Genomic DNA, 57,671 nt, shown 5'->3' with positions numbered 1-57,671 from the left:
CGACGACGTGAACCTGCCCGAATTCGCGCTCAACATGGTCTCCGACATGGCAATCCATGACAACAAGGACGGCACCGTCCTGCTCGTCGCCAACGCCATCAACTTCAACGGTACCAGCGAAAACGTTGACGGCGCCTACGAGGATGCCGTCGCGCGCCTGCACAGCATGCTCCGCCGCCTGCAGCGCGGCGCCGCCGCAACCACCTCCACTCTCTCCGGCGTGGCAGACGTTGACCGTAAGGTCCGCGAAGACGTCACCCTCACCTGGAGCGAACAGGGCTTCAAGGACGCCATCGACCGCTCCAAGAAGAACATCATCGACGGCGACGTCTTCCAGATCGTGCTCTCACGCCGATTCGAAGCCGAAACCAACGCCAAGCCCCTCGACGTGTACCGTGTACTGCGCCAGTCCAACCCCTCGCCGTACATGTACCTCTTCAACTTTGAAGACAGCAACGGCATCCCCTTCCACGTCGTTGGTTCCTCCCCGGAGGCGCTCGTCACCCTCAAGGACGGCATCGCCAGCACCCACCCCATTGCCGGTTCCCGACCGCGCGGTGCAACCCGCGAAGAAGACCTCGCACTCGCCGAGGAACTGCTCGCCGACGAAAAGGAACGCTCCGAACACCTCATGCTCGTCGACCTGGCACGCAACGACCTCTCACGCATCGCCAAGCCCGGCACCGTATCCGTCGACCAGTTCATGATCATTGAGCGTTTCAGCCACATCATGCACATTTCCTCCGCCGTCAGCGCCGAACTCGACCCGCAGTTCAGCGCCTACGACGTGCTGCGTGTCGCCTTCCCGGCGGGCACCCTCTCCGGCGCGCCCAAGCCGCGTGCCATGCAGCTCATCGACGAATACGAACCCACCCGCCGCGGCGTCTACGGAGGCGTATGCGGCTACTTCGACTTCGCCGGCAACATGGACATGGCAATCGCCATCCGCACCGCCGTCCTCAAGGAAGGCACCGCCTATGTACAGGCAGGTGCAGGACTCGTCATGGACTCCAACCCGGACTCCGAAACCCTCGAAACCGTCAACAAGTCCGCCGCCCCGCTGCGCGCCGTGCTGACCGCCTCCGGCCTGGCGCCCCTGGACGCAGACGCAGCCGTCAACGCCACCAAGTAACCCAAGGAGACACCATGAGCACCGTTCTCGACGAGATCATTGTCGGCGTCCGCGAAGACCTCGCCGCCCGCGTACAGCAGGTTTCCCTCGAAGAAATGAAGAAGCGCGCCCTCGCAGCTGCACCTGCCCGCGACGCACTCGCCTCCCTACGCGGTGAGGTACCCGGCGGCGGCAACGGCACGACCGCACGCATTATCTCTGAGGTGAAGCGCTCCTCACCGTCCAAGGGTGCGCTCGGCGAAATCCCCGACCCCGCCGCGCTCGCCGCACGCTACGAGGCAGGTGGCGCCGCAGCGATCTCGGTACTCACCGAACAGCGCCGCTTCAACGGCTCTCTCGCCGACCTGGACGCTGTGCGCGCCGCTGTGAACATCCCCGTCTTGCGCAAGGACTTCACCGTCGACGAGTACCAGATTTGGGAGGCACGCGCACACGGTGCTGACCTGGTGTTACTGATTGTGGCGGCCCTTGACGAGCAGACCCTGCGCGAGTTCCTGGAGCTCACCGAGTCGCTTGGCATGAACGCCCTCGTCGAGACCCACACTCCCGAAGAAATCGAGGTCGCCCAGCGCATCGGCGCCAAAATCGTCGGCATCAACGTGCGTAATCTCAAGACCCTCGAAGTCAACAACGAACACTACGCATCCCTCGCAGCGCACCTGCCCAAATCTGTCATCAAGGTTGCTGAGTCTGGTGTCGCCGGCATCGAAGACGTGCGGGCCTACGCCAGCGCCGGTGCCGATGCGATTCTCATCGGTGAAGCACTGGTTCGCTCCGGCGACCCCGAAGGTACCGTGCGTGAATTCTCCAAGGTGCCTGTGACCCGATAAAGGTTTTCTCTGGTTGTGAAGCCGGTGTCTGCTCCCTCGCAGGCACCGGCTTTTCTGCGGTCTTTTAACAAGCCACCAGGTGCCCTGTGATGTAAATCTATGGGTAGATTACATGTGGAGAGTTTGTTATACGTGCCTGGGGGAGTAGTGGCTGGTATTCTATGGGGGACATTTCACTAAAATGCACTGTATATCCGGCTGTATAGTGCATGCTGTCTGTCTTGATGGAGAGCTGAAATGATTGAGATGCCAATTATCACCCACACTGACACATTGAGAATACTATGAGCAAATATCTTGGACGAATTGCTCCGTCCGCTGTCTTTTCTAAGCTTTTTTCTGGTTTTCTGACTGGTCCTGTCCCTGTTCTTGAGGATCGGGGTTATAAATCTTCTGAAGCTGACGCTTCTTCTGAACAAAAGTTGTTACCTGCTCGCCGTACGTGGGCGGCGGCGTTGCTGATATGGGCTGTGGCTTGTATCTTCCACTTGGGATTTTTTGCATTAGCTTATGCCCAGCATAAGCGTCATCCTACGCCTGAAACACCCCTAGATATAGATTTCCCGGGTTATCTGAATGTTTGGGATGCCACCTTCTACGGTCGTATCTACGCCAACTGGTATCCGCATGAGCTACCTATTCGTACCAATGGTTCGGTCGATTTTAACAACTGGGCCTTTTACCCTCTGCAACCTCTTCTTGGCGGTGGAATATCAAACATATTCGGCATTAGGTTCCCTATCGCTTCCTTGGTTGTGAGCCTTTTTGCTGGGTTTGTGCTGGCTGTGGTGCTTTATCGTCTCTTCATTGGCTCGCTGAACTGGCATGCTCGCGGTGTTTTTGATACTCGTGCGTTGGTGGGGGATGAATCTCGCAGCCGGCTCGCATTGTGGGGTTTGGCTGTGTACGCGTTGAGCCCGGCTAGCCCAATCTTTGTAACCGGTTATGCGGAGGCTCTTTCGACTCTGCTACTTGCTTTGAGCGTATGGTGTGTACTCCGGGGTCGGTATGTATTGCTTCTGCCTGTGGCGCTTCTAGCGGCGCTGTCCCGCCCGGTTGGTGTACCGCTGGGTGCGTTCGTGGGTCTGTGGTGGCTGTGGTGTACGGTGAACGACTACCGTCGCCGTCGTATCGAGGATGCATCGCACTCTGCGCTATCCGATGCCTGGGCAGCATTCCGTGGGCGCTTCGGTCAGCTCCTTGGTGCCTTGCTGGTATGCTCTTTCGCATTTGCGCATCCTTTGTATGCAGCTCTTTATACGGGACGTCACGATGCGTATCTCGCAACGGAGCTGGGATGGAGTAACCGTAAGCCTAGTGATGGACACCAATACTTCATTCAATGGGTAAACCATATCTATCGAGATCTCTCGGGTGCGGTCCCTAAGGTTGTTCTTGCGCTACTCTTTGCCGCGTTGATAGTGGGTTTCTACTGGTGGATTTCCAATAAGTTGAGCCGAACTCTCATCCACCCGGCGATGTGGTTGTGGACGGCTAGCTACGCCGGGTACCTCTTCGTCTTCTGGCTCCCGATCTCATCCACCGTGCGTATTCTGCTGCCGCTGTTCCCGCTCTCTCTATTGGTTGCTTCCTATCTGCCGAAGAGCCGATGGTACCGCCCAGCCCTGGTGGTTTTGAGCATTCTTATGTCTGCAGGATGGGTGATTGTGCTGTGGGGTAATATGCTCATTACTAGGCATATTGTGCTCGTTCCCTAAATATCAAATGGTAAAAAGCCGGTGCCCGGTCCTGCCAATAGCAGGAACCGGGCACCGGCTTTCCACGTTAGAGGGAGCTTTAGCGGCCCGTATAGTCCGCGTCCGCAATATCCTTCGGCCAGCGCGCCTTACGGAACGGCGCCCACGTAAACGCTGCCGCCACCAACAACAAACCACTGACAATGAACGCCGGAACAAAACCCCACGTATCTGCAATCAAACCAGCCACCAGCGGACCCAAAATCATACCAAAATCACTACACATCTGATACACAGCCAACACCTGGCCACCACTACGGCGAGTACCAATCACATCAGACACCGCAGCCTGAATCGACGGACCCATAAACGCCGCACCAATACCCAGACACGCCGTCAACGATACAAACACCCACGCCACCGGCGCGAAACCCATAAACGTCACCGCAGAACCCGCCAACAGCAGACCCGAAAACGCCATCACACGGCGACCAAAACGATCCGAAAAACGACCCGAGAACGTCTGCGTCAACGCATTACCAAACGAGTTTGTCGCCATCGCCAAAGACGCTAACAGGGTAGCCGCCACCGAATTCGACATATCGCCACCAGTCGCCAAATACGCCGCCGCCAACGGAATAATCGACGACTGCACACCAAACACCGACCAGCCAATCGCCCAGTTCGAAACCAAAGCAGAACGGTAATTCGAGAACTTCAACGCGTCACGAACCGTCATCGCAGGCAGGTCACTCTTACCCGAAGAAGACTCAGGCTTAGCGCCCTTACCGGATGCACCAGCGGGGGAGGGCGCCGCTGACGGCAACACTCCGGTACCCTTACCCTCAGCCAGCAGCGCCGCCTCCATAATCGCGTCACGCTCCGCCTCCAGCGCCGCCTGCGACGGCATCAAAAACCACACAATCAGGCCCGCCGTCAGCAACGAAAAACCATACATAATGAACGTCGCACGCATACCAAACGGTGCCAGCGCGCTCGCAATCACCGGGCCCAGTAGATTACCCAACAGGAACGCCGTCGCATAGTAGCCTGAAATACGGCCACGCATATGCGCCGGGGACAAACGCACCAGCAGACCCATCGCAGAGACCGTGAACATGACCGAACCGATACCCGCAACCGCGCGCGAACCCAACAGCACCCAATAATCCCAAGCGAACGCAATCATAAACGACGTCGCCGACACGATCAGCATGCCAATCGTGTACACCGGACGCTCACCCCACCGGGTAATCAGCTGACCCGCCGACGGTGCAAAAATCAGGCGCGTAATCGCCAACGCAGAAACCACCATCGTCGCCATCGTGACCGTCGCATTAAAATTCTGCGCATAGTTCGGTAGCACCGGTGCCACCAAACCAAAACCCACCGCAATCATGAACGACGCAGCAATCAGCACCTTCAAACCGGTCGGCACACGGTTCGGATCAATCGTGTGCGGGTCAAAAACAGGCGGTGTTGTGGCAGGGTTCCTCATGCTCATCCTCGAAATCGTGCGGTGCCGTGCGGCAGTTACAGGCTCCACCCGTAACCACCAACCATGTGCTCGGCTAAAAAACTTAACAGTCTCCAGTCTACTCCGCCGACAGCCGGGCATGCGCGTAACCTTGACTAGCCAAACCGCCCAAACCGGTAAGCTAGTAGTGTGAATGAAACGATGATGATAATCTGCGCAATCGTGCTGGGTGTACTGGTTATCGCCGGTGTACTTTTCGCCGTTCTGCGCCGACCCAAGAAGACCGCGAACCTGCAGTCTTTGCGTCAGGAGGCGGCAGAAGCCTCCGGCGGATCGGCGGAAGAACCCGAAAGCTCGGCACCTCGCGCTATTGAACTTGATATGCCCGACCCGTCCGCGGGTCGCCTGGTGCGCCTGCGCGCCCGCCTGGCACGCTCCAACAATATGCTTGGCAAGGGCCTGCTGGCTCTGCTCTCCCGCGACCGCATCGACCAGGACGTATGGGACGAAGTTGAGGAAACCCTGCTGCTCGCCGACCTCGGCTCCGAGCCGACCACCCGCCTGGTGGAGGCGCTGCAGCAGCGCGTGCGCGTTGAGGGTACGAGCAACCCCGCCGCCGTGAAGAAGATGCTCCGCGAAGAGCTTGTGAAGATTGTTCGCCCCGATATGGACCGCGAACTGAAGACCGCTGGCAGCGACGGCAACCCCGGCGTGGTGCTGGTCGTTGGCGTGAACGGCGTCGGTAAGACCACCACGGTCGGCAAGATTGCCCGCGTGATGGTCGCTGACGGTCAGACCCTGCTCCTGGGTGCCGCGGATACGTTCCGTGCGGCCGCGTCTGAGCAGCTGACCACCTGGGGTGACCGCGTGGGTGTGAAGACCGTGCGTTCTGAGAAGGAAGGCGCCGACCCCGCATCCGTCGCGTTTGATGCCGTGAAGGCTGGCAAGGAGCAGGGCGTTGACACCGTGCTCGTGGACACCGCGGGCCGCCTGCAGAACAAGTCCGGTCTGATGGATCAGCTTGGCAAGATCAAGCGTGTTATCGAGAAGGAAGCGCCGGTCACCGAGGTTCTGCTCGTCATTGACGCGACCACCGGCCAGAACGGTATGGTTCAGGCGAAGGTCTTCGGCGATATCGTGGACGTCACCGGTATCGTGCTGACCAAGCTCGACGGCACCGCAAAGGGCGGCATCGTGGTCGCTATTCAGGAGGAGCTCGGCGTTCCCGTCAAGCTCATCGGCCTGGGTGAAGGCCCGGACGACCTGGCGCCGTTCGACCCGGAAGCATTCGTGGACGCGCTGCTGGACTAACATCCTCATACTCCGCCGAGAAGCCACATGTGTTTCGAGAAGCCACCAAAGACGTGGCTTTTCGAAACACATGTGGCTTTTCGCGGTTAAATTTGGGGTACCCCAGCAGTACGCAGCACCTGCAAGGCCCGCCTCGGACGGTAAATAGCATCCTTGGCAGAAACACGGACGACGGCATACCCGGCGTGGAGTAGCCGATCCTGTCGGGTTTTCTCCCGAACCAGGTCCTCTTTAGCGTTGTATTTGACGTTGCCGTCTACCTCCAGAATGACGGGCCTGCCGTGGAGGCTAGTGGCGTGTAGCAGAAAGTCCACTCGATAGGCATGACCTTCGCAGATGATGGTTTCTTGCTGCTTGTATCGGATTCCCTGGTCATCGAGAAGTAACCGCATGCAGGTTTCAGCAACGGATTCTGAGTGTGGGCTGAGCTCATGTCCGACGAGGCGGGCGGTTCGGCACCCGCGGCCAGATGCAGATGAGAGTTCTTTCTTGAGCTCTTCGTAAGTGAGCATATCCGGTTCCGGAGCGAAGCGCTGAAGGGCACTTTCGGCCAGTATGAGCCCGTCGCGAAAGGGTAGGGTTTTCACGCAGGTGGTGATAGCTGTTAGCGGTGTGACGGTGGGGATCCCCTCGGGCGTGTACACGATGGGGCTGTCCGCGGTGAGGGTGTCTTGGATGCGCTGGATGTTTTCTCGGCGGCCGCCTCCGGCTCCTCGTACTTGAACGTGACGTGGTGGGCTGAGGGAGGAGACACCCCAGGCGATGGCTGCGCTTTGTGCGGCGAGGATGTTGGCGGGGTATTCGTTGAGGTGAGCGAGGATGCACACGTAGTGCTGGTCGTTGGGGTGTAGGTTGTTCCAGGTTTGGGTGGGGAGAAGGTGCCCTTTTGAGACGCGGGTGAGTTCGCCGCGGTTGAGAGCGTGGCTTAGGGTGATTCGCGTGTGGGTAGCTGAGGTGATGAGTTCGGTGCGGGTGCGTATCATCGTTGATAGTTCTTCTCTAGTAATCATGCTTTAATTGCATCAAATGAGAGTATTTATGTTCAAGTGTTACGTTTAGCTATTACGCCGAAAAGCCACATGTGTTTCGAAAAGCCACGTTTTTGGTGGCTTTTCGAAACACATGTGGCTTCTCAGCGAGAGGGATGTGGATAAGTTGAGTGAATACGGCTCGGTACCTTACCTACCGGATGCTACTTGTTGAACTGTGAAACAATCAGCTCAGCAAGTGCAGGCTGGCATGCTACCAGGCTCACAACAGCAAGGAAGAAGCTCATGCTTGCCTCCTGAACAGAAGGGCGAATGAGAATGCCGCGGTAGAGTGCGTTCAGCGCCTTAACCGAGTACTTGAAACACTGGAACAAAGCCGCAGCCAGGAAGGCCACAGTAAGCAGATTGAGCATAATCAGGGTGAACCCTGCAGCGCCGTATGACGCAGTAACTGCCTCAATGAAACGCACAACCATGCCACCCTGAGGGTGAGACTCGTAGTGTCCGCTGATGGTGGTGTAGATGGTGGCAATGTTGTACTTACCCGCCCCGAGGAGAGTGAACCAAGCGCCACCAACAATCGCCAGCAGGGAAGCAGGGTAGAGCACATTCAGAATGGCGTGCGCGGAGGAGCTAACACTCTTGGTGCTAAGCAGCTTTACCTGCCAACAGACGAGGGCGAGACAAGTAGCCCAGCAGGCTGCGAGGGTCCAGCTGATAGTGGGCCAGCTGATGATGAATGCACCCGCGATAAGGAGGCCGCCACCAACAGCAAGTGCGATGTTGCCGAAGGCATCGTCATCACTTGCCTGCGCATCCTTGGAGGATGCATGGTTGTGCGTGTGCTGGCTGTTGTCGATGGTGGTGTGGTTGCCGTCGCCGCTAATGGCTGCGGAACCGTTGCCTACCTGCTGGTGGGTGTTGTGCACGCGGTTGCCATTGCCGTTGATGGTGCCGACGCTGAGCTTCTGCGTGGTACCCCCGGTGTTGGCGCTCGCCTCAGCCTTCTTGGCTTCGGCGCGGGCAGTCCGGGTCTTGAACCAGGCCGTCAAGAGCCCCGCGATTGCGGTGAACAGGGGGATGAGGATCGGTGCGTACTTGTTGATAAACTCCATGAGTTTTTCTCCTCATGAGAAGAATCTGCCCCATCCCGCGTGGGCCTGCACCGGGGCAGATGGGTTGGTGGTCGTGCAGTGACCCTGTGTCTCAAATGTATGTTGGAGATTTAGGGCAGCTGAGATTTTTTGATTTACCCCGGGGTAAGCGAAAAATTGTCGAACTAGGTGCGGGGGAGAGGGAATATATTCTTTGAATTCCTGCGGGCGGGCACTTCTTAGCAGTCTCCAGAAGCCACATGTGTTTCGAAAAGCCACCAAACATGTTGCTTTTCGAAACACATGTGGCTTTTCGCGGTTAGTGGGCGGGTAATGACGACGGGCAGCACACGATGCGGGGCTCTGGGATATTCTGAATTTAGAAGATGAGTAGAAAGGACGCACAGGACCCTCAAACAGGTCTGAGCATCGCACACCATACAACCCAGTTCACCCCGAACCTCAGCGAAGGAGCTACCATGGCAGCCACCAACCTCCCCGGAACTCTTCCCGCCCCCAACTACCGGCCCACCTATCGCTCCAACGGCGCGTGCGATGACCTCGGCAAGCTCGTTGCGCCGTACAGCCTTTCACGCGCCCAGCTGGCTGAGGCTACCGGCATCGCTGATGAGGCTATCGTGAATAGCTGGGTTGAGCAGTGCCGCCCCGACCTCGCTGCGGATGCTCCCGTGCCCCTCGAACCCGTGCTGCGATACCTGGACGAAACCTACCTGCCCGACCCCGCAAACTGGCCCGGCGACAACGCCTACGACGAGTTCGTCCTCGAGAACATTGCCGCACGCATACTGGCACGCGTTGTTGCCGAGTCCTTCGGCGCTGACCGTTCGGGTAACTACCGTGAACTTCTCGCACTCATTGCGACCCTCGTACTGATTGCCCGCTGCTGGGCGGGTACCGATGAGGCTTTCCTGACCCTGCTCAACACCGAGCCTACCGCGGAGGCGGAAGACTACCTGCAGGAGGCTATCTCGAACGCCCCCGAGTCCCTGCACCCCCTCCTGACTGAGCTTCTGCTGCCCACCCTGCGTGAGGCGCGCGGCACCTTCACCGCCCCTGAGGCGCAGCTACTCACCGGCTACGCGCTCGCCGCCGGATACTTCGCGGGTGAGCACCCCTACGAGACTCTGAACGGCATCCACGTTGCGTTTGCCGCAGATGACCGCACCCTGCCCGATGATGAGCTAATGAGCCGTGTTGAGGACGTCCTCAAGGCTAACTTTTCCGCTGCTCGTGCGGAAGCCGGCGCTGCTGTCGAGAACCCGGAGCCGCATCACGTCACCCTGCTTGGCGACCAGGATGGCTACGAAACCGCCGCGCACCTGATTGCCGCCCTGCCTCAGGCACACGACGCTATCGCTTTCAGCACCCAGCCCGGCGAAGGAGCCATCGCGCTCGCCGCTGACCGCAGCGCCGCCTTCACCCTGTACTTGTGCTATCTGCTTCTGGGTGATGACGATTCCTTGGAGCAGCGTGCCGCGGAGCTGTACCGCGCCAGCCGCGAGAACTAGCTAGCCGCTGAAAAGCCACATGTGTTTCGAGAAGCCACCAAAGACGTGGCTTTTCGAAACACATGTGGCTTTTCGCGGTTAATGGTGGTGGGATTATTCTCAACGGTGACTGTCCACGGTGAATTTACAGAGCTACGGGCTGTTCCGCGCGAATCGCATTATAGGTAGCGTCGCTGACGGTCACGCCGTACTGGTTGGAGGCGAGCCGCAGGATCTCCTCAACGGTGTAGATGCGGAACACGCCGCCTCCGGTTGCCTTAGCGTATTCACGCAGCAGCTGACGGTTCGCGAGTTGACGCACGGGTTCGCCGCCCGATGTGGCGCGTACCTGCTGACCGTTGCGCAGCCAGGTGTCGCGCACACCACCGGTGACGAAGATGCAGTCGGTGCCTTTCACGCGGGTGGTTGCTTCGGCAACGCATTGTTTCCAGAGCGCGAAGTCGGCGTCAAAGTTGGCGTTAGCGAGCAGTGGGTGGCCCTGTGCGAGGGCTTCGCGCCACTGCTGTTCGTGGCGTTCGGGGCTGGGCGCGGCACCCACGTGTCCGGTGAAGATGCGGTTCAGCAGCGGCAGGATTGTGTCATCTTCGCGGTGTGCCACGTTGATGGGTCCGGTGTCGGTAGTGGGTTCGAGGATCCTCATGATCTGCGCGATGGAGTGGTCCAGCTGGTGCGTGACTGAACGCAGTGCGCTCCAGGTGGAGTTGCGTTCTTCGGGCAGGGTTTCTTTGAAGGATGCTAGCGCTGAGCGGACGCGGTCTGCGGCGGCGGGTACGGGGGAGGCACCGTCGAGTGCTGCTCAGAATTCTTTGAGTGCCTGGTGGGGGAGGAATGCGTGTCCGCGCAGCTGCGAGTAGATGCGGAGAATTTCGTCGCTGACGTGGGTTGGGTAGTTGTAGAGGCTTGCAAGCGCGGTGGAGTCGAAAGCGACGAGAATTCCGGGGTGAATGGAAGTCAGCGGGGCGCAATCGAGTTCCTTGTACTCGACGAAGTCTGAGTACAGGGTACGTGCTTGACGGGTGATTGACATGAATCCTCTCCGGGTATCGAGTATGGGTGGTCAAGTGTGAGTGCCGGAGAAGTCGAGGAGAATATCTATTCAGTGTATCGACTTTCTGTGGCGCGTGATGGGGTTTCGATATAAATACTTTGTTTCTTACTGTTGTGTCTAACCCGAGGGGCGATGGTGTATGTCAGAGTCATTTTCGGGTCTGTGTTGTGGCTGTGAATTTCACCGTGTATGTATATGTTGTGAGGGTTTTTCTTTGTGGTTATGAGCAACATAGAACAAAAATATGCGTTAAGATGCAAAATCTGATGGAGGGCCACAAAATGGCGTCAGAAAACTCTTCCTACATGCACATAGGATGCATATAACACACCCAGGACAAGGCGAGAAAGTAGATGAACATTTATTCCCTCCTGTAGACTTTAAGTGATTCAAATTTGATAAAGGAGAAGAGTAATGTCAGAGCTGACCACTCAAAATCAGGCAGAGGAGCAGGCCCCGTCCCGCACTGTCGTCGTAGCAGAAGACGAAGCACTGATTCGCCTCGACATCGTTGAAATTCTGAAGGACCAGGGTTTCGATGTTGTTGCAGAAACCGATAACGGCAAGACCGCCGTCGAGCTAGCGCAGAAGCACCGCCCCGACCTCGTCCTCATGGATGTGAAGATGCCGATTATGGACGGCATCACCGCAGCTGAAGAAATCGCGAAGGAGCATATTGCTCCCGTCGTTCTGCTGACCGCCTTCAGCCAGAAGGAACTCGTTGACCGTGCCGTTGAGGCAGGCGCTATGGCGTATGTCGTCAAGCCTTTCTCCCCGAACGACCTGGTTCCCGCAATCGAGGTGGCAATCAGCCGCTACGAGCAGATTCGCGCCCTCGAGAAGGAAGTTGGTACCATCCGCGACCAGTTCGAGACCCGTAAGCTGGTTGACCGCGCAAAGTCGCTGCTCATCACCAAGATGAACCTGACCGAGCCGGAAGCCTTCCGTTGGATTCAGAAGACCTCCATGGACCGTCGCCTGTCCATGCGCGAAGTTTCCGACACCATCATCAAGCAGCTCTCCTAAATACGAGACGTACACAGTACATATCGGTATAGGTGCGAACGTACGCTACGGCGAAGACTAGGATTCGCCCGTATGCGCCTTCAACTGGTCAGAATCTGACCAGCACCTTTTCATGACACACTAACGCCCCATCCCTCACAATGAAGCTGAGGGACGGGGCGTTAACGTTTAACTTCTGAAGCTCGCACCCTGCCGGGGCAGTCGGAGCGTTTCTACGCCGGTACTGCAGGCAACCCAACGCTGCAAGAGGTGCAGCGTCAGACGGGCTTAGCGCAGGTAGCGGTTCAAATCGTCGTCGTTATTGTTCGGGCCGCTGATCGGGCGGTCCGTGGGGGAACCAGCCCAGAGCATTCCGCCGGTACCGAGCATCACGCCCAGCCACCAGAAGCTGCCGGGGTTGTTGATGGCGGTCACCAGGCACACCAGCATCACACCGATTGCGATGGGCAGGACAATGCGCTTGGCGCGCACAATCTTCGGGTAACGCTTGAAATAGGGGGTGCGCTCGCGGGTCATAGTGCTCCTTCTGGTCTTACCTTCTGGTGGGATGTTGGCAGGGTGCCGTGTACCCCGTGCTTCTACGATTTTAGGCTACTTGCTCAGGTTGTAGGACTTTATGCTGCGGTAGATTATGCAGTGGGGCGAGGGATTAGCATGTTGGTGATGCGTGCGGTGCAGGTGGTGCGGCCGCGCTCATCCACAATGTCGATGGAGTGGATGCACAGGGTGCGTCCGAGCTTGACGGCGGTGCAGGTTGCGGTAACCACGCCGGAGACTGCCGGGCGCACGTGGGTTGCGTTGATGTCCACGCCGACTGCTACGAGGTTTTCGCCGCCGTGTACACCCGCGGAGAGCGATCCGAGGGTCTCGGCAAGGACCACGTTAGCACCGCCGTGCAGCAGGCCGATGGGCTGGGTGTTACCGGCTACGGGCATGGTCGCGACGGTGCGTTCTGCGGTGAGTTCCTGGAACTTAATGCCCATGGCGGGGATGAGCTCGCCCAGACCGCGGGGGAAGTAGGGGTGCAGGTGCTCGGGGATGCCGCTTTCGGTCAGCTGCGCCTTGATTTCTTCTGCGGTGAGGGTGGTGGGTGCTGCCGCGCGGACGGGTGCGTGCTGTGTGTTGTTTTCAGTCATGACTTCCAGTGTACTCCTCGGTTTTTGCTGCTTTGGGCGGGATAGCTTTTTGCGAGTGCTTCCGGGTACGGGTCAGCCCCGCCTCCTGCAGGGGGAGGCGGGGCTGAAAAACGCTATGGAAGCGGAGAGGATTAGGCGGAAATAGCTTCTGCCTTTTCGATGTCCTCGTCGCGGATTTCCTTATCGGGGTTCACGCCGCTTGCCTTGGAGATACGCTCGGTCAGGGCTGCGATGGTCGCGTCACCGGTCACATTGGTTGCGGTGCCGAAGGAGTCCTGAGCCAGGTACAGGGCAATCATCAGGGCAATCATGGAGGCATCGAAACCAAGCATCGACTGCAGCAGACCAATTGCGGTCATCACGCCACCGCCGGGAACGCCGGGAGCGGCAACCATCATCACGCCGAGCACCAGAATCATGGGGATTAGGCTACCGAAGTCGGGGTGCTGACCGGTCATGAACAGCACCGCCACCGAGCAGGAGGTAATGGTGATCATGGATCCGGAGAGGTGAATGGTTGCGCACAGCGGAATCGCGAAGTCCACCACGCGGGGGGAGATGCCAGCATTCTTCGCCGAACGCACGGTCACCGGGATGGTCGCAGCCGAAGACTGGGTACCGATTGCGGTGAAGTATGCCGGGAGCATGGTCTTGATCATCTGGATGGGGTTGCGGCGAGAAATAGCGCCAGCCACCGAGTACTGCAGAGCCAGGGTGACCCAGTGCAGAATAATCACCATGACGAACACAAGACCGAAGACGGAGAGGATCTTCGCCACCTGACCGGCGAGGGTCATATTCGCGAATACGCCCACAATATGCACCGGCAACAGGGGGATAATCACGTAGCCGAGCATCTTCTCAACGATGACCTGGAAGTCCTCGAAGAGGTTCAGCATCGCACGGGTCTTCAGCGCGGTAATACCCAGGCCCAGGATGAAGGAGAGAATCAGTGCGCTCAGCACACCCATAATCGGGGTCAGCTCGAAGGAGACGTAACCCTTGGACAGTGCGTTCTCGGGGTTATCGAAGGAGGCGAGCTGCTGGCCCTGCAGAATGATGGGGTAGAGCAGCAGTGCGCAGGTCAGCGCCAGGAAGCCAGCAAGGATGCTGGAGATGTACGCCAGACCCACGGTGATGCCGAGCATCTTGCCCGCACCCTGCGCGAGGGAACCAATGCCGGGCACGATGAAGCCGATAATAATCAGCGGAATCGCGAAGCTCAGGAAGGCGCTGAACACGGTGGAGAAGGAGACGAAGATCTGCACAATGAGGTCGGTGGCGATGGATGCGCCGGTTGCGTCATTGATGCCGCTAATCATTCCGGGGGTCAGCAAGCCGATGAGTACACCCGATGTGATCGCGATGAGAATCCATACGAGAAGGGGTAATTTTTTGAGTGCCTTCATAGTTTCCTAAATGAGGGATCGTTGTGTGTTAAGTGTGTTAAGCGCGGGATGAGCCCTCACGGTCCGGTGAATCCTGCCGGTGAATTCTGGGTAGAGTTCTGCCTATGAATACACGGGGTGTGGGGGTTCCTACGCTGGAGGCGATAATAAGGTTATATATTATCTGGAAACCGTATTATTATCCACCTCATATAGTGACTTGGGACACAATTTTTGAGGGAAAACTCACCAAACGCACCCCACCGGCACCTAAATATGAGGTAAAACTCTTTCCAAACACCCCGTTATTCCGCTATATGGCACAGCACCGGCACCCAACACGGCGCCGATACCTAACACAGCGCGGGCGCCTCCCCACAGGGCTAACCTGCAGCCACCACAAAACCAGCAGCCACGAAGCCAACCACCAAGAAAACTCAGACTCGATACACTAGAGGAGTGACTACAGAGAACAAAACCATCCTGCTCATTGACGGACACTCCCTCGCCCTACGCTCCTTCTTCGGCATCTACACCATGGCCGAAAAGACCGGGCAGCACATCTTTGTGCGCAGCGACGGCCAGCACACCGAAGCCGTCCACGCCTTCCTTTCCACCCTGCTGAGCATCATCAAAGACAACCAGCCCAGCCACATTGCCGTAGCCTTCGACCTGCCCGGAGGCACCTTCCGCACCGCCGAATACGGCGAATATAAGGGCGGCCGCAACGCCATCCCCGAAGCCTTCAACGGCCAGATTGACCTCATCAAAAAGATGCTTGGCGCGCTCAACATCCCCGCGCTCACCTACGAAAACTACGAAGCCGATGACATCGTCGCAACCCTCACCCGCCGCGGCACCGAAGCAGGCTACAAGGTCCTCATCCTCTCTGGCGACCGCGACATCTTCCAACTCGTCACCGACGACGTTACCCTGCTCTACCCGGTCACCACCGGCCCCTCCAAGGGTATTCAGCGCATGGACCCCGCCGCCGTCGAAAAGAAAACCAAAGTACCCCCGCACATGTACCCCGACCTTGCTGCTCTCACTGGCGAACAGGCGGACAACCTGCCCGGCGTACCCGGCGTGGGCCCCGGCTTCGCCGCCAAATGGCTCGGTGAATACGGCTCCCTCGACGCCGTCATCGAAAACAGCGACAAGATCGGCGGCAAGAAGGGCGAAGCGCTACGCGAAAACATCGGCAACGTCGTGCGCAACCGCCGCCTCAACCAGCTCGTCAACGACCTCGACCTGAACGTCACTCTCGAAGACACCGCATTCACCCCCGACCTGGATGCACTCAACACCTTCTTCGACGAAGTAGAGTTCCGCACCATCCGAAAGCGTGCCGCCGACACCCTCGGCCCCATCGTACGTGCCGCCGGAACCGCAGGCTCTGCAAGCTCCACCGCTGAAGCAGGGGAGGAGGGGGCCACCAAGAAGGCACCCACCGGCCCCGTCTACGCACCCATCAATACCAGCGCACCCACCAAAAACGCAGACGCAGCAGCATTCCGCGCCTTCTGTGCCGCCGCAGCCGAAGAAAACTACGGCAACGACGAACAGGGTGCGCCCATCGCCGTACCCGAACGCCTCGAAGGTGCCGTGACCCTCTACCCGGTCACCAACCTGCCCGTAGCGCGCCCCGCCATCGGCAACGCACCCGCCGTCAAGGTCACCAAAACCAAAATCCGCGCCGCCGAAGAAAACCCCGAACTGCTCGGCGTGCTCCTCACCAGCAAAAGCACCAGCCTCTGGATCGATACCCGCACCATCGACCCGGAACTCGACGCCGCCCTCGCCGCCTGGCTCTCCGACGAAGTAGCCCGCAAAATCGTCATGGACCTCAAAGTGCAGCGCAAACTCCTGCGCGCCTACGGCTACGAACTCGCCGGCGCCGTCGAAGACCCCGCCCTGTCCTCCTACATGTGCGGCTTCATCCCCACCGCAACCCGCAAACTCTTCTCCGAACGCATGGAAGACCTCGCCGAACGCTACCTCTGGATCCCCAAGGACCCCTACGCGCAGCTCGTCTTCCAACCCGAAGAAGACGAGGCAGAACCCTCCCTCTTTAGTCTGCCCGGCGAAGCCGAACCCGTCGACAACCTGAGCTACTTCACGCAAATTAGCCGCATCATCCACGAACTCGCACGCCTGCTGCACTACGAAATGGAAGAGCACGGCCAGCTGAAGGTCTACGAAGAAATCGAACTGCCGCTACTCTACGTCCTCGCAGACATGGAACAGGCAGGCATCGCGGTCTCCGACGCTCTCCTGACCGAACTGCACGACACCTTCTCCGCACGCGCTAACCAGGCGCAGGACGCCGCACGCACCATCATCGGCGACACCGTCCAAACCGACGACGGTGAAGAACCCCTCAACCTCGCCTCCGTCAAACAGTTGCAGACCGTGCTTTTCGACAAGCTCGCCCTGCCACACACCCGCAAAATCAAGTCCGGCTACTCCACCGACGCCGAATCCGTCACCGAACTGCTCACCAAAATCTCCCCGGAGTCCGACGGTGCCGCATTCCTCGGTGCGCTCGCCGCCTACCGCGACAACATCAAACTCGTACAGACCGTCGAAGGCCTGCAGAAAGCAGCCGCCGACGACGGACGCGTGCACACCACCTTCCAGCAGGGAGCCGCCTCCACCGGCCGCCTCTCCTCGACTGCGCCGAACCTGCAGAACATCCCGATCCGCACCGAAGAAGGCCGCCGCATCCGTGGCGCATTCATCGTCGCGCCCGCACCCGTCGACGGTGTGGAGTACGAGGGTCTGCTCACCGCCGACTACTCGCAGATCGAAATGCGCATCATGGTGCACCTCGCCGCCGACGAGAAGCTCATCGCAGCCTACGAAGCGGGGGAGGATCTGCACCGTTACGTCGGCTCCGAAGTCTTCGGCGTCGCCCCCGAAGAAGTCACCCCCGAGCAGCGCTCCAAAGTCAAGGCAATGTCCTACGGCCTGGCATACGGCCTGTCCCGATTCGGCCTCGCCAAGCAGCTGAACATCAGCTCCGACGAAGCAGGCGAACTGCGCACCAACTACTTCAAACGCTTCGGACGCGTGGGACGATTCCTACGCGGCGTGCTCAAGCAGGCACACCAGGACGGCTACACCGAAACCATTTTCGGTCGCCGCCGCGTGCTGCCCGACCTGGACTCGCCCAACCGTTTACGCCGTGAAGCCGCCGAACGAGCCGCTCTCAACGCCCCGATTCAGGGCACTGCCGCGGACATCATCAAGATCGCCATGATCAACATTCACCGCCGCCTGCGCGAAGAGGGCCTGAAGACCCGAATGCTGCTGCAGGTACACGACGAAATCATCCTCGAAGTCGCCGCCGGTGAGCGTGAAGCCGCCGAACGCGTGCTCGTCGAGGAGATGAGCGGTGCCGCCTCCCTGCGTGTTCCTCTGGATGTGCAGGTCGGCTGGGGCAAGTCCTGGCAGGAGGCGGGCCACTAGGCGCGTTTCCTCAGTTTCTGCTTGGAAAGGTGGTTATCGTCCTCGTTCCTACAGGGGCTGGGTAGGTGGGTACGCTATACCCTTCCTCCGCTCCTGCAGGGGAACCCACCCTCTCGGGCGCTCCGCTCTCTCCTTGCTTTGCTGCGGAGAGCACCCGAGAGGGTACCCTGATGTCGCTTCCGGAGGGTATAGCTACCCTGCGCTCCAGCTTGGGGCCTTACGTGGAGGGGCGGTGTCGTCCGTAGTGACATCAGGGTGCCCGAAGCGAGGCGAGGGCGGGTGCCCCTGTAGGAACGAGGACGAACGCCGTCCCTCAACTTCACAAGCAAACAAAACCGCAAATAAGTACGGGAATCCCGGGCGCGTAACCATTGACGACACGCCCGGGATTCCCGTACACTATTAATCGCGTGTACCAACGTACGGGTTTTCTATGCTCTTTTTCTCCTTAAGAAAACGGGGAGAAAACGGGCGCAGACCGCTCGCACACCCTGCTTAGAGCATCTGCTTCCGGCGGGTGGTACACATTGTAAGTATCCGTCAGCTCGACGTTTCCTCACCTCATTCAAAGGCGTTAACGGCCCTATACCGTGCGCGCCGGGGTGAAAAAGTGAGCCGGTCGGCGCCTCCACCCGGAGGTGTTGAGCGGTGAACCGGCAGCGTCGACCTATTAGAAATCCAATTGGAGCCCTCACTACATGAGCACCAACATCCCTCAGGTCGCAATCAACGACATCGGCGACGAGCAGGCATTCCTCGAGGCAGTCGAGAAGACCATTAAGGTCTTCAACGACGGCGATCTCGTCTCCGGCCAGGTCGTTAAGATCGACCACGATGAGGTTCTGCTCGACATCGGTTACAAGACCGAAGGCGTCATCCCCTCCCGCGAGCTGTCCATCAAGCACGACATCGACCCCTCTGAGGTTGTCGAGCTCGGCTCCGAGGTTGAGGCACTCGTCCTCACCAAGGAGGACAAGGAAGGTCGCCTGATCCTCTCCAAGAAGCGCGCACAGTACGAGCGTGCATGGGGCGACATCGAGAAGGTCAAGGAAAACGACGGCGTCGTTACCGGTACCGTTATCGAGGTTGTCAAGGGTGGCCTTATCCTCGACATCGGTCTGCGTGGCTTCCTGCCCGCATCTCTCGTTGAGATGCGCCGCGTTCGCGACCTCGCACCTTACATCGGTCAGCAGATCGAAGCTAAGATCATCGAGCTGGACAAGAACCGCAACAACGTTGTTCTGTCCCGCCGTGCATACCTGGAAGAGACTCAGTCCGCTGTTCGCTCCTCCTTCCTCAACGAGCTGGAGAAGGGTCAGGTCCGCGAGGGCGTTGTCTCCTCCATCGTCAACTTCGGTGCATTCGTGGACCTGGGTGGCGTGGACGGTCTGGTTCACGTGTCCGAGCTGTCCTGGAAGCACATCGACCACCCGTCCGAGGTTGTCGAGGTTGGCCAGCCCGTTACCGTCGAGGTTCTCGAGGTGGACCTGGACCGCGAGCGCGTGTCCCTGTCCCTCAAGGCAACCCAGGAAGATCCGTGGCAGGCATTTGCTCGCACCCACGCTCTGGGTCAGATTGTTCCCGGCAAGGTCACCAAGCTCGTTCCCTTCGGTGCATTCGTGCGCGTTGAGGACGGCATCGAGGGCCTCGTCCACATCTCCGAGCTGGCAACCCGCCACGTTGACCTGGCTGAGCAGGTCGTCTCCGTTGGTGAAGAGGTCTTCGTTAAGATCATCGACATCGACATGGATCGCCGCCGCATCTCCCTGTCCCTCAAGCAGGCAAACGAGGGCGTTGACCCCAACGCTACCGAGTTTGACCCCGCTCTGTACGGTATGGCTGCAGAGTACGACGAGGCTGGCAACTACAAGTACCCCGAGGGCTTCGACCCCGAGGCTAACGAGTGGCTGGAAGGCTTCGACGCACAGCGCGAGGCTTGGGAAGCACAGTACGCAGAGGCACAGGCTCGCTTCGAGGCTCACAAGGTTCAGGTTGCTAAGGCTCTCGAAGCTGACGCAGAGGCTGCAGCAGCAGCTCCCGCAGCAGCTGAGCCCGCACCGACCTCTTACTCCTCCGAGGAGCCCGCTTCCGCAGGTACCCTCGCATCGGATGAGGCACTGGCTGAGCTCCGCAAGAAGCTGACCGGCAACTAATCTGCCGCTCAGATGAGCACTCATCAGGCGTAATAGCCGATAGGTAAGCCCCGCGTGGGGTGCCTAGAGCTGAGGAACCCCCTCATCTCCCGTTTGGGAGGTGAGGGGTTCTTTGCGTTATTTGGGCCGGGGTGAGTCAGACTGGAGTGAGCCTCAGACTGGAGTGAGCCGGGGTTGGGACGAGCTCGTTGGACTCCGGGGGCGTGTGCCCGGTGTTGCTGAGGAGGATTTTAGACGGTGGTCATCTGTTCCCAGACGGCGTACACCTGCTCGGCGGTTTCCTCCAGCGAGCCGCCATTATCAATAATCCAGGCTGCGACTGCCTCACGCTGCTCGTCGGTAGCCTGCGCGGCGATGCGGGCGCGCGCATCCTCCTCACTCATGCCGCGCGAAGATACGAGGCGTTGCAGGCGAGTCGCCAGGGGAGTGCGCACCACGACCACGCCTTCAAAGGCGGACGGGTCGCCGGTCTCCACGAGCAGAGGAATATCCTCCAACACCACGCCGCTGAAACCGGGTTGGGACTGCGCCTGCTCCACCAGCTGTGCGGCACGCTCACGAATAGCGGGATGCACAATCGCGTTTAGACGCAGGCGTGCCTGCTCATCATTGAACACGATACGCGCCAGGGCGGGGCGGTTAAGGCGGCCGTCCGCCTCGAGCAGATGCTCACCGAACTCCGCGACCGTGCGGGTGAGCACCGCCTCGCCGGGCTCCATGAGGGAGCGGGAGATAGCGTCCGCATCCACCAGGAACGCGCCATGCTCAACGAAGAGGGATGCGATGGTGCTCTTGCCGCTGCCGATGCCGCCGGTGAGGGCGTAACGGCGCAGGACAGTGGAGGCGGGGAAAGAAGGCTGGGACATGGACGGTGCTCCTGAGGGGCTGTGCCACAATAGATAGGTACTGATTAGAGGAGGACACATGCAGGAAGAAACTCGCGCCAACCGATACCTTGTACCGCGCGGCGATGAGCCCTATGAGAGTCTCCTCGAAATTAAGCGTAGCGAATTTATTGGTCACATCAAGCGCGTGAGCACCGTTGAGGAGGCGCGCGCCTACATTGACTCGGTGCGCAAGACCTACCACGATGCCCGCCACGTGTGTTCGGCGTTCATTATTGGTGCTGACCGCGATATTCAGCGTTCCTCCGATGATGGTGAGCCCGCCGGTACCGCCGGTGTGCCGATGATGCAGGCGCTGCTGGCGCGTCAGACCCGCGAGGACGGCACCACCGACCTGTCGGATGTGGTTGCGGTGGTCGTGCGTTACTTCGGTGGCATTAAGCTTGGCGCGGGCGGTCTGGTGCGTGCCTACACTGATTCGGTGGTGCAGACCCTGGATGGTGCGCTATTCGATTCGCGTGAGCGTTTGCGTGTGGGTCAGGTGCCCAGTTCGCATGCGGATGCTGGCCGCCTGGAGAACGAGATCCGTGCTGCCGGTCTGAACGTGCTGGGTACCGAGTACGGTGCGGAGGGTGCCACGATTTCCCTGGGCGTGTTTGACCGCCCGGAGGAACTGGCGCGTGCCGAGGAACTGGTGGTGAGCTTGAGTTCCGGTGTGGCGAGTGTGGCTTGGGGGGATACGCAGTGGGTGGATTTGCCGGTCTAGCTTCCCGGCCCCTAGATTCACGGTCCTAGATTTCCGGGCTAGAGCGCCTGTGTAAAGTCATCAAAACCCAAAAGATAGTTTAACCTTAGTTAATAGTTACTCTAGCCCTAGTAATTGCCCGCTAAAGCTGATAGCCTAAAAAACGTTGCGGAACGCACATGCCCCTCCACGGCACGGGCAAGGGGTTCGTCACCAGCGGTAACCCAGCCCGGCGCCTCCACGAGGGAACGCGTGCGCCCGCACCGACGGGCAGGGCTCAACGCTGACATCTCAGCGCGGAGAACTGGGTACTATCTCAGCGCTGAGGTCCTGATGCTGACGTCTTGATATAGCTTAGTTGCTCAAGGAATGAGGCACAGCTGTATGCCGGTACTATAAGATCCGGCAGACGGTCGAGTGTGTGCACGAACCATCTGCCGGTAGGCGCTGAGCCCCGCCCGTCACCTTACGAAGAATCAGCTAACGAACGCTCTGAAGAGCTCAAGGTCGTGAAAACGTGACGCAGTTGGGAACCTACTATCAACAAGTAGACGCACAAGCAGGCAAAAACTCATCAGAGCAGTCCGCGGGCAGCCGCGACGCCACCGCAACCCTCAACCGCCAGGGATCCCGCCTCCCCAAGAGGGGCGCTATCGAGCAGCTTGAACCCGCCACCGTCGCCCAGCTACTCAACGCCTACCGCCAGCAGAACCTTGGCACCCTGCTGGGCGTGCTCACGCAGCGTCCGGCAGAGTTTGCCCGTCAGCTCGGCAGGCTCTGCCGCGTCTTCCCCGAACACGTTCACGCTATCGCCAAGGCGTTCGGCGCCGTGGGCCGCGCCCTGCCCATTGACGAGCTGGTGCGGCTGCATAACCGCTACTCGAACGCCGCCCGCGGAGTTGGCGAACACCTCAGCCTGGACAACTCCGGCGTGGCGCACCTGGTTCAGAGCCCAGCTCTGAGCCGTGAAGGTGCGGGTCACCTGCTCATGGCGGTTGAGCTCTGCCTTGCTGGCAGGATGCGCGGGCTGACTATCGCCATGCCCTCCACTGAGGCGTTCACCCCGGCTGATCAAGCGCCGAGCCTCGGATCCTGCAACCCAGCCCTGGACGGTGCCCTCAACGCTTTTGAACCGGCTGGCTGGGAACCGTTCTCCCTGGGCGGCGGCGAAGTGCTGCTTGCGACCGGTGTGCGCGATGTGCCTGATGGCTACGATCTGTCCCTCTGGCTGCTCGACGACGACTACCAATGCCGCGCCCGCATTGAACGCGGCGCCTCGCAGGTGTGCGTGGCAAGCTTCTACGATGAAGAAGTCATCACCCGAACCGTGGAGGAAACCGGATCGGGTGAAGCCGGCCTGGTCGATAACTACCGCGTGGAGGAGTACGTGGAACTGGACTTCCTCAACGCTATGGACCGGCAGGTACGCTACGTGGCGGTCACCGCCGCGGTGGGGGAGCCGCTCCTGTCTGTGCTGAACGAGAAGAGTGCGGTGCCGAATAGTATTCCCGACCCTGCCGCTTTTGCGAACGGTGCGGGCGCCTCCCGGTTCGCGAGGAGTGCCCGCCCGGATATCCGCACCGCCGCCGTGGTCGGTAAGGGCCTGCGCACCATCAATCACCGAGGCATGCTGCCGGTGTTGGGCGTGCCGAACCGCACCGTGTGCGCGGTGATTGACCTGTATAAGCAGCGCATCTGCGTGCCGGGTGTGGGTATTCCGCGCGGGCTGAGCGTGGAGGATGAAGAGCGCATCATGCAGCTGATTTTGAGCGCCCTGAACGGGTACCTTCCGCTGACGAACCGGGCGCTGATGAGCCTCGCTGGAGCCACCGTGGAAGTGCGCTAACGCTGCCGTCAACTAACCCTGCAGTCAACTAGCACTGCGGCGCCCCACGGCTACAAACCAATAAAATACCGCCCGGAATTGTGCTGGGAGCACGGTTCCGGGCGGTACGTGTTTAACGAGCTAGCCGGTCGCCAGGTGAGCTGCCATCACGTTAGTTAGTTGCGGGGCCCTGACCATTGATGATGCGCTGCGCCTCATCCTCAGTCAGGTTGTAGCCGTAGAAGGTCGAGTAGAACTCGCGGGTCTCCTTCACCAGGTCAACGTCGGAGAACTTCTCGGGGTGGAACAGCTTCGCCGCCCACAGAATCTGCAGAGCCTCCTCAGCCGAGTAGCGGTCCCAGTTGAAGGTGCCGACCGGGTTCTTAATAATCTTGCTGTTCTTCACCGCCGGAACGTCAGCCCACGCGGCGTCGGCCTTAATCGCGTCAACGCCCTTCTGCGCATCCGCGCCGCCAATGATGATGTACTCCGGCTGCGAGGCAATAATCTGCTCCAGAGAAATGTTCTTCAAGTTCTCCACGCCGTCCAGAGAGTTCTTCGCACCCGAAAGCTTCATCCACTCGCCAATCAGGGAATTTGAGCCGTCCACCTTCGTCAGGTCAGAACCGCCCGCAACGTGCAGCACCTTCGGGGACTCGGTGACGCCCTGCAGACGCTCCTTGATGAGGTTCTCGTTCTTCTCCAGGTACGCCAGGTACTTCTCAGCACGCTCAATCGCCTCATCGGTGCCAATAACCTCGGCGGTCAGCTCAACGGTGCGCTTCAGGTCCGCGAAGTTCTGGAACTCAACGTGCACCGCCGGGATACCCGCCTCAGCTGCCTTCGCAATCTGCTCCTTCGAGGAGGCGAGCAGCACCTCCGGCTTGTCGGCGAGCAACTGCTCCATGTTCACGTCGGTGCCCTTCACCGGCGCGTCAACCTTCTCAATGCCGGGGTAGACCTGCTTGAACCATGCCAGAGACTTCACGTTAGTCGTGGTGGACACCAGCTTCTCAGCCCCGCCGAGCAACAGAACCACCTGGTTGTTTGCGTGCCACAGGTCAGCGATGTGCTCAGGGGTTGTGGGGACGGTGACCTCCTTGCCATCAATGTCCTTAATGACCTTAGTGCCGTTACCGTTGTCCTTCACGAAGAAGCTGGTGTGCTTCTTCGCAGAATTACTCGAAGCCGAGACTGAGGTCGAGCTCGAAGCCGAACCCGAGGAGGAGGCGGTGTTCGCGGCGCCGCAACCGGTCAGAGCAGCCAGCAGCAGGGAAGTGGTTAGAGCAACGCCGGTGTGGAACTTCGTGATTTTCATGGTGTGTCTTTCTGCGGTGTACAACGGATAGGTGAATAACCCGGCGGCGGCCTGGGTGGGGCAGGCGTGCTAGGGACACGCCCCTCACAAGACAAAGGGCACCTCTACCGCATCTCTTGTGTGCCGCCCAAACCACCGCCGGAAATCTAAAGCGAGCCCGGGGGATTAGGATGCCGGGTTCTGCCCAGCTAAGATGCGCTGCGCCTCATCCTCGGTCAGCTGGTAGCCGTAGAAGGTTGAGTAGAACTCGCGGGTTTCCTTGACCAAATCAACGTCGGTAAACAGTTCGGGATGCAGGGTCTTGCCTGCCCACAGTAGCTGCAGGGCCTCCTCCGTGGAGTAGCGGTCCCACTTGAAGGTGCCTACAGGGTTTCGGTACAGCTTGTCATTCTTGACGGCTGGAATATCCTTCCACGCAGCGTCAGCCTTGATGGAGTCAATGCCCTGCTGCGCGTCAGAATTGCCCACGATAATGGCATCCGGTGCAGAGGCGATAATCTGCTCCAGCGAGATGTTCTTGTAGTTGGCCACGCCGTCAATCGAGTTCTTCGCGCCGGTTGCTTTCATCCATTCACCAATAATCGAATCGGAACCGTCGACCTTCGTCACGTCGGAACCGCCGGCAATGTGCAACACCTTCGGGCGCTGGTCATCGCTCAAGGAAGCAGTGCGTTCGATCACGAACTTCAGGTTCTTCTCAAGGTAGGTAATGTACTTGATAGCCTGCGAACGAGCCTGATCGGTACCGAGTACCTCCGCGGTCATGACCACGTTCTTCTTCAGACCCGCGAAATCCTGGAAGCCCAGCTGTACAGTGGTCAGGCCCGCAGCTCGCGCCTTTTCAACCTGAGTCTTGTCAATGGACACCACGACGTCCGGCTTAGACTTCAGCAGCTCCTCAACGTTCAAATCGGTGCCGGAGACAGGAGTGGATGCTTGAGTAATCTTCGGCTGAACCTTCTTATACCAAGGCATCTTCGAAATCTGCTGAGTGGTCGCCACAATATGATTGGAAGAGCCGAGCAACAGCATCACCTGGTTGTTCGCATCCCACAGGTTTGCGATGCGATCGACGGTAGCGGGTAGCTCAACTTTCTGACCGCTGTTATCGGTCAGCACACGCGAACCGTCCGCACTGTAAGTAATCTCAACACCGGTGGCAGAAACCAAATCCTTCCACGCCTGAGAGGATGCGACAGACGAGGATGCCGCAGATACGCTCGAGGACGCAGAGGTACTCGGAGAGGAGGAAGCAGTATTCGATGCACCGCAACCTGTCAGCGCCGCCAGCATCAAAGCTGCCGTCAGTGCAATACCAGAACGAAAAGTAGTCATCGTATATCTTTCAAATATGTGTGAAACTCTGAGGAGGCTCTCCCCACCGGCAGGGTCCCTACCGGCAGAGGAGAGGCGCCCAGAACAAGGTCTAAGCGGTGTAGCCTTCAGGGGCCTCACCGGCGAGGATGCGCTGAGCATCATCAGTGCTCAAGGAATAGCCAAAGAAAGTGGAGTAGAACTCCTGGGTTTCCTTCACCATGTCAATATCGGTGAACTTCTGAGGATGCAGAGTCTTCGCAGCCCACAGCACCTGCAAAGCTTCCTCAGTGGAATAGCGATCCCAGTTGAACGTGCCGTACGGGTTACGAATCACCTTGTTGTTCTTCACCGCAGGAACGTCCTTCCACGCCGCATCAGATTGAATCGTCTGAACACCCTTCGCGGACGCGTCACCGCCAATAATGATCACTTCAGGAGCGTACGCTGTAATCTGCTCCATAGACACGTCCTTCATGCCCTTCTGATCAGCAGCAACATTCTGACCGCCAGCAATCTTAATCCACTCATCAATCACGATGCCGCTACCAGAGACATTCTGAACCTTCGTGCCGCTACCGATATGCATCACCTTCGGGTGCTCGCTATCGGGCAGGTCCTTCAGACGTTCCTCAATCAGCTTCAGGTTCTTCTGCATGTATGCGTTGTACTTCTGAGCACGCTCATAGGCGCCCTGAGTACCTAGAACTTCCGCCGTCAGATTCACCGTCTGCATCAGGCCGTTCATATCGCTAAAGCCCACACGTACGGCGGTCAGCCCCGCCTGACGCACAGCCTCAGCCTGCTTCTCACTCGACACCAACACCACATCGGGCTTAGTGGCCAGTAGAGCCTCCATATTGAGGTCGTTATTGGCGGCAATCGGGGCCGGAACCTTCGTAATGTCCGGGTATATCTGACGGAACCACGGAATCGTCGTCACATAGTGAGTAGTTGCACTAAGCTTCGGGGCTCCGCCGAGAGTGAGAATCACCTGATTATTCGCATGCCACAGGTTTGCTACACGCTCCGGAGTGACAGGAACCGTCACTTCCTGACCGTCAACATCCTTAATGACCTTAGTGCCGTCACCTTTATCCTTCACGAAGAAGCTGGTGTGGTCGGTGGCCGCAGCCCCGTTGTAGCCATTCTGAGCGCTCGCAGATGAAGAAGCCGACGCGCTAACTGACGAAGAAGCCGAAGCAGCAGACGAAGACGATGCGGTATTCGATGCGCCGCAACCAGAGAGCACCAGCATCAACGCAGCTGAGGAAAGGGCAAGAGCTGAGGTGAAGCGGGAAGAAGCCATGAGAACTCCTAAGAATGTGTGAGAGGGAACCTATGAGCCGAGAGTGGTAATGTGTACGCTGGAACGACCCAGCGCGGGGGAGTAAGTCACCGTCAGGCCGGTATTGAAGGTGCGTGAGAGAACCTCGCTCGTGAGCACCTTGGAGGCGCGGCCCGTCAAAAGTTGAGCTGGCACATCTGCAGGTACCTCCGGCGTTGCGTTTGGCACGGTATCGGGCATATCGTGTGCGCTAAGCAGGGCGACGGTCGCATCCAACATGAGGGCATGATCCGGGTTGTGGGTCGTGAAGATGACCCCGTACCCGGCATCGCGGAGCTGCCGAATCTTCCGCAGCACCTTCGCCTGATTCGCCACGTCCAGGGCGCTCGTCGGCTCGTCCAGAACGATGAGCGGGGCGTCTTGCACCAAGGTTCGGGCAATACCCACCTGCTGACGCTGACCGCCGGACAGCTCATCCAATGGGGAGTGTGCCAGGTCGAGCAGCCCCAGCTCCTCCATCACGGTATGAACCTGCTCACGGTCACGGCGCGAGGGTGAAGAGAACAACCCGATATAGGGTGCGCGACCCATCAGCAGGTACTCGGTCACGGTGTAGGAGATGCCGCGACCCTCCATCTGCGGAAGGTAGGCGATGCGGCGGGCACGCTCAGTCGCGGTCAAAGAATCCAGCGGCTCACCGCCCAGGTGAATGCTGCCCTCGGTGAGCGAATGCAAACCGATCAGGCAGTTCAACAGGGTGGACTTACCCACACCGTTGCGACCCAGAATGGCGAGGACCTCACCGCGTCGCACCTGCAGGTTCACATTGCGGAAAATCCAGCGGCTGGAGTGGTGCCCGGAACGGTGCAGACCAGCGCGGTGATCCGTGCGGCGGCGCTTGATGTGCCCGCCCCGGTGGCCGTAACGGAATCCGGCATCGTCAAGGTGTAGCAGAACCTCAGCGCTCGCGTCCGTGCGGTGCTGAGCATCGGGAATGGAAGGCGACATTACTTCACCCGAACCTTTCCAAGCAACAGCAACGCCACGTACAGGGGCGTGCCAATGAAGCCGGTCAGTACGCTCAGAGGCACCTCCGCGCTGGTGAGGCTACGCGCCAGGGTATCGACGAACATCATGAACGAAGCACCCATCAGAATGGACAGCGGCATGAGCTTGGTCGTGTCACTACCGACCAGCAGGCGGCACAGGTGCGGAATGACCAGGCCAACCCAAGAAATCGGGCCGCCAATACACACGCTGGTCGCGGTCACCAGGGTTGCCAGCAGAATGGTGATACCGCGGGTGCGGGTCAGGTTAATGCCGAGGGTGCGCGCTTCATCGTCACCGAGCGAGAGGATATTGATGCGCCAACGCATTGCCAGGAGCAGCAGGATGCAGGGCGCCGCCACCAGCGCAAACTGGGTGAGTGCTTCCGCGCGTACGTCCTGCAGGGAGCCCATCTGCCAGAACACGATCTGTGCCAGCTGAGTTTCAGGGTTCGCAATGAACTTCAACGCACCCAGCGCGGCGGTGCCAAAGCCACCCACAATCACGCCGGAGAGCACCAGCATGAGCGTGGACTGATTCTTGAGCAGGCGGGGAATGCTCACGGTCAGTAGCACGGCGGCTAGACCACCGGCCAGGGCAGAACCCTGAATGGCGAGGCTCGTGCCTACACCCAGCAGAATGGCGGAGGCTGCACCCACCGACGCACCCTGCGAAACACCCAGCAGGTACGGGGAGACTAACGGGTTACGGAAGACCGCCTGGAAGGTAGCACCCGCAATGGCGAGGGCAGCACCGATGAGCCCCGCGGCGAGCAGACGCGGAATACGTACGGTCAACAGCATGTTTTCGGCGGGCTTGTAGACTTTCAGGTCCATGCCGAACCAGTTTTTACCGAGAATGCGGAAGAGCTCATCCAATTCGAGCGGGTACCTGCCGGTGATGAGCGAGAGGTAGGTGACGCCCAGCAGAATGGCGAGGGCGATGAGCAGAATCAGCGGGTACGAGGACGCGAAGAGGCTGCGGCGATGCTCGGTTTTGGCAGCTAAGGTGGCAACCGGTGCGCCGGTGGGGTTCGCCTTCGGGTTTGCTTCTGTGGATTCGTTCGGGGTTGCCTGTGAAGCTGTCTCCGTGGTCGTGCTCATGGAGTCCTTCCGTGCGCTCTTGTGGTCCCGTTCTGTCTGCGTGTGTGTGCTCTAAACATATGTGAGCCACATCAAAGAGGCAAAGGGGGTGAGTGCGGAGCGCCCCTCATAAGTCTTTATGTGTTGACGCTTATCTTCTGCAGCGCGGTGCCCGTGAGCGATGGTGGCTATGGGGAGAGCGGCCACCCCTAAGAGCACTGTTCCTAAGAGCACCGTTATCGTGCGGGAGAATGCTCCCGCTCGCCTCCTGCCCGGTAGCGCAGATGAACCAGTCGAATACCCCTTATCTTTTGCGCCACCTCTTTTATGAACTTGGGCACTTTGACGGGTACTTTGACGAATCCCGGGTGTGCAACCCGTGTGGGCGGGTGGATTTTAGCCCTATACTGATTCGCCCGGCACTGACCATGCCGGCAGCTGCACGGGTCGCTATGCCGGTGGTTGTGATGGACCCGGTCGTGATGGACCCATGCGCGTGATTATATTGCGCCAGCAGAAAAGAGTGACCAATCCTGAGGCGCATTGGGCGGCTTTCCCCTAGGATGGATACATGAGTTACGCACCCGAAATTAACCGCGTTGTTGCCCCCTTTGAAGTGGTCAGCCCCTTCCAGCCTGCCGGTGATCAGCCGAAGGCTATCGCCGAGCTCACCGAGCGTGTGCAAAACGGTGAGAAGGACATTGTGCTGATGGGTGCTACCGGTACCGGTAAGTCCGCGACCGCAGCCTGGCTGATTGAGGCGGTGCAGCGTCCGACTCTGGTGCTCGTGCAGAATAAGACTCTGGCGGCGCAGCTGGCGAATGAGCTGCGCGAGCTGCTGCCGAATAATGCGGTGGAGTATTTCGTCTCATACTACGACTACTACCAGCCTGAGGCGTACGTGCCGCAGACCGATACGTTCATTGAGAAGGACTCCTCCATCAATGAGGAGGTGGAGCGTCTGCGTCACTCGGCGACGAACTCCCTGCTGACTCGCCGCGACGTGGTGGTGGTTGCGACCGTGTCCTGCATTTATGGTCTGGGCACGCCCGAGGAGTACATTGAGCAGATGGTGACTCTGCGTCGCGGTGAGGAGATTGACCGCGACGAGCTGCTGCGCCAGTTCGTGGCGATGCAGTACGCGCGTAACGACATGGACTTTCACCGCGGCACGTTCCGTGTGCGCGGCGATACCGTCGAAATCATCCCCATGTACGAGGAGAACGCGATCCGTATTGAGTTCTTCGGTGATGAGATTGAGGCGATTTACACCCTGCACCCGCTGACCGGTGAGGTAATTCGCGAGGAAGAAGAAATGTATGTCTTCCCCGCAAGCCACTACGTTGCTGGCCCGGAGCGCATGGCGAAGGCTATTACCTCCATTGAGGATGAGCTGCGCGAGCGCCTGCAGACCCTCGAGTCTCAGGGCAAGCTGCTGGAGGCGCAGCGTCTGCGCATGCGCACCACCTACGACCTGGAAATGATGGAGCAGATGGGCTTCTGCAATGGCATTGAGAACTACTCGCGCCATATTGACGGTCGCGCCCCCGGTAGCGCCCCGAACTGTCTGCTGGATTATTTCCCGGATGATTTCTTGCTGATTATTGATGAGTCGCACGTGACGGTCCCGCAGATTGGTGCCATGTATGAGGGTGATATGTCCCGTAAGCGCACCCTGGTGGAGCACGGTTTCCGTCTGCCGTCGGCGATGGATAACCGCCCGCTGAAGTGGGAGGAGTTCCTGGAGCGTATCGGTCAGACGATTTACCTTTCGGCGACCCCCGGTAAGTATGAGTTGTTGCAGGCTGATGGTTATGTGGAGCAGATTATTCGCCCGACCGGCCTGATTGACCCGGAGATTGTGGTCAAGCCGACCAAGGGGCAGATTGATGATTTGCTTGAGGAGATTCGTGTGCGCGTTGAGCGTGATGAGCGTGTGCTGGTCACGACCCTCACCAAGCGCATGGCGGAGGATCTGACCGAGTACCTGCTGCAGCACAGCGTGAAGGTGCAGTACCTGCACTCTGACGTTGATACTCTGCGCCGTGTGGAGCTTCTGCGTGAGCTGCGCCTCGGCACCTTTGATGTGCTGGTTGGTATTAACCTGCTGCGTGAGGGCCTTGACTTGCCTGAGGTGTCCCTGGTTGCGATTCTGGATGCCGATAAGGAAGGCTTCCTGCGTTCGACCACTTCGCTGATTCAGACGATTGGTCGTGCGGCGCGTAACGTGTCCGGTCAGGTGCATATGTACGCGGATAAGATAACGGATTCTATGCGCGTGGCGATTGATGAGACGAACCGCCGCCGCGAGATTCAGCAGGCGTACAACCGTGAGCACGGCATTGACCCGCAGCCGCTGCGTAAGAAGATTGCGGATATTACGGATGTTCTCGCCCGCGAGGAAGAGGACACCCGCGAGCTTCTGCAGCAGCGTAAGAGCGGTAAGAAGGGTGCCCGCACGGTGAGCGCGGGCGCGAAGACCGGTTCTGCAACCTCCTCGAAGATTGCCACGAGTACCCCGGAGTCGGAGGAGCTTCTCGCTCGTGCGGAGGCGCGCGTTCGTGCCGACGGTCTGGCTGCGGCACCCGCTGAGGATTTGCTGGATTTGATTGAGCAGATGAATGAACAGATGCGTGTGGCGGCGGAGAACCTGCAATTTGAGTTGGCGGCGCGTCTGCGTGATGAGCTTGCCGATTTGAAGAAGGAGCTGCGTCTGATGAAGGAGGCGGGTCACGCCTAAACCCGGTGTTCTAAGCCCGGTGTTTAGGGAGCCGACGTGGGTTTTTCGCCATGAGGTAACTCATTGCTGGTGAAGTTCTACTGAGTGCAGATACAGGCCGTACACTGGCAAAGTCTTTTACGTGTCAAATAACACCTTGATGCTTCCGAACGATAAAGAAAAATCTGTAACTGTACCTAATAACTCTTCAGGCGCACACACTACGGGAGCTCGTTCCGTTACCCGCCGCAACCTCACTCGCGGCGCGCTCTGGGCTGTGCCCGCTATTGCCGCTTCCACGACGGTACCCGCATTCGATGCTTCGGCTGATGATTGCAAGACGGTACACGGCCCGGACTTCACCCAGGTCGGCGGCTGGTCGTTGGTGGCGCTGGCTTCCTCGAGGACGGCAACGGCAACCGCTTCGTTGATGGCGAAGGCTTCCCGGAAGATTACAAGCCCGAGGCGAAGGCATTCGCCCAGATTCTTGACGAGTACCGCGCATCCGAGGGCTTGAACTGGACCATGCTCTCCCCGACGTTCGAAACCGCACCGGGTGAGCGCACCGGCAAGTACAACACCGCGCTGGACACCTCCGCAGGCGAGTTCGTTAGCGCCGAGGATTTGATGTCGCCCCGATTGATGAGGCAGAAGAGCCCAAGCACGCGGGCCGCCGCTTCACCGTTGCCAACTAGACAGCGCCAACTCATAGCGGCGCCAGCTAGACAGCACTAACTGGCAAGCGCGTATTTATCACGCAGAAACGCTGCATCCGATGGGATAACCCTGCCGGATGCGGCGTTTTGGCGTGCCTAGCTCCTGAAAAACCCTCCGGAGGGGCTCCTGTGCGAAAACCTCAACCTGCTGTATAATCGTTCACCGAGCAAGGGAGTATCCCACCAATCGACTCATCGTCAGCACGTTAGCCGAAGGCGCCTAACCGGTGAATCGAGCCGACCTCCACTGAGGCCGGCGGGAGAGACTTGTGGTCCTGTACGCACACCACAAGAAAGGCTCCCCATGGAAGTTACCGGGTTGCAATGGTTGGTTACTATTCTCATCATCGCGGGTCTGTTGGCCTTCGACTTCGTGTTCCACGTTCGTAAGGCGCACGAACCCTCCGTCAAGGAAGCGGCCATCTGGTCGAGCATTTACATCGGTATCGCGCTGCTGTTCGGTCTGTATATTTTCGTGACGAACGGCCCCTCCGCCGCCACCGAATTCTTCGCAGGCTACATCACCGAAGAAGCTCTCTCGGTCGATAACCTTTTCGTCTTCATGATCATTATGGGCACCTTCCGTGTCGCCCGTGAGAATCAGCAGAAGGTCCTACTCTTCGGCATCGTCTTCGCGATCCTGGCGCGCGGCTCCTTCATCTTTGCCGGCGCGGCAATCATCAATTCCTTCGCCTGGGTGTTCTACATCTTTGGCCTGGTCCTGCTCATGACCGCAGGTAACCTGCTCAAGGACGAAATCACCGAAGGCGACGGCGACGACGAAGCCGATAACATCATGGTCCGCCTCGCCATGAAGTACCTGAAGACCAGCGACCACTTCGACGGCGACAAGCTCTTCACCATCGAAAACGGCAAGCGCGTCATGACCCCTATGATGCTCGTCATGGTCGCTATCGCCGGTTCCGACCTGCTCTTCGCGCTCGACTCGATCCCCGCGATCTTCGGCCTCACCCAGTCCGTCTACATTGTGTTCACCGCGACCGCGTTCTCCCTCATGGGTCTGCGTCAGCTGTACTTCCTCATTGACGGCCTGCTGGACCGCCTCGTCTACCTCTCCTACGGCCTGGCGACCATCCTCGCGTTCATTGGTGTGAAGCTCATCCTGCACGCAATGCACGAGAACAACCTGCCGTTCATCAACCACGGTGAGCCCGTGCATGTGGTTGAGATCAGCACCGAAATGTCACTGATGGTCATCGTGGGCGTCCTGATCATTACCGTGCTTGCCTCGCTGCTTAGCCCCAAGGGCCGCGCGCTGCAGACCATTCAGCGTGTTCAGGCGCTCTCCGAGAAGTACCTGGCACTGCCCGAGGATGCACCCGCCGCCGAGCGTGCGGACGTCACCGCCCGCTGGCAGCAGGAAACCGAGAAGCTCAACGCCATTCCCGCCAAGCTGCGTGAAGAGCTGATCGAGAAGGAAGACGAATACCATGCCCTCGTGATGCGTGCCCGCACCGCACAGGATGCGCACGCTTCCTCCTCGAAGTAGTATTTTGAGCTACTGAGTATGCGGCCTCATCAGGCTAAGCGCTAACACTAAAGCCCCTCACACCGGATTAACCGGAGTGAGGGGCTTTAGCTATATCAGAGATATTTCAGAAGAATTACTGGTTGTGAACTTCAGCCAGCATGTTCTTCAGGTGGCCCAGAATGGTCAGCGAGTCAGAACCGAAACCGTCGTGGTGGTGGGTCTTCGAGGTCCACACCTGAGTGTTGCCGACCCAGCGAGCGGTCTCCATGGAGTGCTCAAAGTCCACGTACACGTCCGGGTTGTATGCCGCAGCCACCACGGGAACCTCGTTCTTGTGCAGCTGTGCGTGGTCGTACAGGCGACCCCAGTCCTTCTTCTCAGCCAGCAGGTGTGCAACCTCAGCCAGCGGACGCAGCGAGGGATCCTCCTCGTAGTACCAGGGGAAGATGTGCTCGCCGGTAAAGAGCAGACGGTCCGCATCCGGTGCGAACTCGGGGCGGGAAGCCGCCACGCGAGCAGCAGACCAGTTGGTCGGCGCGGGGGAGGGGGACAGCTCGTAGCCGGAGATGCCGGGCAGAACGCCGTCAGCGGGGCCGTCAGCGTAAATGGTCTCGTGCATCAGGGCGTACAGCGGGTTCGCCTGGAAGGTCACCTCGGCACCCATAGCGGTCAGGAACTGATCAGACAGGTGGTCGTTACCCTCAGCGAAAGCAGTCTCCAGGAAGTAGTGCAGACCGCGCTCGCGCCAGCGGCCACCCAGGAAATGGCCGGCCATCTGGAAGCGGTGATCGGTCAGACGCTCACCGGTGGGCAGGTACTCCTTGTGGGTGCGCAGGTGCTCAGCAATGCGGGTAGCGAGCTCAGCGTCCTCGGGGAACCAGCTGTAGTACTCCTCAACACGTTCCTTCATGCGGTCGAAGGTGTGCTGGTAGACGTTGTCCACGGAGGTACGAATCGGCGCCAGGCCCGCGGTGATGCGGCAGTCACGCAGCGACTGCGGTGCGAACGACAGGTAGGACAGGGTCAGGAAGCCACCGAAGGACTGACCAATGGTGGACCAGCGCTTGTCGGCACGGTCAGCTAGCAGCACCTCGCGGACAGCCTCCGCGTCAGCGATGATGGAGTCCGCACGGAACAGCTCAGTGTACTCAGCCTGAACCTGCGCGTCACCCACAGCAGTGATGTTGCGAGCAGATAGCGGGGAAGACATGCCGGTACCGCGCTGATCCAGAAGAATCACGCGGTGAGTCTTCGCCAGCTCAGCAATCCAGCCGCTAATGGAGCCGGTCTTCGGCGAACCGAAACCGGGGCCGCCCTGCAGGTACACAATGTAAGGACGCTTATCAGCAGAAACGGTCAGAGTCTCGTTGGTGTTCACAACCTCGCGGGCGAACACGGTGATGGTCTGGTCCGCGAAACGGGAGGAGAGAGCGGCATCCTTGCCCTTGGAGAAAATCAGACCGTGGGTCAGGGGAACCTGGAACCAGTGGTCGGTAATCTCGTAGCCGTCGTGCTTGACGACCGAACCCTTGCGGTACTCAACCTTGGGAAGCGAAGAAACGGTCAACGGTGAACCTTCTTTCATACAAATAGATAGATACTCTGTATTCTAGCCCACTATGGGCAACATCTGGGCAGAGCCTCGGGGGGAGTCTCAATCGGAGCCTCAACCGGAGTCTCAATCGGAGTCTTAGAACTCGCCCACGCTCAGAATCTTCAGCACCGGGTACCCCGCCTCATCGGATGCCGCCAGATCAACCTCGGCACGAATACCGAAGTCAAAGTTATCTTCGGGGTCGGCGAAGCTCTGCTGAACCTTCCATACGCCCGGGTGGGCGGCGGTGTCCTCATCCATGCTGACCAGGCGAGGTGAGCGCGCGTCGGCGTCCGTGTAGATGTCATCGTAGGTGTCGAAGTAGTCGTCCATGGCATCCGCCCAGCGGTCGGTATCCCAGCCGCACCACTCGTCGAGGGTGCCCAGGGCACGGTCACGCTCGTCAGCGAAGAGCTCCACACGGCGGAAGAGGGCGTTGCGTACCATCACGCGGAAGGCGCGCAGGTTTTTCGTCACGGCGGGAGGTTCTTCCTCCTCGATGGAGGCGTGCTCGGCTGCAATGGTCGCGGTGTCTTCGCCGGCAGCCAGCTTCTCCCACTCGTCCACCAGTGAGGAGTCGGTCTGGCGTACCAGCTCGCCGAGCCACTCGATGATGTCGTCGAGCTCGTCGGTCACGGCAGAATCGGGGATCGTGTGGCGTAGTGCCTTGTATGCGTCAGAGAGGTAGCGCAGAAGCACACCCTCTGCACGTTCCAGCGAGTAGTACTGCACAAAGTCGTTGAAGCCCATCGCGCGTTCGTACATGTCACGCACGATCGACTTGGGGCGCGGCTCAAAACGAGCCACCCAGGGTGCGGACTGCTTGTAGGTCGTGTACGCCTGATCGATGAGCTCCGCCAGGGGCTGGGGGTATGTGACCTTGTCCAGCTCGTTCATGCGTTCGGTGTAGTCCACACCGTCCGCCTTCAACTGTGCCGACAGTTCGTTCTTCGCCTTGCGTTCCTGCGCGTACAGCACCTGGTTCGGCGAATCCAGGGTCGCCTCGATGAGGGAGAGCGCGTCCAGCGCGTAGCTGGGCGATTCGGGGTCGAGCAGCTCCAGCGCGGCGACCGCAAAAGCGGACAGCGGCTGGTTCAGGGCAAAGTTATCCTGCAAATCCTCGGTCAGGCGCAGGTAGGAGCCGTGCTCGTCCGGGGTATTGGTTCGCTCAATCACGCCGCCGGTCAGTAGTTCCTTGTAGATGCCGATTGCCTTACGCAGCAGCTCGCGGCGGCGCGCGGGGCTCTCGTGGTTCTCCTGAATGATGCGGTACGCGGCAACGACCGGGTTCTCCGGGCGGTGCATCAGGTTCAGCAGCATCGAATGGGTGATGTCGAAGGAGGAGGTCAGCGGCTCCGGGGCTGCCTCTACCAGCTGGTCGAAGGTCTTCTCGGACCAGCCAACGAAGCCTTCCGGCGCCTTCTTACGCTTGGAGGACAGCGACTGGTTAATACGCTTGGTGTCGTCACCGAACTTCGCCTGAGCCTTCGCCAGCAGGCGAGCGTTCTCAATATCATGCTCGGGTGCCTGAACCACCACGGTGCCGGCGGTATCAAAACCGGCGCGGCCGGCGCGTCCAGCAATCTGGTGGAACTCGCGGGCACGCAGACGGCGGCTGCGGGCACCATCAAACTTCGACAGCGCCGTAATCAGCACGGTACGAATCGGCACGTTAATACCCACACCCAGGGTGTCGGTACCGCAAATGACCTTGAGCAGACCCTCCTGAGCCAGTTGCTCCACGAGGCGGCGGTACTTGGGCAGCATGCCCGCGTGGTGAATACCGATGCCGGCACGCACCAGCTTATTCAGTGCCTTACCGAAGCCCGGGCCGAAACGGAACTTCGCAATCAGCTCGGCGATGCGTTCCTTATCTTCCTTAGAGGCAATAGCCACCGACAGCAGTGCGTTCGCCTGCTCCAGCGCCGCCTTCTGCGAGAAGTGCACAATGTAGACCGGAGTCTGCTTGGTCTGCACGAGCTCCTGCACCGTCTCCTGAACCGGGGTGGTGGAGTAGTAGAAATGCAGCGGAATAGGACGCTCAGAGTGCGCCACCAGGTCACTCTCACGACCGGTCAGCGCTGTCATCTCTTCCTGGAAGCGAGTCGTATCGCCCAGGGTCGCGCTCATCAGCAAAAACTGCGCCTGCGGAAGCTCCAGCAGGGGAAGCTGCCACGCCCAACCGCGCTGCGGGTCAGAGTAGAAGTGGAACTCGTCCATGATGACCTGGCACAGATCCGCATCCTTACCCTCGCGCAGGGCAATATTGGCGAGAATTTCCGCGGTGCAGCAGATAATGGGCGCCTCCGTATTAATGGCGGAGTCGCCGGTAATCATGCCCACGTTCTCGGCACCAAAAATATTGATCAGGTCAAAGAACTTCTCAGACACCAGCGCCTTAATGGGGGCGGTGTAGTAGGAGCGCTGGCCGGTCGCCAGGCCCGTAAAATGCGCGGCAACAGCCACAGTGGACTTACCGGAACCGGTCGGGGTTGCCAGCACCACGTTATGTCCGGCGGCAATGCTCAGAACGGCCTCGTCCTGGGCGGGGTACAGGGTCATGCCGCGGGTCGAAATCCACTCGGTGAATGCCTCATATATTTCTTCCGCGGTGAGGGGGTTGCCCTTAAAATCGCGTCGATTGTAGTCACCGGGATTCTCGCCCAGCGTGGGAGAAAGAAAATTCAAAATACTCATGAGGATTCCAGTCTATCGGGAATAGCGCGGGTGCGGGGGCGTTATCGTTACTACATCGTTACTACAAGGGAGCAAACGGGTACTCGTGAAGTGTTTGCGGGGTGTTCGCTGCATCTTTGCACAGCGTTCGCGGTTTCTTCGCGGTTTCTTCGCGGGGCATTTATAGGCCGTTCGGGAGGCACGGTGTCGCGTTAACGCGGGAATTCCCCAAATTCGTGTAGTGTAGAACAAAGCACTAAAAGTGCAGTGGTGCAAAAACCTGGTGCTCAGAAGATCGAAAACATAGGCCTCCATGCCGCATAGATTACCGCGTAGATGCAGAATCCGCCGATTGATGTCGGTGCATGTTGAGCGGCTGATGCAAACCCCAAAATACGTTGCATAAATGACGACACGCCCATCTATGACGCAAATAGTGTTGCGTGCCACATTGATAAAGGAATAGGGTAAGAGAAAGGAGAGACGTTGAATGACTGAATACAACGCTGACAAGGCACAAGAAAACGCCGCGCGTGAAGAAGCTACGCATGAAGAATCCATGCATAACAAAACCACGCAGGAAAAAGCCGCTCAGAAGAAAACTGTGCAGAAGAAAACTGTGCAGAAGAAAACTGTGCAGAAGAAAACTGCGCAGAAAAAAGCTGCACAGGAAGTAACCGGTAGCGAACAGCGCAAGGCAGAAGAGGAAGCCCTCAAAAAGCGCCTTGCCCTGCGCGTCACCGCACCCGGATACAAATACCCCTGGCACCGCTGGGCAATCCCCGTCCTCGGAGAAACCGCCGGGGGTATCGGCGCAATCCTGATTCCCGTCATGGTGGGCCAGTTCATTAACCAGCACATCGCCGGCAAAGCCCCCGACGCCTGGCCCATGTTCTGGGTGGTCGTCGCAGCCATTACCTTCATCGTGATCAACGAGTTCTTCGGCTGGGGCACCTCCATGACCCTCAGCGCGGAACTTAGCCGCGACTGGCGCATCTACATCAACCGGCTCATGGGACGCACCCGCACAAGCGTTGACGCGGGCGAAGCGGTTACCATCATGAACAAAGACGTACGCCGCATTACGGATGTTTACTTCTCGCTACCGCTATTCGTCAACGCCATGATTGTTGCGACCCTCGGTGCCGTGCAGCTCTGGCTCATTAACCCCGTCACCGCGGTCGTCACCCTCATCGGCACGCTCATCGTGGTTAGCGTTATCGCCTGGTACTCGACCTTCCTCGAATCCAAGATTGGCGAATACCGCGAAAAGGACGGCGAAGCCTCCTCACGTGCCTCTGACATCGCCACCGGTCTGCGCACCATCGCCGGCCTTGGCGCCGAAGAGCAGATGCGTGAACGCTACCACCGCGGCACCGACGAAGTCTTCGACAGCTACATGCGCTACGAAAAGACGCACCGCTGGATGTACCTCATCCGCGCGCTGCTCGGCGGCGCCGTGACCCTGCTCGGCATCGGCTTCGCCCTCACCGGCCACGTCGAAAACGGCCGCTGGGTATCCGACACGCCCGCCGCGTCCCTGGTGACCGTCGCCTCCATTATCGCGATGATGGGCGGCCCCATCTGGATTACCCAGAACTTCCTCACCGCATGGCGATACGCCAAGATCGCGCTCGCCAAGGTCGCCCGCCTCGAAGGTCACGCGGGCGTACGCCAGGGCGTGCTGAAGAGCCCGCGCACCGACGAAGAAATGGCGCAGCTGGCACACGCCGAACAGGCAGTCGAGGCGAGCACCCTCGAGGTGCCCGTACCCGTTGCCCCCGCCGGTGCAAGCAATCCGCGCATGGTGTACGTCAACCCGCGCGACTACAACCTCACCGCGCAAGACTACGCCGAGGCGCTCGCCCGCACCCTACGTCGCGGGGGAGAGGACCTCAAGGACGCAACCGGCCGCCGCGTGCTGCTGAGCGAACCCAACCCCATGATTTTCGCCGGAACCCTGCAGGAGCACCTGCGCCTGGGCACTGTGCCGAACCCCGACGAGGAGCTGGCACAGGCAAAGGATGAGGAGCTGCTGAAGATTACCGACTCCCGCGAAATCGCCTACCGACTGGGCGGACGCAACCCCGAAGACTACTTCGCCGCCCGCATCACCAGCGAAGGTGCGAACCTCTCCGGTGGTCAGCGTCAGCGTCTGGCACTCGCCCGCGCACTTGCACAGGACGCGCAGGTGCTCATCCTGACCGAGCCACTGAACTCCGTGGACGAACCCAGCCAGCGCTACATCTACGATGCGATGGAAACCCAGGTCGGTAGCGACCGCCTGCCCGTCGGTTACCCCGGCCTGCTGCAGGATTTGGAGCAGGTCTACGTTGTCTCCACGACCGCGGAGACGACCCGCCGCATGGAACGCGACGGCTACCCGGAAATCGCTCAGCCTGAAACTGCTCAGACCGAAACCACTCAGAATAAGGAGGTGAACTAGCATGGCAAAGCAACTCCCCATCGAAGCCCCCGCCTACGTGGCACGCCGCATGTGGAACTACCTCGCAGCGCATAAGGGGCGAGCCCTCTACACCTTCATCATCTACATGGTCAGCACCCTCATGGGTGCGGTGGTGCCCCTGCAGATTGGCGCCACCGTGGACGATGTGGTGGTGGGCAAGTTCTCCAGCTACCCGTGGCAGCCGATTCTGATTATCCTGGCGGCTTTCATCGTGCAGGCGATAACCCTCATGGTCTCCTCGTACAGTGCGGCGCGACTGGGCGCGCTCGTCACCCGTGACGCCAACCAAGACACCCTCGACGGCACCCTCGACCTGGACGCACGCACCGTGGAAGAAGCCGGCAGCGGCGACCTGCTCACCCGCGTGACCGACGACCTGTCCTCGGCGGCCAAGTCCGTCAGCGAGGACCTGCTCGGCGCAATCTACGTGGTGCTGTACTTCATTATCTCCACCATCTCGCTAGCGGTTGTGAGCCCGGCAATGGGTCTAATCATGCTACCCATGATTGCCGGTCTTGCCCTCATCATGTCGAAGATGCTGCCGCTCATGGCGGCACGCAACCAGACCGCCCAGGAGCGCGTGAGCGACCTCAACAGCGTGCTGACCGAGAACATCCGCGGCACCTCCACAATCCGTGAGCTGGGTGTTCATACCGCCCGCGAAGACGCCTTCGCCGGTGAGAACAAGCGCCAGTTCGCTGCGCAGCTGGGCATGGTGCGCATCCGTCAGCTGTACTTCACAGTGGACGCTATCAACGCCTGGATCCCCACGATTCTGTGTATGCTCTGGGGCGCCGCCTGCGTGGCTCTCGGCTGGGCAAGCTGGGGCGCCGTAGCGACCGCCTCGGTCATGGTTTTCAGCCTGCGAATTCTCGCCGACATGCTGAACCACCACGTCAGCAGCCTGCGCATTATGCTCGTGAATATGGGCCGCGTGTTCGGCGTGGTCTCCCTGGCGAAAAAGCAGCGTGAGGCGCGTGCACAGCACCGTGCCGAAGCGTTCTCCAAGGTTTCGGATGAAGCCGTGAAGAACCCGGAGTACGCCATTGACTGCACCGATGTCTCCTACGGCTATTCGCCGGACGCCCTCGTTCTGGAAGGCATCAACCTGAAGATTCGCCGCGGTGAGGCGCTCGCCCTGGTGGGTCGTTCCGGTTCGGGTAAGACTACCCTGGCGCGTCTGATTGGTGGTTCGCTGACCGCCCTGGAAGGCACCATCACCGTGATGGGTCGCCCGGTTGGTCACGGCGACTTCCCGACCGATGCCGCCGCTGATGGTCGCCCGCGCCTGCTGGTCTGCACCCAGGAAGCACACGTCTTCTTCGGCACCCTCGCCGATAACTTTACGGTGGTCGTTCCGGATGCAACCGTCGAGCAGATGGGCGAGGCACTGGACGCTATCGGCGCCCACTGGTGGCGCGACCTGCCGCAGGGCATGGATACTGTCGTCAGCGGCGCGGATTCGCCGCTAACCCGCGATCAAATTCAGCAGCTGGCGCTGGCACGTATTGTGCTTGCTGACCCGCACGCCGTGATTCTGGACGAGTCCACCACTCAGCTGGAACTCGCGGACGCAACCGAGTCCCTGAGCGCCGTGCTGGCGAACCGTGCGGTGCTAATCATTTCGCACGATGCGCGTATCGCCTCGCTGGCTGACCGCGCGGTCCTGCTGCACGAGGGTAGGATCATTGCGGAGGGTTCACCGGCAGAGATTTTCGCCCTGACCTAAGCCCGGAGGATAAGTCCGGCTGATAGTGTCCGGTACCGTGTGAAGCGGTGCCGGGCACTACTTGTTTAACGGGTGGTTTCCGTACAAGGGTGCGCTGAAATCGGCGGTGGGGCGCCCTTGCAACAACGCAGGACTCAAACAAAAATTTTGGAGAGATTCACTTGTCACCCGCAAAACTTTCAGCTACGGAGAATCATTGTGATAACCTGGCAGAGCGATATGGGGTGCCTTGAGACGCCCGCGACCCGCTAACCCGCCCAACTGACCGCCCAACGAAGGGTTACGGCACAGCGAAGGGCTACGGTACAGTGGACGCACGAAACGGCGTGAGAACACTCAAGGCTGAGAGAATCACCCATTGAACCTGCTCTAGTTCGAACTAGCGAAGGGATTATCGATGATGGCAGAGCAGCCTACTGCGCCCGCGTGCGCACCCACCACCCCCACCAGCCCTGTACCCGGCGCGAGCGCCTCCGGAGCATCCGGGGCACCGCAGACAGCTCGGGTGCCGAGGGTTCTCTCCATTGCGGGAACTGACCCCTCCGGCGGTGCAGGCATCCAGGCGGACCTCAAGTCTATTGCCGCATCCGGCGGTTACGGCATGTGCGTGACCACCTCACTGGTCGCCCAAAACACGTGCGGTGTTCGTGAAGTATTCACCCCACCCCTGGAATTTTTGACCGCGCAGCTTGCCGCCGTTTTTGATGACGTCACGGTTGACGCCGTGAAAATTGGCATGCTCGGTGACGTAGACACGATCCGTACCGTCCGCACCTGGCTGAGCGAGCACCCCGTGCCCGTGGTCGTGCTCGACCCGGTCATGATTGCTTCCAGCGGTGACCGCCTGTTGCAGGCAGAAGCGGAGCAGGCGCTGCGCGATCTCGTGCCGCTCGTGGATGTGATTACCCCGAACATCCCGGAGCTCGCCGTGCTCTGCCAGAAGGAGCCCGCCCAGACTTTTGATGAGGCGCACGAGCAGGCTGCGAACCTTGCGGCGGCGACCGGAACTACCGTGATTGTGAAGGGCGGCCACCTGTGTGGTCAGGACGCCGGTAACACCGCGGTCTTCCCGGACGGCACCTGCGCGCACGTGCGCACCCCGCGCCTGGACAGCCGCAATACGCACGGCACCGGATGCTCCCTGTCCTCTTCGCTGGCAACCCGCCTGGGCGTGGAACTGCTGCAGCACACCGAAGCCGCAGGGCACACCGCAGAGCAGAGCGTTCTGACTAGCGAAGACACCCACCGCGCCCTGCAGTGGAGCACCCGCTGGCTCCACGAAGCCATTGCCGCAGGTGCCGGTCTGCAGGTCGGCTCCGGTGAGGGCCACGGTCCGGTGGACCACGCCGCCCGTGCCCGCCGCCTGGAGGCTGCCGCTTCCTCGTACCCGTGGCATCACCTGCTCGCCACCACCGACTCTGAGGGCAATACTCTTGACGGCACCAGCCCGGAGCGTCTGCTGCCGGTCAGCCCTGTGCCCGCTGGTAAAGCCGTCGTAAAGCCCGCCGGTCCGTGGACCGCCGCCCTCTGGGCAGCCGGTGGCGAAACCTGGCACCAGATTCTGGACCTGTCCTTCGTGCGTGCCCTCGGTGAAGGCACCCTCGACGAGGACCTGTTCGCCTTCTACCTGGACCAGGACGCCCTCTACCTGCGTGATTATTCGCGTGCGCTCGCGACTCTCTCGGCGCGTGCTGATACCGCTGCGGCGCAGGTGCACTGGGCAGCCGGTGCGCACGAGGCGATTGCTGCCGAATCGCAGCTGCACGAGGGCTGGTTGGCGAACCGTGCGCGTCTCAGTGGCGCCTCGCCGATTACGATGGGGTACACGAATTTCCTGCGTGCCTCCGCCGCCGGTGATGATTACGTGGTCGGTGCCGCGGCGATTCTGCCCTGCTACTGGCTGTACGAAGAGGTGGGCGCTGTGCTCTCCTCACAGAATCACGCGGACCACCCGTACGCGGAGTGGTTGAGCATGTACGGTGGTGAGGATTTTGCCGCGGATGTGGCCCGTAGCCTCGCGGAGGTAGAGCGTGCGTTTGAGGCGGCCTCACCGGCTCAGCGTGTGCGTGCGGCGCGGGCGTACCTGTCGGCGTGCGTGTACGAGCGTGAGTTCTTTGATCAGGCGCACCGAGCATTGCGTTAGTTTGCCGGGCGCTGCGCTAGATGGCTGGTGCTGCGCTAGCTGATGGGCATTGCGTGAGGGGTTGCACCGCAGCCAGCTCACCGGTGCGTTAGGTGCCGATGCTTTAGGTACCGGTGCGTTAGGTGCCGTTTTTGCGGCTGAATACCGCCCCGGCATGGTGTGAGATGGGTGATTGATGCTTCACTCAAGCTACCGCTGGTTCGGGGGTTGTGCCGGTTATGCTTAAGGCGTCGGTGAAAACCGTTTGCGGCAGGATTCCGGCCCTCAACCAACTAGCTGATGTACCTGCCGCGCCCGCACCTCTACGGTGTGTAACCGACCAGTTTGGCCCGCCGCAACCACCTCATCCAACCCCCGCGGCGGGCCAAACGCCTTCCTTCTAGCTTTCGCGAAGAATATTCGGCATAGAAATATCCCGTGCAGATACTCTCATCTGCACGGGATATTTCTATATGTCTAACAATTGCGGATTAGCCGTTGCGGCTAGTGCGGCAGGGAAGGGGAGAATCGCCTACTTGCTCTCGCCCTTGAGCGCACCCATGAGCGGACCGATCACGTCCATGGGCAGCGGGAAGACCACGGTCGAGTTCTGGTCGGCACCCAGCTCCAGCAGGGTCTGCAGGTAACGCAGCTGCAGGGAAGCGGGGGACTGGCTCAGAATGTCGGATGCTTCCTTCAGCTCGCTGGAGGCCTCCAGCTCACCGCGTGCCGAAATGATTTTTGCGCGGCGCTCACGCTCAGCCTCAGCCTCGCGAGCCATGGCGCGCTGCATAGCCTCGGGAATCTCAACGTCCTTAATTTCGACGAGCTCCACCTGAATACCCCACGGCTCGGTACGCGAACCGATGATGGAACGCAGGTCCTCGTTCAGGTCCTCGCGGTGTGCGAGCAGGGTGTCCAGGTCAACGCGACCGAGCAGGGAACGCAGGGTGGTCTGCGCGATCTGGCTGGTGGCAATCGGGTAGTTCTCAACCTCAAGCACCGCGTTCTTGGCGTTGGTCACGCGGAAGAGGACCACGGCGTTCACGCGGGCGGGAACGTTGTCCTTGGTGATAACTTCCTGCGGGGGAATGGTCAGGGTGATGACACGCATATCAACGCGCTGCAGGGAGTCAACGAAGGGGAAGACGACGTTCAAGCCGGGCTCCAGTTCCGAACGCAGGTGACCGAAGCGGAAAGAGATGCCGCGCTCGTATTCGGGGATGACACGGAACATACGAATCAGAATAAAAAGAACAATGACGGCAACTGGGATGAGGATAGTTGCCAGAGTGACGGGATCCATGGTTTTCCTTCACAAGTATTGGGGGAGGACGGTATGTGTGCCCACCTGCCCGCGCCTCGTACGGTGCAGGTAATAGGGGTGCCCGGTAACCGGGCTATGTTTGGGGGAGTTTAGGGAGGGGAATTTTCCGTCCCGGCGGCATACGGTGGTCGGTGCTTTAGCGGCACCCCGCATGGAAAACTCAAAAGAGGAATAAAAGAGAATCCCACGCAGGGTGGCTGCCGAAGCTAACAGACGGGACCAATCGACCGGTCAGCCGCCGGAACGGAAAAACTTGTGCAGCGCTACTTCTTCGCCATCTGCTCTGCCAGCTTTTCAGCAGCCTCAACCTCAGCCAGGTTCTGCTCCTGCAGGACCTCATTCGTGGTCTTGTGCAGTCGCTTAACCGAGGCGCCGGTACCTCTCCATGCGGGGCGGTCCGGGTCGAGGACAGAGGTACGAACCGGCAGGGTTGCCTCCGCAATCATCTGCTTGCGGGTCTGCTCGGTACGGCGCTTACGCTCGTTCGACACGCCACCCCACTTCGCCGCGAAACGATCCATCTTCACGTTCACCGATTCATCAGCGGTGGATGCGTGAATATGCTTCGGATCGTTCTCGAAGTTCGCGGGGGAACGCATGAGCTTCACAGCCAGCGGGTAGGTCAGCGACAGGCAGACCACCGCGGCGGCACCCTCCACCAGAAGCTCCAGCGGGGAGTGCCAGACGATAGCGGCACCAATCAGGATGACCACGCCCAGCAGCGAGACAGCAACCGCCAGCCCGCGGTGGAAACGACCCGACTCGGAGTAGGGCCATTCATCCACTTCGCGAGTGAGCTCGCGGCCATTCGCCGAGACGGTGCAGCTGTCCTTAATCGGGCAGGTGTTACACACGCTGGGCTTGGCACGGTAACGCATCACTCGGTTATCCGAGTCGAATGCGGTCGCCCACAGCCACTGGTCCTCGGGGCAGAGCCACGCGTCGCTCTCTTCGTGGTAGGTGAACCCGAAGGTTCGCGCCGCCACCATACGCTGGCTGGTGCGCTTGGCGAGAATATCGAAGCCCCAACCCACGGCGACCAGGCCGAGCGCGTACACGCAGGCCAGCAACACGAGGAAAGAAACTCCAGCAATCTGCTCAGGCATGGTTAGCCTCGACGATCGCTACGGTAGGGGCTGGTCTGCTCGGGCAGCTCCTCGGCAGCCTTAGCGCCGGCGAACTCTGCGATGCGAGCGTCCTCAACCACCTCGTACAGCGGCGGTTCGGGCAGTTCCAGGACGGTTTCCTTAGCGTTCTTGGAGAAGATCTCCTTGATACCCAGCAGTGCCAGCTTAATCAGCGGGATAATGCCGACCAGGAAGATCACGTCACCGGGCATACGCATCCAACCCATCACGGCGGAAGCACCGTCGTGAATGAATGCGAAGGAACGAGCCTCGTAGTAGCCTTCACCGACGGACTTGTACAGCTGAGCAATACCCAGCGGCAGCAGCGAGATGAAGGACATCCACAGCAGACCAATGTTCAGAGTCCAGAAGGAGAACTTCAGACCCTTCTCAGGCCACTTGTCCTCAGGGATCAGGTAGCGCAGACCAAACACCGCGAACGCGATCGCGAGCATACCGTACACACCCATCATGGATGCGTGTGCGTGGTTTGCGGTCAGTGCCGTACCAATCTCGAAGTAGGACACGATCGGCAGGTTAATCAGGAAGCCGAACACGCCCGCGCCGAGGAAGTTCCAGAAGCCCACAGCAATCAGGAACATAACAGCCCAACGGTGCGGGAAAGGCTTGGTGCGGTTGGAGTACTGGCGAGCACCCAGCTGCATGAAGCCCCACGCCTCAACGGTCAGGAAGGTCAGCGGGATAACCTCAGCAGCCGAGAAGAACGCACCGAATGCCATCTGCTCGGAGGGGGTACCGACGAAGTAGGTGTGGTGCAGAGTACCAATCACACCACCGACGGAGTAGAGCACGGCGTCCATCATGATGATGGAGATTGCGATGCGCTCGCGGACCACGCCGAGTAGCACGAAGATGTACGCCACCATGACGGTGGTGAACAGTTCGAGGAAGTCCTCCACCCAGAGGTGAACCACCCAGAATCGCCAGAATTCGGCGACGGTCACGTGAGTACGCTGACCTGCGAGCAGGCCGACTGCGTAGAACATGGGGATGGCGAGGCCGGAGAAGAGGAACAGCCACGGCAGGGAGGTCTTCTTCGAGCCCTTCAGGCGAGCGGAGAGGGTACGCCAGACGATGACGATCCAGATGAACATACCCGCGGTGAGCAGGATCTGGAAGAATCGCGGCAGGTCCAAGAACTCCCACTGCTGCGAGAAGAAGCCGGTGAATTCCTTGGGGATGAGGCCCTTCTGGGAGAACCATTCGTTCAGCAGCGAGCCGAGAACCACGAAGACCACGGCGCCGATGAGAACGTAGGTGAGCAGGCCCTGCTTCTTGGGCTCGCGGCGGGTAATCAGCGGGGCGATGAAGATACCGCCCGCCAGGAACGCGCCTGCGGTCCAGAAGAGGGAGAGCTGAAGGTGCCAGGTTCGAGATACCGTGTAGGGCAGCAACTGGCCCATGTCGACACCGAAGAATCCGGTGAGTTCTTCACGGTAATGCTCGGTGAGCGCACCCACCAGAGCCTGCAGTAGGAACAGCACCAGGATCGTTGCGAAGAGCAGGCAGGCTGCCTTCTGCGAGGGGGTCAGTCGAACTTCGTCAGGCTGACGGAAGTCGAGGACGGGTGCCTCTTCCGCGTGCCAGCCGATAGCGCGGGACCAGCGGCCGTAGATGGCGAACATCAGACCGGTACCACCGATGAGGGCAATCAGGGAGAGTGCCGACCAGACCATCAGATCCGCGGTGGGCTTATTGTCCACGTTGGGTTCGGAGGGCCAGTTGTTGGTGTAGGAGTAGGGCTGGTCGGGACGGTCTGCCGCCGATGCCCATGCGGTCCAGCCGAAGAATGCAACGATGTCGTGCAGTTCTTCGTCGTTCTTAATGGCGTTGGGGAACAGGCCCTGCGAGGTGTCGCCCTTCATCAGGGTTTCGCGGTAGTGCTTGAGCATCAGCTGGTAGCCCTTGGTCTGACCAGCGGACCAGGTGACGGTCTTGCTCTGCTCGTCGTACTTGTTCTCCTTGCGCCACTCGTTCTTGACCAGTTCGCGGGGTTCCTGCTTACCCTGTTCACGGTATTCCTTGACTGCGGCGTCGGTGGTCAGGCGCAGGTATTCTGCAGTGTAGTCGGGGCCGAGGTAGGCACCGTGACCGAGTACGGATCCGTACTGCTGCAGGCCGCGTCCCTGGAACAGTTCCTGACCGTGCAGGATCTGTTCTTGGGTTGCGATGGTTTTGCCGTCGTTGCCGACGATTTTGTCGGGAAGCGGCATGGAGAGTGCGTAGGTGCGCATTGCGAGGACTGCCATGATGGTGAAGCCCAGGAGCATCACAAACGCAACAGCCTGTACCCAGCCTTTTCCGGCATAGGCACCGACCGTGTCTGAGCGGCGGGCAATCTTTGCTGCCTCCGCACGCGAGACGGGTTTTGTAGCCATAGTGTATGTCTCCAGTGTGCGTGGAATTTGTAGGTGGAGTGGTCCCGACGCACATCCGCTGGAGGGGCGGCTCACTATGTTCAGGGTGAATCGTCCTTGAGGGAGGTGCGACAGCCCACCCTGCTCTCATTTTTGCATATTAAATGCGTATTTAAGAAACTTTACTGACGCAGCGTCATAATGTGACATGGCTATTTGGCGGGGAAACCAGTAATCTAAGGCGGAAAACCTGAAATATTACGTTGAGGTTGAACCCTTAGCTTCCGCGCTACCTCCCCGCCTGTAACAGGGGAGGAGGCGCCGGGATGGAAGCTGTGCAGACTCCCTCAATCGGGGCTTTTGCTTAGGCCCCTACTCGAGCGTCTACCGGGGCTCTCACAGGAACCTGGGCAGGAGGCGCATCCCAGCATGTGGAAGGGGAGCGCGGCATCCCTCACGTTCCTACACTCGGGTGTGGAATAATAAAACCCGACGCTACTAAACACAGTACAAATTTTTTTGCGGCACAGGTTACCGCAGTGCAGATTTTGTGCTCTTTGGCGGCGTATATTCAGAAGGGGTCACTCACCTCGCATCCACGGCGGACCGTCGCCGCAGCCCACAATCTATCGGCACATCAGGAGAGTTCACGTGCTTCTCTATAAATCCACCCAGAAAGCAGTCACCGGAATCCTGCGCACCGTCTTCCGCGCCCGAGTGACCGGACTCGAAAACTTCCCCGCCACCGGCCCGGTGATTGTCGCCTCCAACCACCTGTCCTTCCTGGACTCCATCATTATTTCTGCCATGATGCCGCGCCGCGTGGCGTTCCTCGCCAAGGCTGAGTACGTGAACACCCCCGGCCCGCGCGGCAAGATGATGAAGGCATTCTTCGAAGCCGTGGACATCATTCCCGTGAACCGCTCCGACCGTTCCGAATCGCTTAAGGCACTCGACATTGCCCTGGAGAAGCTGCAGAAGGGTAAGGTCTTCGGCATTTACCCCGAGGGCACCCGCTCCCGCGACGGCTACCTGTACCGAGGCAAGATCGGTGTGGCGTGGCTGGCGCACATGACCGGCGCACCCGTGGTACCGGTTGGTCTGATTGGTACCGACCGCCTGCAGAAGCCCGGCTCGAACATGATTTACCCGCGCCGCTTCACGATTCGTGTGGGTAAGCCGCTCTACTTTGAGAAAACCGGCGAGAAGATGACCGGCAAGCAGCGCCGCGTCACCACCGACACGATCATGGATGAGATCGCTCAGCTGTCCGGTCAGGCGCGAAAGCACGAGTACAACGTTTCGCCCTCAGCCGCACGTGACGCAGGTTAGGGCACGCCCCGCCTATACCGCGTAGACTTAAACCGCGCATTCACGCACCGCCCCACGCGCTTTGGGGGAGATGGGTGTAGGATGCGCGGTTTGTCGTATGCGCGAGCCTGGGATAACCCCGATAGCCCAGCAGCGGCAACCCAGCAGAAAGCCCGCGCCGACCCCCGTAGAGAAGCACCGTCAAGCCCAGTAGAGCGAGGAGAAAGTACCCATGGCAGAGCCTTCCAGCTACCGCCCCGCCCCCGGCGAAATCCCCACCGGTCCGGGCGTTTACCGTTTCCGCGATGCCGACGGCCGCGTCATCTACGTGGGTAAGGCGAAGAACCTGCGCAACCGCCTCAACAGCTATTTTGCGTCGCCGCAGACGCTGAGCCCGAAGACCTACGCAATGGTGCATACGGCGGCGAGCGTGGAGTGGACCGTGGTGGCGAGCGAAATGGAATCACTGCAGCTCGAATACACCTGGATTAAGGAGTTTTCGCCGCGGTTCAACATTGCGTTCCGCGACGATAAGTCGTACCCGTACCTGGCGATTACCGTCAATGATGTGTACCCGCGCGCCATGGTGACCCGCGGTGAGCGCCGTAAGGGCGTGCGCTATTTTGGTCCGTATTCGCAAGCGTGGGCGATTCGTGAAACCCTGGATGCGCTGCTGCGCGTGTTTCCGGTGCGCACCTGCACGAACGGCGTGTTTAACCGCGCGAAGAATAGTGGCCGGCCGTGCCTGCTTGGTTATATCGATAAGTGCGCGGCTCCGTGCGTAGGCAAGATTAGCGCCGAGGAGCACCGCGAGTTGGCGCGCGGGCTGACCCGTTTTATGGGTGGTGGCGCTGAGAAGCATATCGCGCAGCTGACCGCGGAAATGAAAGCCGCCGCAGCTGATATGGACTTTGAGCGTGCCGCGATTCTTCGCGACGATATTGCTGCGCTGACTAAGGCGTTTGAGCGTAACGCCGTGGTGCTTGGCTCGACCGTGGATGCTGACCTGTTCGCCTACGCCGAGGACGACCTGGAGGCGTCCGTTCAGGTGTTCTTCGTGCGCGGCGGCAGGATTCGCGGCCAGCGCGGCTGGATTGTGGAGAAGGTCAACGACAGCACCGACGCGCAGCTCATCGAGCAGCTCATCGCGCAGGTGTACAGCGATATTGCGGCGAGCCTCGCCTCCCAGAAGGATGCCGAGAAGAGTCTGAACAGCTACGATATTCCGCGTTCCGTGCTCGTGCCGGTGGAGCCCGAGAATAAGGAGCAGCTGGCGTCCTGGCTGGCGGAGGTGCGTGGCGGTCCCGTGGAGATTAGCGTCCCGCAGCGCGGCGACAAGGCAGAACTCATGAAGACGGTCGCCGAGAACGCGCGCCAGTCGCTGACCCTGCACAAGAGCCGCCGTGCCGGTGATTTGACCACCCGCAGCGCCTCCCTCGTGGAGTTGCAGGAGGCGCTGGAACTGCCGGACCCGCTGCTGCGCATCGAGTGCTACGACATTTCGCATGTGCAGGGCACGAACGTGGTCGCGTCCATGGTCGTCTTTGAGGACGGCATGCCCGCGAAGAACGCCTACCGCACCTACAGCATTACCGGTGACGCCGCGCGTGACGATACCGCCAGCATGTACGACGTCATTACCCGCCGTTTCAAGAGGCACCTGGCGCAGCAGGCGGAACGTGAAGCTGCGCCCGTACACTCCGGCGAGATTGATGCCTCCACGCCCGAGCCGGCGAAGTTCGCCTACCCGCCGAACCTGGTGCTCGTGGACGGCGGCCCGCCTCAGGTAGCTGCCGCATCCGCCGCGCTGAGCGACCTGGGCATCACGGATGTGTACGTTGTTGGCATCGCTAAGCGCCTGGAGGAGCTGTGGCTACCGGACGACGACTACCCGGTCGTGCTGCCGCGCACCTCGCAGGCGCTGTACCTGGTCCAGCGCCTCCGCGATGAGGCGCACCGTTTCGCCATTACTTTTCACCGGTCTAAGCGCGGTAAGGCGATGGTCGCCTCCGCCCTGGATGAGGTGCCCGGCCTGGGTGAAGTGAAGCGTTCCGCACTGATTAAGCATTTCGGGTCGGTGGCTCAGATTAAGCAGGCGAGCGCCGAGGAGCTGACGGCGGTGCCGGGTATTGGTCCGGCGTTGGCTCAGAAGATTCTGGCGGCGCTGGCCTAATCCTCTGGCTGGCGCTGGCCTAAGTGCCTGCTGACGCTGAGTGAAGGCCCGCCCGGGGTGTGAATGTAGCACCTCGCCTCGTAATAGCGCTTAACAAACGTGTCATAATTGAAGGAAACCGTCATCATTACGAGCGCGCTATCTTTGCGTGCTCTCAACCAGTAGAGTGGAAACCGTGAGTAATAACCATCTGCGCCTATTCACCAGCGAGTCGGTGACTGAAGGCCATCCCGATAAGATTTGTGACCAGATTTCTGACGCCATCCTTGACGGCATCATCGCCCAGGATCCCGCAGCGAACGTTGCTGTGGAGACCATGGTGACCACCGGTCAAGTGCATGTTGCTGGTGAGGTGACTACCTCCAGCTACGTCGAAATCCCCTCCATCGTGCGCGAGACCATTCTGGGTATCGGCTACGATTCCTCTACCCGCGGCTTCGACGGCGAGTTCTGCGGCGTGTCCGTGTCCATTGGTGAGCAGTCCCCGGACATTAACGCCGGCGTGTACGAGTCCCTCGAGGTTCGTCAGGGCATTGCTGCTGACGAGTACGACCGCCAGGGTGCGGGCGACCAGGGCATCATGTTCGGTTACGCTTCGAACGAGACGAACGTGCTGATGCCCGCCCCGATTTGGCTGGCGCACCGCCTCTCTGAGCGTCTGACCAAGGTCCGTAAGGACGGCCTGCTGACCGAGCTGCGTCCCGACGGCAAGACTCAGGTGACCCTCGGCTACGATTCGAACAACGTGCCTGTCTCCGTGGACACCGTCGTTGTTTCGAGCCAGCACACCGCAAGCTACGACCTGGCTGACCTGCGTGCAGACATTGAGAAGCACGTTATCGCACCGGTTCTGGGTAGCGTCGAGCTGGATTCCTCCAACGCTAAGTTCATTGTGAACCCCGCTGGCCGCTTCGTTCAGGGTGGTCCCGTGGGTGACGCGGGCCTGACCGGCCGCAAGATCATTGTGGACACCTACGGCGGTTCGGCTCGTCACGGTGGTGGCGCGTTCTCCGGTAAGGACCCGTCGAAGGTGGACCGTTCCGCAGCGTACGCAATGCGTTGGGTTGCGAAGAACATTGTGGGTGCCGGTCTTGCCGACCGCGCCGAGGTTCAGGTTGCGTACGCTATCGGCCAGGCAGCGCCGGTCGGTCTGTACGTTGAAACCTTCGGCACCGAGAAGGTCGACCCGATCAAGATTGAGAAGGCTGTGCGTGAGGTCTTCGACCTGCGCCCGCTGGCAATCATTAACGAACTGGATCTGCGCCGCCCGATTTACAAGAAGACCGCAGCTCACGGCCACTTCGGTCGTACCGAGCCGGAATTCACCTGGGAGCGCCTGAACCGCGTGGATGCACTGCGTTCGGCAGTGTCCTCCTCCTAATATCTGTCAGGGTAGAGGAGCACGCTGATTCGGGTGACTCAGAGCAGTTCTGAATCGAACTCTTCGGCACCGTTAGGTGCTCAGCAGGAATCCCTGCAACAGCTAGACCTGTTGCAGGGATTTCCTGCTCTTCGTGATGCCCTGATTCCGGCTGCCCCAGAGCCGGTGAACGTTGCCGCCGAGTTGGAGGCGAGCGGCGTGCCGAACCCTGTGGCGCGTGTGCGCGTGGATAGCACCCTGCCGCAGGTGGACCGCACGTTTGATTACCGCGTGCCCGCTGAGCTGAGTGAGGATGCGGTGCCCGGCGCCCGCGTGCGTGTGCTGTTCAACGGTCATGAGCTGACCGGTTACATTGAGGAGCGCGCCGCCACGACCGATTGGACGCGCACCTCGCTGCTGCCGCTCAAGTCGGTGCTGTCGCGTGTACCGGCTGTTGCACCCGAAATTTTTGCGCTTGCCGAGGCGCTTGCTGACCGTTACGCCTCCACGGTGGCGAATGTTTTGCGTCTGGCGGTGCCGCCGCGTATTGCCGCTCTAGATAAGAAGTACGCGCCTCTTCTGCCGGGTTACGAGTCGGCGTATTTGGGTGATTCTGCCCCGGTAAGCACTTCCGATGCTCCCGAGAATGCGGAACCCGAGAGCGTGGATTCGGAGCACGCGGATTCTGAGCCTTCTACCGCCTCCGCTACCTCCACTGCCTCCAGTACCGCTACTGCCAGCGCTACCGACCCGTATGCGTGGCTTGCCACCCCCGGCGCACCCGCGCCCTTCGTACTGGACCCGCCGGCGCTGAACCCGGACGTGCCCGATGCCGCCTCCGTCTTCTCCGATTATGAGAACGGTGCGGAGTTCATTGAGGATGTTGCCGCCGGTGCCGCGACCCGCGCCGTGATGACCGTTCTTCCCGGCCACCTGGAGCACACGTGGGCGGATGTTTTGGCGACCGCACTCGCGGCTGCTGCTGTGAGTGGTCGCGGCGCTATTGCGGTGGTTCCGACCGCTAAGAACCTGGATCTTCTGGAGGCGGCGCTCGCCGAGCGTCTGCCGGCTGATTCGTTTGTGCGTTTGAGTTCTGATTCGACTCCGCATACTCGCTATCACGGTTTTGTGAAGGCTCGCCTGGGGCAAGTGCCGGTGGTGATTGGTACCCGCGCGGCAGCCTACGCGCCGGTGGCGAACCTGGGGCTGGTGGTGTGCTGGGATGACGGCGATTCTTCGCTGGTGGAGCAGCGCGCCCCGTATTGTCATGCCCGTGATGTGTTGCTTCTGCGTGCTTCTGCTGAGAATACTGCGGCGCTGTTTGCCGGGTTCAGTATGAGTAGTGAGGCGGCGCGTCTGGTGCGTACCCGCTGGGCGTCTCATGTGTGTGCGCCGCGTGCGTTGGTGCGTGATTATTCGCCGCGTATTTTTTCGACGGGTTCGGAGTTTGAGTTGGCGCGTGACCCGTTGGCGGCGATGGCGCGTATTCCTCACCTGGCGTTTGAGCATGCTCGTCGGGCGTTGGCGCGTGGTCCTGTGTTGGTGCAGGTGGCGCGTAGCGGTTATATTCCGTCATTTTCGTGTGAGCGTTGCCGCATGCCGGCGCGTTGCGGCGAGTGTAGTGGGCCTTTGTCGGTGGCTTCGGGTTCGTCGGTTCCGTCGTGTTCGTGGTGCGGTCATTTGGCGCAGCAGTGGCGTTGTTCTGAGTGCGGTTTTACGCATTGGCGTTATTCGGCGGCGGGTGCGACTCGTACTGCTGAGGAGCTGGGTCGTGCGTTCCCGAATGTTCCGGTGATTTCTTCGGCGGGCGACCATGTGCGGGCGTCGGTTGGTCCTGAGCCTGCGTTGGTGGTGGCGACTCCGGGCGCTGAGCCGGTGGCTTTTGGCGGCTATGCGGCGGCGCTTCTTCTGGATGCCGATAAGATGCTTCGTTTTGATTCGTTGCGTGCTCCGGAGGCGGCGTTGCGTCGCTGGTTGAATGCGGCGGCGTTGGTGCGTCCGGCGGCTCTTGAAGGCACGGTGGTGACGACTGCTTCGCCGTCGCCGGTGGAGCAGGCGCTGGTGCGTTGGGATCCGGCGTGGTTTGCACGTGAGGAGCTGGAGGAGCGCGCTCAGACGGGTCTGCCTCCGGCGGTTCGTACGGCTGCGGTGACCGGTGCGGAGGCGGATGTTCGCGCCTTCATGGAGGAGTTCTTGGGCTCTTCTGCGCTGCCGGAGCGGGTGCGTGAGCAGTTGCGTATTGTGGGTCCGGTCCCTCTAGATCAGGGGTATTTTGCCTGGTCGGAGTCCCTTGAGGAGGATTCTGAGGAGGCGCCGGTTCAGGGCGATTGGCGTACCCTGATGTTCTTCTCGTATGGCATTGCCCAGCAGGTGACCCGTGAGTTGCGTGCTACGCGTGCAACGATTGCGGCGTTGAAGAAGAACGTGGGGGAGCGCCCGGTTCAGATTCGTTGTGACGGTCTGGACGTGCTGTGATTTTCTAGTCGTGCTGTAGTGTTCTAGTGAGGGGCGGGTTCCCTGCCTAGGCGCGGAGGAAGTGTGTAGCGAACCGTCGCTGTACATCGTTTGCTGTACGTCGCATACGCTACCCGGCAACCATGAATTGAATACGAGAATGCCCCCCCCCCCCCCCCAGGTTCGGGGGGGTGCCGCGGCGATTATGTATATATGAGGATATAAGGCCCCGCGGCCATCCCCGCGCCAGGACAAAACACAACGCCCCGAAAATTATTAGA

The 57,671-nt window shown here is 60.0% G+C and carries 39 protein-coding genes (1 of these 39 running past the window's edge); 20 read left to right on the top strand and 19 right to left on the bottom strand.

From position 1 onward, the window contains the following. From NML54_RS06965 to NML54_RS06955, 3 genes are all read left to right on the top strand, one after another. Positions 1–1,132, top strand: the 3' portion of a protein-coding gene (locus NML54_RS06965) for an anthranilate synthase component I (RefSeq protein ID WP_254756959.1). It extends 479 nt beyond the left edge of the window; 1,132 of the gene's 1,611 nt are visible here — the last part of the coding sequence; its start codon lies beyond the left edge, outside the window; its stop codon occupies positions 1,130–1,132. A gap of 14 nt (positions 1,133–1,146) precedes the next feature. Then, a complete protein-coding gene (trpC, locus tag NML54_RS06960) occupies positions 1,147–1,962 on the top strand; it encodes an indole-3-glycerol phosphate synthase TrpC (protein ID WP_254756957.1) in 816 nt (271 codons plus the stop codon). Between the two features lie 284 nt (positions 1,963–2,246). After that, positions 2,247–3,680, top strand: coding sequence for a hypothetical protein (locus NML54_RS06955; protein WP_254756955.1), 1,434 nt, complete (start codon positions 2,247–2,249; stop codon positions 3,678–3,680). Positions 3,681–3,759: 79 nt separating this feature from the next. Here NML54_RS06955 and NML54_RS06950 read toward each other — a convergent pair whose 3' ends face one another. After that, positions 3,760–5,157 (bottom strand): MFS transporter, encoded by a 1,398-nt coding sequence (locus tag NML54_RS06950; RefSeq protein WP_254756953.1) that lies wholly within the window; start codon positions 5,155–5,157, stop codon positions 3,760–3,762. A gap of 180 nt (positions 5,158–5,337) precedes the next feature. On the opposite strand from NML54_RS06950, the gene ftsY reads away from it, so the two are divergent. After that, positions 5,338–6,447 carry a signal recognition particle-docking protein FtsY gene (gene ftsY, locus NML54_RS06945; RefSeq protein WP_044150495.1) on the top strand — a complete coding sequence of 370 codons (1,110 nt, stop codon included), beginning with the start codon at positions 5,338–5,340 and terminating at the stop codon, positions 6,445–6,447. An 86-nt stretch (positions 6,448–6,533) separates the two neighbouring features. Here the strand turns inward: ftsY and NML54_RS06940 are convergent, their stop codons facing one another. After that, a complete protein-coding gene (locus NML54_RS06940; RefSeq protein WP_254756951.1) occupies positions 6,534–7,457 on the bottom strand; it encodes a hypothetical protein in 924 nt (307 codons plus the stop codon). A 182-nt stretch (positions 7,458–7,639) separates the two neighbouring features. Further along, positions 7,640–8,551, bottom strand: coding sequence for a hypothetical protein (locus NML54_RS06935; protein ID WP_254756949.1), 912 nt, complete (start codon positions 8,549–8,551; stop codon positions 7,640–7,642). 458 nt (positions 8,552–9,009) lie between these two features. Between NML54_RS06935 and NML54_RS06930 the strand changes: the two genes are divergently transcribed. Then, on the top strand, positions 9,010–10,059 hold the full coding sequence (locus tag NML54_RS06930; RefSeq protein ID WP_254756947.1) for a glycosyltransferase: 1,050 nt from the start codon (positions 9,010–9,012) through the stop codon (positions 10,057–10,059). 124 nt (positions 10,060–10,183) lie between these two features. Here the strand turns inward: NML54_RS06930 and NML54_RS06925 are convergent, their stop codons facing one another. Continuing rightward, the gene (locus tag NML54_RS06925) at positions 10,184–10,699 is read right to left on the bottom strand and encodes a hypothetical protein (RefSeq protein ID WP_254756945.1); all 516 of its coding nucleotides are present in this window, start codon (positions 10,697–10,699) and stop codon (positions 10,184–10,186) included. 156 nt (positions 10,700–10,855) lie between these two features. Beyond that, a complete protein-coding gene (locus tag NML54_RS06920) occupies positions 10,856–11,086 on the bottom strand; it encodes a hypothetical protein (protein ID WP_254756943.1) in 231 nt (76 codons plus the stop codon). Positions 11,087–11,521: 435 nt separating this feature from the next. Between NML54_RS06920 and NML54_RS06915 the strand changes: the two genes are divergently transcribed. Further along, entirely contained in the window at positions 11,522–12,133 is a 612-nt protein-coding gene (locus NML54_RS06915; protein WP_070686927.1) for an ANTAR domain-containing response regulator, read from the top strand. Between the two features lie 267 nt (positions 12,134–12,400). Here NML54_RS06915 and NML54_RS06910 read toward each other — a convergent pair whose 3' ends face one another. The 3 genes from NML54_RS06910 to NML54_RS06900 all read right to left on the bottom strand — a co-directional run bounded on the left by NML54_RS06910 (position 12,401) and on the right by NML54_RS06900 (position 14,678). Continuing rightward, the gene (locus tag NML54_RS06910; RefSeq protein WP_254756941.1) at positions 12,401–12,649 is read right to left on the bottom strand and encodes a hypothetical protein; all 249 of its coding nucleotides are present in this window, start codon (positions 12,647–12,649) and stop codon (positions 12,401–12,403) included. Between the two features lie 113 nt (positions 12,650–12,762). Continuing rightward, positions 12,763–13,269, bottom strand: a complete 507-nt coding sequence (locus NML54_RS06905) for a PaaI family thioesterase (protein ID WP_049341349.1) — start codon at positions 13,267–13,269, stop codon at positions 12,763–12,765. 131 nt (positions 13,270–13,400) lie between these two features. Then, on the bottom strand, positions 13,401–14,678 hold the full coding sequence (locus NML54_RS06900; RefSeq protein ID WP_254756939.1) for a dicarboxylate/amino acid:cation symporter: 1,278 nt from the start codon (positions 14,676–14,678) through the stop codon (positions 13,401–13,403). A 438-nt stretch (positions 14,679–15,116) separates the two neighbouring features. Here NML54_RS06900 and polA point away from each other — a divergent pair, with 438 nt between their 5' ends. Together polA and rpsA are read left to right on the top strand one after the other, a co-directional pair. Continuing rightward, positions 15,117–18,128: a DNA polymerase I gene (gene polA / locus NML54_RS06895; protein ID WP_254756937.1), complete on the top strand. Its 3,012-nt coding sequence runs from the start codon at positions 15,117–15,119 to the stop codon at positions 18,126–18,128. Positions 18,129–18,826: 698 nt separating this feature from the next. Continuing rightward, on the top strand, positions 18,827–20,281 hold the full coding sequence (gene rpsA, locus NML54_RS06890) for a 30S ribosomal protein S1 (RefSeq protein ID WP_005506223.1): 1,455 nt from the start codon (positions 18,827–18,829) through the stop codon (positions 20,279–20,281). Between the two features lie 230 nt (positions 20,282–20,511). On the opposite strand, the gene coaE is transcribed toward rpsA, so the two are convergent. Continuing rightward, positions 20,512–21,147, bottom strand: a complete 636-nt coding sequence (gene coaE, locus NML54_RS06885) for a dephospho-CoA kinase (protein WP_254756935.1) — start codon at positions 21,145–21,147, stop codon at positions 20,512–20,514. Between the two features lie 58 nt (positions 21,148–21,205). On the opposite strand from coaE, the gene NML54_RS06880 reads away from it, so the two are divergent. Next, positions 21,206–21,892, top strand: coding sequence for an IMPACT family protein (locus NML54_RS06880; protein ID WP_254756933.1), 687 nt, complete (start codon positions 21,206–21,208; stop codon positions 21,890–21,892). Positions 21,893–22,388: 496 nt separating this feature from the next. Continuing rightward, positions 22,389–23,717: a 2-oxoglutarate dehydrogenase gene (locus NML54_RS06875; RefSeq protein WP_254756931.1), complete on the top strand. Its 1,329-nt coding sequence runs from the start codon at positions 22,389–22,391 to the stop codon at positions 23,715–23,717. A 151-nt stretch (positions 23,718–23,868) separates the two neighbouring features. Here NML54_RS06875 and NML54_RS06870 read toward each other — a convergent pair whose 3' ends face one another. The 5 genes from NML54_RS06870 to NML54_RS06850 all read right to left on the bottom strand — a co-directional run bounded on the left by NML54_RS06870 (position 23,869) and on the right by NML54_RS06850 (position 29,766). After that, a complete protein-coding gene (locus NML54_RS06870; RefSeq protein WP_254756929.1) occupies positions 23,869–25,014 on the bottom strand; it encodes an ABC transporter substrate-binding protein in 1,146 nt (381 codons plus the stop codon). A gap of 165 nt (positions 25,015–25,179) precedes the next feature. Next, entirely contained in the window at positions 25,180–26,349 is a 1,170-nt protein-coding gene (locus tag NML54_RS06865) for an ABC transporter substrate-binding protein (protein WP_254756927.1), read from the bottom strand. Positions 26,350–26,440: 91 nt separating this feature from the next. Then, a complete protein-coding gene (locus tag NML54_RS06860; protein ID WP_254756925.1) occupies positions 26,441–27,637 on the bottom strand; it encodes an ABC transporter substrate-binding protein in 1,197 nt (398 codons plus the stop codon). 30 nt (positions 27,638–27,667) lie between these two features. Next, positions 27,668–28,624, bottom strand: coding sequence for an ABC transporter ATP-binding protein (locus NML54_RS06855; RefSeq protein ID WP_254756923.1), 957 nt, complete (start codon positions 28,622–28,624; stop codon positions 27,668–27,670). After that, a complete protein-coding gene (locus NML54_RS06850; protein ID WP_254756921.1) occupies positions 28,624–29,766 on the bottom strand; it encodes a FecCD family ABC transporter permease in 1,143 nt (380 codons plus the stop codon). Before NML54_RS06850 ends, NML54_RS06855 begins: the two co-directional genes overlap by 1 nt. Before the next feature lie 550 nt (positions 29,767–30,316). Here NML54_RS06850 and uvrB point away from each other — a divergent pair. The 3 genes from uvrB to NML54_RS06835 all read left to right on the top strand — a co-directional run bounded on the left by uvrB (position 30,317) and on the right by NML54_RS06835 (position 34,690). Then, the gene (gene uvrB / locus NML54_RS06845) at positions 30,317–32,485 is read left to right on the top strand and encodes an excinuclease ABC subunit UvrB (RefSeq protein ID WP_254756919.1); all 2,169 of its coding nucleotides are present in this window, start codon (positions 30,317–30,319) and stop codon (positions 32,483–32,485) included. Between the two features lie 312 nt (positions 32,486–32,797). Continuing rightward, positions 32,798–33,199 (top strand): NAD(P)-dependent oxidoreductase, encoded by a 402-nt coding sequence (locus NML54_RS06840; RefSeq protein ID WP_254756917.1) that lies wholly within the window; start codon positions 32,798–32,800, stop codon positions 33,197–33,199. A gap of 285 nt (positions 33,200–33,484) precedes the next feature. Beyond that, positions 33,485–34,690 carry a TerC family protein gene (locus NML54_RS06835; RefSeq protein WP_254756915.1) on the top strand — a complete coding sequence of 402 codons (1,206 nt, stop codon included), beginning with the start codon at positions 33,485–33,487 and terminating at the stop codon, positions 34,688–34,690. Between the two features lie 115 nt (positions 34,691–34,805). Here the strand turns inward: NML54_RS06835 and NML54_RS06830 are convergent, their stop codons facing one another. Both NML54_RS06830 and NML54_RS06825 read right to left on the bottom strand, forming a co-directional pair. Beyond that, complete coding sequence (locus NML54_RS06830; protein WP_371925796.1) at positions 34,806–36,257, bottom strand: alpha/beta fold hydrolase; 1,452 nt, start codon at positions 36,255–36,257, stop codon at positions 34,806–34,808. A 105-nt stretch (positions 36,258–36,362) separates the two neighbouring features. Continuing rightward, entirely contained in the window at positions 36,363–38,963 is a 2,601-nt protein-coding gene (locus tag NML54_RS06825) for a DEAD/DEAH box helicase (RefSeq protein ID WP_254756911.1), read from the bottom strand. A 469-nt stretch (positions 38,964–39,432) separates the two neighbouring features. On the opposite strand from NML54_RS06825, the gene NML54_RS06820 reads away from it, so the two are divergent. From NML54_RS06820 to NML54_RS06810, 3 genes are all read left to right on the top strand, one after another. Further along, a complete protein-coding gene (locus tag NML54_RS06820) occupies positions 39,433–41,388 on the top strand; it encodes an ABC transporter transmembrane domain-containing protein (RefSeq protein ID WP_254756909.1) in 1,956 nt (651 codons plus the stop codon). Between the two features lies 1 nt (position 41,389). Beyond that, positions 41,390–43,138, top strand: a complete 1,749-nt coding sequence (locus NML54_RS06815) for an ABC transporter ATP-binding protein (protein WP_254756907.1) — start codon at positions 41,390–41,392, stop codon at positions 43,136–43,138. Positions 43,139–43,535: 397 nt separating this feature from the next. Next, entirely contained in the window at positions 43,536–45,281 is a 1,746-nt protein-coding gene (locus NML54_RS06810) for a bifunctional hydroxymethylpyrimidine kinase/phosphomethylpyrimidine kinase (RefSeq protein WP_254756905.1), read from the top strand. 511 nt (positions 45,282–45,792) lie between these two features. On the opposite strand, the gene NML54_RS06805 is transcribed toward NML54_RS06810, so the two are convergent. The 3 genes from NML54_RS06805 to NML54_RS06795 all read right to left on the bottom strand — a co-directional run bounded on the left by NML54_RS06805 (position 45,793) and on the right by NML54_RS06795 (position 50,113). Next, positions 45,793–46,566 carry a slipin family protein gene (locus tag NML54_RS06805; protein ID WP_254756903.1) on the bottom strand — a complete coding sequence of 258 codons (774 nt, stop codon included), beginning with the start codon at positions 46,564–46,566 and terminating at the stop codon, positions 45,793–45,795. A gap of 284 nt (positions 46,567–46,850) precedes the next feature. Continuing rightward, the gene (locus tag NML54_RS06800) at positions 46,851–47,693 is read right to left on the bottom strand and encodes a transposase (RefSeq protein WP_254756901.1); all 843 of its coding nucleotides are present in this window, start codon (positions 47,691–47,693) and stop codon (positions 46,851–46,853) included. A gap of 2 nt (positions 47,694–47,695) precedes the next feature. Beyond that, positions 47,696–50,113 (bottom strand): nitric-oxide reductase large subunit, encoded by a 2,418-nt coding sequence (locus NML54_RS06795; RefSeq protein ID WP_254756900.1) that lies wholly within the window; start codon positions 50,111–50,113, stop codon positions 47,696–47,698. 630 nt (positions 50,114–50,743) lie between these two features. Here NML54_RS06795 and NML54_RS06790 point away from each other — a divergent pair. The 4 genes from NML54_RS06790 to NML54_RS06775 all read left to right on the top strand — a co-directional run bounded on the left by NML54_RS06790 (position 50,744) and on the right by NML54_RS06775 (position 57,411). Beyond that, positions 50,744–51,424 (top strand): lysophospholipid acyltransferase family protein, encoded by a 681-nt coding sequence (locus tag NML54_RS06790; RefSeq protein WP_254756898.1) that lies wholly within the window; start codon positions 50,744–50,746, stop codon positions 51,422–51,424. A gap of 211 nt (positions 51,425–51,635) precedes the next feature. After that, positions 51,636–53,576 carry an excinuclease ABC subunit UvrC gene (gene uvrC, locus NML54_RS06785; RefSeq protein ID WP_254756896.1) on the top strand — a complete coding sequence of 647 codons (1,941 nt, stop codon included), beginning with the start codon at positions 51,636–51,638 and terminating at the stop codon, positions 53,574–53,576. 175 nt (positions 53,577–53,751) lie between these two features. Further along, entirely contained in the window at positions 53,752–54,957 is a 1,206-nt protein-coding gene (gene metK / locus NML54_RS06780) for a methionine adenosyltransferase (RefSeq protein ID WP_005506182.1), read from the top strand. Positions 54,958–54,990: 33 nt separating this feature from the next. Next, positions 54,991–57,411 (top strand): primosomal protein N' family DNA-binding protein, encoded by a 2,421-nt coding sequence (locus NML54_RS06775; RefSeq protein ID WP_254756894.1) that lies wholly within the window; start codon positions 54,991–54,993, stop codon positions 57,409–57,411. Positions 57,412–57,671: the final 260 nt, after the last annotated feature.

The sequence above is a fragment of the Rothia gullae genome (assembly GCF_024294905.1).
In the GTDB taxonomy this organism is placed as follows: domain Bacteria; phylum Actinomycetota; class Actinomycetes; order Actinomycetales; family Micrococcaceae; genus Rothia.
The sequence above is the reverse complement of the archived record's forward strand: the minus strand, read 5'-3'. Positions and strand labels throughout refer to the sequence as shown.

Coding starts and splice junctions, on each gene's coding strand:
- trpC (WP_254756957.1), top strand. CDS start 1,147: ATGAGCACCGTTCTCGACGAGATCATTGTCGGCGTCCGCGAAGACCTC.
- NML54_RS06955 (WP_254756955.1), top strand. CDS start 2,247: ATGAGCAAATATCTTGGACGAATTGCTCCGTCCGCTGTCTTTTCTAAG.
- NML54_RS06950 (WP_254756953.1), bottom strand. CDS start 5,157: ATGAGGAACCCTGCCACAACACCGCCTGTTTTTGACCCGCACACGATT.
- ftsY (WP_044150495.1), top strand. CDS start 5,338: ATGATGATAATCTGCGCAATCGTGCTGGGTGTACTGGTTATCGCCGGT.
- NML54_RS06940 (WP_254756951.1), bottom strand. CDS start 7,457: ATGATTACTAGAGAAGAACTATCAACGATGATACGCACCCGCACCGAA.
- NML54_RS06935 (WP_254756949.1), bottom strand. CDS start 8,551: ATGGAGTTTATCAACAAGTACGCACCGATCCTCATCCCCCTGTTCACC.
- NML54_RS06930 (WP_254756947.1), top strand. CDS start 9,010: ATGGCAGCCACCAACCTCCCCGGAACTCTTCCCGCCCCCAACTACCGG.
- NML54_RS06925 (WP_254756945.1), bottom strand. CDS start 10,699: ATGAGGATCCTCGAACCCACTACCGACACCGGACCCATCAACGTGGCA.
- NML54_RS06920 (WP_254756943.1), bottom strand. CDS start 11,086: ATGTCAATCACCCGTCAAGCACGTACCCTGTACTCAGACTTCGTCGAG.
- NML54_RS06915 (WP_070686927.1), top strand. CDS start 11,522: ATGTCAGAGCTGACCACTCAAAATCAGGCAGAGGAGCAGGCCCCGTCC.
- NML54_RS06910 (WP_254756941.1), bottom strand. CDS start 12,649: ATGACCCGCGAGCGCACCCCCTATTTCAAGCGTTACCCGAAGATTGTG.
- NML54_RS06905 (WP_049341349.1), bottom strand. CDS start 13,269: ATGACTGAAAACAACACACAGCACGCACCCGTCCGCGCGGCAGCACCC.
- NML54_RS06900 (WP_254756939.1), bottom strand. CDS start 14,678: ATGAAGGCACTCAAAAAATTACCCCTTCTCGTATGGATTCTCATCGCG.
- rpsA (WP_005506223.1), top strand. CDS start 18,827: ATGAGCACCAACATCCCTCAGGTCGCAATCAACGACATCGGCGACGAG.
- coaE (WP_254756935.1), bottom strand. CDS start 21,147: ATGTCCCAGCCTTCTTTCCCCGCCTCCACTGTCCTGCGCCGTTACGCC.
- NML54_RS06880 (WP_254756933.1), top strand. CDS start 21,206: ATGCAGGAAGAAACTCGCGCCAACCGATACCTTGTACCGCGCGGCGAT.
- NML54_RS06870 (WP_254756929.1), bottom strand. CDS start 25,014: ATGAAAATCACGAAGTTCCACACCGGCGTTGCTCTAACCACTTCCCTG.
- NML54_RS06865 (WP_254756927.1), bottom strand. CDS start 26,349: ATGACTACTTTTCGTTCTGGTATTGCACTGACGGCAGCTTTGATGCTG.
- NML54_RS06860 (WP_254756925.1), bottom strand. CDS start 27,637: ATGGCTTCTTCCCGCTTCACCTCAGCTCTTGCCCTTTCCTCAGCTGCG.
- NML54_RS06855 (WP_254756923.1), bottom strand. CDS start 28,624: ATGTCGCCTTCCATTCCCGATGCTCAGCACCGCACGGACGCGAGCGCT.
- NML54_RS06850 (WP_254756921.1), bottom strand. CDS start 29,766: ATGAGCACGACCACGGAGACAGCTTCACAGGCAACCCCGAACGAATCC.
- uvrB (WP_254756919.1), top strand. CDS start 30,317: ATGAGTTACGCACCCGAAATTAACCGCGTTGTTGCCCCCTTTGAAGTG.
- NML54_RS06835 (WP_254756915.1), top strand. CDS start 33,485: ATGGAAGTTACCGGGTTGCAATGGTTGGTTACTATTCTCATCATCGCG.
- NML54_RS06830 (WP_371925796.1), bottom strand. CDS start 36,257: ATGAAAGAAGGTTCACCGTTGACCGTTTCTTCGCTTCCCAAGGTTGAG.
- NML54_RS06825 (WP_254756911.1), bottom strand. CDS start 38,963: ATGAGTATTTTGAATTTTCTTTCTCCCACGCTGGGCGAGAATCCCGGT.
- NML54_RS06820 (WP_254756909.1), top strand. CDS start 39,433: ATGACTGAATACAACGCTGACAAGGCACAAGAAAACGCCGCGCGTGAA.
- NML54_RS06815 (WP_254756907.1), top strand. CDS start 41,390: ATGGCAAAGCAACTCCCCATCGAAGCCCCCGCCTACGTGGCACGCCGC.
- NML54_RS06810 (WP_254756905.1), top strand. CDS start 43,536: ATGATGGCAGAGCAGCCTACTGCGCCCGCGTGCGCACCCACCACCCCC.
- NML54_RS06805 (WP_254756903.1), bottom strand. CDS start 46,566: ATGGATCCCGTCACTCTGGCAACTATCCTCATCCCAGTTGCCGTCATT.
- NML54_RS06800 (WP_254756901.1), bottom strand. CDS start 47,693: ATGCCTGAGCAGATTGCTGGAGTTTCTTTCCTCGTGTTGCTGGCCTGC.
- NML54_RS06795 (WP_254756900.1), bottom strand. CDS start 50,113: ATGGCTACAAAACCCGTCTCGCGTGCGGAGGCAGCAAAGATTGCCCGC.
- uvrC (WP_254756896.1), top strand. CDS start 51,636: ATGGCAGAGCCTTCCAGCTACCGCCCCGCCCCCGGCGAAATCCCCACC.